General features: G+C 72.4%; 49 protein-coding genes (1 of these 49 running past the window's edge). 16 read left to right on the top strand and 33 right to left on the bottom strand.

Annotated features, from left to right (window positions below):
* The 6 genes from GFD30_RS18920 to GFD30_RS18895 form a co-directional block, all read right to left on the bottom strand.
* Window positions 1-851: the start of a serine hydrolase domain-containing protein gene (locus GFD30_RS18920; RefSeq protein ID WP_153026744.1), read on the bottom strand. 898 nt of this gene lie to the left of the window's left edge; 851 of the gene's 1,749 nt are visible here — the first part of the coding sequence; the start codon lies at window positions 849-851; the stop codon falls past the left edge of the window.
* A gap of 23 nt (window positions 852-874) precedes the next feature.
* The gene (locus GFD30_RS18915; protein ID WP_153026743.1) at window positions 875-2,122 is read right to left on the bottom strand and encodes an exo-beta-N-acetylmuramidase NamZ family protein; all 1,248 of its coding nucleotides are present in this window, start codon (window positions 2,120-2,122) and stop codon (window positions 875-877) included.
* A gap of 9 nt (window positions 2,123-2,131) precedes the next feature.
* Window positions 2,132-3,910 (bottom strand): glycoside hydrolase family 3 protein, encoded by a 1,779-nt coding sequence (locus GFD30_RS18910; protein ID WP_153026742.1) that lies wholly within the window; start codon window positions 3,908-3,910, stop codon window positions 2,132-2,134.
* A 164-nt stretch (window positions 3,911-4,074) separates the two neighbouring features.
* Window positions 4,075-4,992, bottom strand: coding sequence for a S66 peptidase family protein (locus tag GFD30_RS18905; RefSeq protein ID WP_322633403.1), 918 nt, complete (start codon window positions 4,990-4,992; stop codon window positions 4,075-4,077).
* Window positions 4,989-6,962, bottom strand: coding sequence for a prolyl oligopeptidase family serine peptidase (locus tag GFD30_RS28035; protein WP_322633402.1), 1,974 nt, complete (start codon window positions 6,960-6,962; stop codon window positions 4,989-4,991). The genes GFD30_RS18905 and GFD30_RS28035 overlap by 4 nt, the downstream gene beginning before the upstream one ends.
* Window positions 6,963-6,970: 8 nt before the next feature.
* A complete protein-coding gene (locus tag GFD30_RS18895; RefSeq protein WP_153026775.1) occupies window positions 6,971-8,293 on the bottom strand; it encodes a M20/M25/M40 family metallo-hydrolase in 1,323 nt (440 codons plus the stop codon).
* Window positions 8,294-8,427: 134 nt separating this feature from the next.
* Between GFD30_RS18895 and GFD30_RS18890 the strand changes: the two genes are divergently transcribed.
* A complete protein-coding gene (locus GFD30_RS18890; RefSeq protein WP_227996629.1) occupies window positions 8,428-9,768 on the top strand; it encodes an RNA-guided endonuclease InsQ/TnpB family protein in 1,341 nt (446 codons plus the stop codon).
* Here the strand turns inward: GFD30_RS18890 and GFD30_RS18885 are convergent.
* From GFD30_RS18885 to GFD30_RS18855, 7 genes are all read right to left on the bottom strand, one after another.
* On the bottom strand, window positions 9,725-10,555 hold the full coding sequence (locus GFD30_RS18885; RefSeq protein ID WP_322633401.1) for a M55 family metallopeptidase: 831 nt from the start codon (window positions 10,553-10,555) through the stop codon (window positions 9,725-9,727). The genes GFD30_RS18890 and GFD30_RS18885 overlap by 44 nt on opposite strands.
* Entirely contained in the window at window positions 10,552-11,520 is a 969-nt protein-coding gene (locus tag GFD30_RS18880) for an ABC transporter ATP-binding protein (protein WP_322633400.1), read from the bottom strand. Before GFD30_RS18880 ends, GFD30_RS18885 begins: the two co-directional genes overlap by 4 nt.
* 91 nt (window positions 11,521-11,611) lie before the next feature.
* Window positions 11,612-12,595 carry an ABC transporter ATP-binding protein gene (locus tag GFD30_RS18875; RefSeq protein ID WP_153026740.1) on the bottom strand — a complete coding sequence of 328 codons (984 nt, stop codon included), beginning with the start codon at window positions 12,593-12,595 and terminating at the stop codon, window positions 11,612-11,614.
* On the bottom strand, window positions 12,592-13,503 hold the full coding sequence (locus GFD30_RS18870; protein WP_153026739.1) for an ABC transporter permease: 912 nt from the start codon (window positions 13,501-13,503) through the stop codon (window positions 12,592-12,594). The genes GFD30_RS18875 and GFD30_RS18870 overlap by 4 nt, the downstream gene beginning before the upstream one ends.
* Window positions 13,500-14,573 carry an ABC transporter permease gene (locus GFD30_RS18865; RefSeq protein WP_153026738.1) on the bottom strand — a complete coding sequence of 358 codons (1,074 nt, stop codon included), beginning with the start codon at window positions 14,571-14,573 and terminating at the stop codon, window positions 13,500-13,502. Before GFD30_RS18865 ends, GFD30_RS18870 begins: the two co-directional genes overlap by 4 nt.
* Complete coding sequence (locus tag GFD30_RS18860; RefSeq protein ID WP_153026737.1) at window positions 14,570-16,384, bottom strand: ABC transporter substrate-binding protein; 1,815 nt, start codon at window positions 16,382-16,384, stop codon at window positions 14,570-14,572. The genes GFD30_RS18865 and GFD30_RS18860 overlap by 4 nt, the downstream gene beginning before the upstream one ends.
* Window positions 16,385-16,540: 156 nt before the next feature.
* On the bottom strand, window positions 16,541-17,431 hold the full coding sequence (locus GFD30_RS18855) for an SMP-30/gluconolactonase/LRE family protein (RefSeq protein WP_153026736.1): 891 nt from the start codon (window positions 17,429-17,431) through the stop codon (window positions 16,541-16,543).
* A 372-nt stretch (window positions 17,432-17,803) separates the two neighbouring features.
* On the opposite strand from GFD30_RS18855, the gene GFD30_RS18850 reads away from it, so the two are divergent.
* The 4 genes from GFD30_RS18850 (at window position 17,804) to GFD30_RS18835 (ending at window position 22,883) form a co-directional block, all read left to right on the top strand.
* A complete protein-coding gene (locus GFD30_RS18850; RefSeq protein ID WP_153026735.1) occupies window positions 17,804-18,568 on the top strand; it encodes an IclR family transcriptional regulator in 765 nt (254 codons plus the stop codon).
* Between the two features lie 276 nt (window positions 18,569-18,844).
* Window positions 18,845-19,618 (top strand): MIP/aquaporin family protein, encoded by a 774-nt coding sequence (locus GFD30_RS18845; RefSeq protein WP_322633399.1) that lies wholly within the window; start codon window positions 18,845-18,847, stop codon window positions 19,616-19,618.
* A 55-nt stretch (window positions 19,619-19,673) separates the two neighbouring features.
* A complete protein-coding gene (glpK, locus tag GFD30_RS18840) occupies window positions 19,674-21,203 on the top strand; it encodes a glycerol kinase GlpK (protein WP_153026734.1) in 1,530 nt (509 codons plus the stop codon).
* 63 nt (window positions 21,204-21,266) lie between these two features.
* Entirely contained in the window at window positions 21,267-22,883 is a 1,617-nt protein-coding gene (locus tag GFD30_RS18835) for a glycerol-3-phosphate dehydrogenase/oxidase (RefSeq protein ID WP_153026733.1), read from the top strand.
* Window positions 22,884-23,314: 431 nt separating this feature from the next.
* Here the strand turns inward: GFD30_RS18835 and GFD30_RS18830 are convergent, their stop codons facing one another.
* Entirely contained in the window at window positions 23,315-23,860 is a 546-nt protein-coding gene (locus tag GFD30_RS18830; protein WP_322633398.1) for an ArsR/SmtB family transcription factor, read from the bottom strand.
* 73 nt (window positions 23,861-23,933) lie between these two features.
* On the opposite strand from GFD30_RS18830, the gene GFD30_RS18825 reads away from it, so the two are divergent.
* Entirely contained in the window at window positions 23,934-25,226 is a 1,293-nt protein-coding gene (locus GFD30_RS18825; protein ID WP_153026732.1) for an MFS transporter, read from the top strand.
* Between the two features lie 89 nt (window positions 25,227-25,315).
* Here GFD30_RS18825 and GFD30_RS18820 read toward each other — a convergent pair whose 3' ends face one another.
* A complete protein-coding gene (locus GFD30_RS18820) occupies window positions 25,316-25,720 on the bottom strand; it encodes a DUF4267 domain-containing protein (protein ID WP_153026731.1) in 405 nt (134 codons plus the stop codon).
* 104 nt (window positions 25,721-25,824) lie between these two features.
* Between GFD30_RS18820 and GFD30_RS18815 the strand changes: the two genes are divergently transcribed.
* Window positions 25,825-26,394: a TetR/AcrR family transcriptional regulator gene (locus GFD30_RS18815; RefSeq protein ID WP_153026730.1), complete on the top strand. Its 570-nt coding sequence runs from the start codon at window positions 25,825-25,827 to the stop codon at window positions 26,392-26,394.
* A gap of 61 nt (window positions 26,395-26,455) precedes the next feature.
* Window positions 26,456-27,337 carry a sigma-70 family RNA polymerase sigma factor gene (locus tag GFD30_RS18810; RefSeq protein WP_153026729.1) on the top strand — a complete coding sequence of 294 codons (882 nt, stop codon included), beginning with the start codon at window positions 26,456-26,458 and terminating at the stop codon, window positions 27,335-27,337.
* Window positions 27,338-27,340: 3 nt separating this feature from the next.
* Here GFD30_RS18810 and GFD30_RS18805 read toward each other — a convergent pair whose 3' ends face one another.
* From GFD30_RS18805 to GFD30_RS18765, 9 genes are all read right to left on the bottom strand, one after another.
* Window positions 27,341-28,321, bottom strand: a complete 981-nt coding sequence (locus GFD30_RS18805; RefSeq protein ID WP_153026728.1) for a phosphotransferase enzyme family protein — start codon at window positions 28,319-28,321, stop codon at window positions 27,341-27,343.
* A 100-nt stretch (window positions 28,322-28,421) separates the two neighbouring features.
* Window positions 28,422-30,533 carry a beta-galactosidase gene (locus GFD30_RS18800; RefSeq protein WP_153026727.1) on the bottom strand — a complete coding sequence of 704 codons (2,112 nt, stop codon included), beginning with the start codon at window positions 30,531-30,533 and terminating at the stop codon, window positions 28,422-28,424.
* A 78-nt stretch (window positions 30,534-30,611) separates the two neighbouring features.
* On the bottom strand, window positions 30,612-31,532 hold the full coding sequence (locus GFD30_RS18795) for a carbohydrate ABC transporter permease (protein ID WP_153026726.1): 921 nt from the start codon (window positions 31,530-31,532) through the stop codon (window positions 30,612-30,614).
* Window positions 31,529-32,470 (bottom strand): carbohydrate ABC transporter permease, encoded by a 942-nt coding sequence (locus GFD30_RS18790; RefSeq protein WP_153026725.1) that lies wholly within the window; start codon window positions 32,468-32,470, stop codon window positions 31,529-31,531. The genes GFD30_RS18795 and GFD30_RS18790 overlap by 4 nt, the downstream gene beginning before the upstream one ends.
* Entirely contained in the window at window positions 32,467-33,819 is a 1,353-nt protein-coding gene (locus GFD30_RS18785; protein WP_153026724.1) for an extracellular solute-binding protein, read from the bottom strand. Before GFD30_RS18785 ends, GFD30_RS18790 begins: the two co-directional genes overlap by 4 nt.
* Window positions 33,816-34,901: a LacI family DNA-binding transcriptional regulator gene (locus GFD30_RS18780; RefSeq protein WP_227996627.1), complete on the bottom strand. Its 1,086-nt coding sequence runs from the start codon at window positions 34,899-34,901 to the stop codon at window positions 33,816-33,818. Before GFD30_RS18780 ends, GFD30_RS18785 begins: the two co-directional genes overlap by 4 nt.
* A gap of 89 nt (window positions 34,902-34,990) precedes the next feature.
* Window positions 34,991-36,361, bottom strand: coding sequence for an FAD/NAD(P)-binding oxidoreductase (locus GFD30_RS18775; RefSeq protein WP_322633397.1), 1,371 nt, complete (start codon window positions 36,359-36,361; stop codon window positions 34,991-34,993).
* Window positions 36,358-36,615, bottom strand: coding sequence for a (2Fe-2S)-binding protein (locus tag GFD30_RS28030; protein ID WP_322633396.1), 258 nt, complete (start codon window positions 36,613-36,615; stop codon window positions 36,358-36,360). The genes GFD30_RS18775 and GFD30_RS28030 overlap by 4 nt, the downstream gene beginning before the upstream one ends.
* Complete coding sequence (locus GFD30_RS18765; RefSeq protein ID WP_407649099.1) at window positions 36,612-37,787, bottom strand: NAD(P)/FAD-dependent oxidoreductase; 1,176 nt, start codon at window positions 37,785-37,787, stop codon at window positions 36,612-36,614. The genes GFD30_RS28030 and GFD30_RS18765 overlap by 4 nt, the downstream gene beginning before the upstream one ends.
* Window positions 37,788-37,955: 168 nt before the next feature.
* On the opposite strand from GFD30_RS18765, the gene GFD30_RS18760 reads away from it, so the two are divergent.
* Window positions 37,956-38,672, top strand: coding sequence for a GNAT family N-acetyltransferase (locus GFD30_RS18760; protein ID WP_153026722.1), 717 nt, complete (start codon window positions 37,956-37,958; stop codon window positions 38,670-38,672).
* Window positions 38,673-38,812: 140 nt separating this feature from the next.
* Here GFD30_RS18760 and GFD30_RS18755 read toward each other — a convergent pair whose 3' ends face one another.
* Window positions 38,813-39,700 (bottom strand): NAD-dependent epimerase/dehydratase family protein, encoded by an 888-nt coding sequence (locus tag GFD30_RS18755; RefSeq protein WP_153026721.1) that lies wholly within the window; start codon window positions 39,698-39,700, stop codon window positions 38,813-38,815.
* Window positions 39,701-39,824: 124 nt separating this feature from the next.
* Here GFD30_RS18755 and GFD30_RS18750 point away from each other — a divergent pair, with 124 nt between their 5' ends.
* Window positions 39,825-40,772 (top strand): GlxA family transcriptional regulator, encoded by a 948-nt coding sequence (locus GFD30_RS18750; protein WP_153026720.1) that lies wholly within the window; start codon window positions 39,825-39,827, stop codon window positions 40,770-40,772.
* On the opposite strand, the gene GFD30_RS18745 is transcribed toward GFD30_RS18750, so the two are convergent.
* Window positions 40,739-42,676: an elongation factor G gene (locus GFD30_RS18745; protein ID WP_153026719.1), complete on the bottom strand. Its 1,938-nt coding sequence runs from the start codon at window positions 42,674-42,676 to the stop codon at window positions 40,739-40,741. The two genes, GFD30_RS18750 and GFD30_RS18745, sit on opposite strands and share 34 nt — an antisense overlap.
* A gap of 174 nt (window positions 42,677-42,850) precedes the next feature.
* Between GFD30_RS18745 and GFD30_RS18740 the strand changes: the two genes are divergently transcribed.
* Together GFD30_RS18740 and GFD30_RS18735 are read left to right on the top strand one after the other, a co-directional pair.
* Complete coding sequence (locus GFD30_RS18740) at window positions 42,851-44,044, top strand: serpin family protein (protein ID WP_153026718.1); 1,194 nt, start codon at window positions 42,851-42,853, stop codon at window positions 44,042-44,044.
* A complete protein-coding gene (locus GFD30_RS18735; protein ID WP_153026717.1) occupies window positions 44,041-45,252 on the top strand; it encodes a serpin family protein in 1,212 nt (403 codons plus the stop codon). The genes GFD30_RS18740 and GFD30_RS18735 overlap by 4 nt, the downstream gene beginning before the upstream one ends.
* Before the next feature lie 10 nt (window positions 45,253-45,262).
* Here the strand turns inward: GFD30_RS18735 and GFD30_RS18730 are convergent, their stop codons facing one another.
* From GFD30_RS18730 to GFD30_RS18710, 5 genes are all read right to left on the bottom strand, one after another.
* Window positions 45,263-46,375 (bottom strand): hypothetical protein, encoded by a 1,113-nt coding sequence (locus tag GFD30_RS18730; RefSeq protein WP_153026716.1) that lies wholly within the window; start codon window positions 46,373-46,375, stop codon window positions 45,263-45,265.
* A 259-nt stretch (window positions 46,376-46,634) separates the two neighbouring features.
* A complete protein-coding gene (locus GFD30_RS18725) occupies window positions 46,635-47,267 on the bottom strand; it encodes a hypothetical protein (RefSeq protein WP_153026715.1) in 633 nt (210 codons plus the stop codon).
* 87 nt (window positions 47,268-47,354) lie between these two features.
* Complete coding sequence (locus GFD30_RS18720) at window positions 47,355-48,146, bottom strand: SDR family NAD(P)-dependent oxidoreductase (RefSeq protein ID WP_153026714.1); 792 nt, start codon at window positions 48,144-48,146, stop codon at window positions 47,355-47,357.
* Between the two features lie 75 nt (window positions 48,147-48,221).
* Window positions 48,222-49,970, bottom strand: coding sequence for an ABC transporter ATP-binding protein (locus GFD30_RS18715; protein WP_153026713.1), 1,749 nt, complete (start codon window positions 49,968-49,970; stop codon window positions 48,222-48,224).
* Between the two features lie 26 nt (window positions 49,971-49,996).
* Entirely contained in the window at window positions 49,997-51,646 is a 1,650-nt protein-coding gene (locus GFD30_RS18710; RefSeq protein ID WP_153026712.1) for an ABC transporter transmembrane domain-containing protein, read from the bottom strand.
* A 177-nt stretch (window positions 51,647-51,823) separates the two neighbouring features.
* Here GFD30_RS18710 and GFD30_RS18705 point away from each other — a divergent pair, with 177 nt between their 5' ends.
* Window positions 51,824-52,129 carry a hypothetical protein gene (locus GFD30_RS18705; RefSeq protein ID WP_153026711.1) on the top strand — a complete coding sequence of 102 codons (306 nt, stop codon included), beginning with the start codon at window positions 51,824-51,826 and terminating at the stop codon, window positions 52,127-52,129.
* A gap of 80 nt (window positions 52,130-52,209) precedes the next feature.
* On the top strand, window positions 52,210-52,767 hold the full coding sequence (locus GFD30_RS18700) for a DinB family protein (protein WP_153026710.1): 558 nt from the start codon (window positions 52,210-52,212) through the stop codon (window positions 52,765-52,767).
* A 128-nt stretch (window positions 52,768-52,895) separates the two neighbouring features.
* Here the strand turns inward: GFD30_RS18700 and GFD30_RS18695 are convergent, their stop codons facing one another.
* Both GFD30_RS18695 and GFD30_RS18690 read right to left on the bottom strand, forming a co-directional pair.
* Window positions 52,896-53,735: a BKACE family enzyme gene (locus GFD30_RS18695; RefSeq protein WP_153026709.1), complete on the bottom strand. Its 840-nt coding sequence runs from the start codon at window positions 53,733-53,735 to the stop codon at window positions 52,896-52,898.
* Window positions 53,732-55,204, bottom strand: coding sequence for a KamA family radical SAM protein (locus GFD30_RS18690; RefSeq protein ID WP_322633394.1), 1,473 nt, complete (start codon window positions 55,202-55,204; stop codon window positions 53,732-53,734). The genes GFD30_RS18695 and GFD30_RS18690 overlap by 4 nt, the downstream gene beginning before the upstream one ends.
* Window positions 55,205-55,374: 170 nt before the next feature.
* Between GFD30_RS18690 and kdd the strand changes: the two genes are divergently transcribed.
* Window positions 55,375-56,427 carry an L-erythro-3,5-diaminohexanoate dehydrogenase gene (gene kdd / locus GFD30_RS18685; RefSeq protein WP_153026708.1) on the top strand — a complete coding sequence of 351 codons (1,053 nt, stop codon included), beginning with the start codon at window positions 55,375-55,377 and terminating at the stop codon, window positions 56,425-56,427.
* Window positions 56,424-56,750 (top strand): lysine 5,6-aminomutase subunit alpha TIM-barrel domain-containing protein (locus GFD30_RS18680; RefSeq protein ID WP_322633393.1); only part of this gene is annotated, 327 nt, incomplete at its 3' end. The genes kdd and GFD30_RS18680, both read left to right, overlap by 4 nt.

Below are 56,750 nucleotides of genomic sequence, written 5' to 3'. Positions count from 1 at the left end.
TACTCGGTCGCGGCGGTGCGCGCCCGGTCCGCCGGGTTGTATCCGGTGTCGGCGAGCCCGAGCGGCTCGCACACGTACGCGTCGACCAGTTCGTCGAGGCGCTGGCCGGTCACGCGCTCGAGCACCTTCCCGAGGACGATCAGGTTGAGGTCGGAGTACTCGTACCCGCTGCCGGGCACGCGTCGCAGCGGCTGCCGGTAGATCGCCGCCATGCGCGCGTCGTCGTCGGGCTGGCCGTAGAGGTTGATGAACGCGATCATCCCCGAGGTGTGCGAGAGGAGCTGCTCCAGCGTGATCGGGGACTTGGCGGGGTCGGCGGAGTCGAACTCCGGGAGGTACTCGACCACCGGGTGCTTCAGGTCCACCACGCGGTCGTCGATGAGGCGGCCGGTCACGGTCGCGGTGAACAGCTTCGAGATGGAGGCCAGGTCGTAGACCGTGCCGGTCTCGGCCGGCAGCCACTCGCCCTGGGGGAGCTCGACCGCGGTCTCGGTCTCCTCGTCCCAGCCGGAGTAGCGGAGCCGGTGTCCGGCGGCCTCGTGCTTCACGACCACGCCGCGGCGGGCGGCGAGGACGGTGAAGCCGGGGAACGACGGGGCGGAACCTTCCATATAGGACTTCAAACGGGGGGTGATCAGGTCGACGTGGGCGGCGGTCAACCGCGCTTCCGAACAGGGCCCGTACCGCAGTTCGCGCGGATGTTCGGGGAAGGTCACGTCGTACGGCCCGGCGCTCGGCGGGCCGGTGAGTTCGGGCATTGAGGGGCGCTCCTCGGCGTTGGCGCGGGAGGCGAGCGCGAGCGCCGACCATAGCGCCCCCGCCGCGCCCCCGAGTACGGTTCGACGCTGCATCGTGTCTCCTGGTTATCGTGCCATCACTGAGCGGTGCTGCGATAGAGCAAGTACGACTCTCTTTGCTCGGAAAACGCATCCAATTCGTCGGCCCACACCGCCGTGACCTCGTCGACGTCCGCGCCGGCCTCGACCGCGAGGCGCACGGCCTGGTTCCCGGTCAGCTTGTCCAGCCAGAACGAGGTCACGTCCTGTGACCGCCAGCCGTACTGCGGGAAGGCCCGCCGCTGCGCGATGATCATCGCCAGCGCCGTCCTGATCGGATCGAATTCATCCCTGTGGGTGACCTGGACCTCGACGCCCCCGCACACCTTTCCCGACCATTTCGAGAACGACGGGGTGAAATACGCCTCCCGGAAGCGCGCGCCCGGCAGCCCCTCCAGGGACGCCGCCCACCGGTGGTCGATCCCGGGCGCGCCGAGGTACTCGAACGGCTTCGTCGTGCCCCGCCCCTCCGAGAGCGCGGTCGCCTCGAACAGGCACGTCCCCGGATAGGCCACGGCCGTGTCCACCGTCGGCATGTTCGGCGACGGCGCCACCCACGGCAGCCCGGTCTCCTCGTAGTACATGCCGCGCCGCCAGTGCTCCATCTTCACCACGGTCAGATCGACCGAGGAGCCCAGGAACTCGCCGTTGAACAGCCGCGCCAGCTCGCCCACGGTCATCCCGTGCCGCTGCGCGATCGGCTTGAGCCCCACGAAGGTCGCGTGCTCGGGGTGGAGCACCGGGCCGCTGGCGGCCAGCGCCGACCCGGGGTTGGGCCGGTCGAGGACGACGAACCGCAGCCCGAGCCGCCCGGCGGCCTCCATCGCGAGGTACATGGTCCAGATGTAGGTGTAGAAGCGCGCGCCCACGTCCTGGATGTCGAAGACCACGGTCTCGATCCCGGTCTCGGCGAACAGGTCCGCCATCCGGTCCATGTCGTTGTAGGCGTTGTACACCGGCAGCCCGGTCTTGGGGTCGAGGAAGAAGTCCTCGCCCTCCCCGGCCTGCGAGACGCCCCGGAAGCCGTGCTCGGGACCGAAGACCGCCGCGATGTCGACCTTCCCGCTGCCGTGCATGAGGTCCACTTCGTGGCTGAGGTCCGGGAGCACGCCGGTCGGATTCGAGATGACGCCGACGCGCTGGCCGGCGAGTTCGCTGAAGTCCTTGCGGGCGAGGACCTCGACGCCGGTCCTGACGCGCCTGCCGCCGTGGGCGGCGGCGGGGGAGGGCGTGAGGAGCGCGGCGCCGCCGAGGACGGTGCCGCCCAGGATCATTCTGCGTTTCATGGGAGCCCCCTAGTAGCTCAGGCCGTGCCCGAAGGCGAACAGGACGGTGCCGGGGTCGTCGGCGCGGGGGATGTCGATCGGCAGGCGCCCTTGCGGGTCGACGCTGCCGAGGATGACATGGACGGCGGATTCGAGGCCGTCGAGGGAGTACGAGAAGGTCGCGAGGTAGGCGTTGACGTCGTCGACGATGAAGGCGACGTCGTAGGGGTTCTGGACGCCGAGGGCGACGAGGGGGACGCCGGTGGCGGCGAGCGCCTGGACGAGCGCGACCTGGCCCGGGTTGTTCCCGGCGCCGTTGGTGCACACCACGATCAGGTCTTCGCCGTCGGCGGCGGCCACGGCCGCGTCGATCTGCGCCTGGGTGGGCGCGGTGCCGGTGACCAGGCCGGTGGGGGTCCAGCCGCGGTTGGCGAACTCGGTGGTGAGGCGGGTGTTGGTGGAGGCCCCCCAGCCGGTGACGAGCACGTGGCCGCCGTCGGTGGGAACCGGGAGCGTCCCGTCGTTGACGACGAGGGTCGTGGTGCGGTCGCTGAGGGCCTGCGCCGCTTCGAGGCTCGCGGGGATGCCGACGACGTCGTCGACGAGTCCCGGGTCGGCGTACGGGTTCGCGAAGAGGCCGAGCCGGTACTTGAGGCCGAGGATGCGGGTGACGGACTCGTCGATGCGCCGCTCGGTGAGCTCGCCGTTCGCGACGGCCTCGAGGACGGCGTTGTATGCGATGTCGATGTGTTCGGGCATGAGGAGGATGTCGGCGCCGGCGAGGAGCGCGAGCACGGGGATCCGCTCGTCGCCGTAGCCGTCGCGCACGCCTTCCATGCGCAGCGAGTCGGTGATGACCACGCCGTCGTAGCCGAGCTCCTCGCGCAGGAGCCCGGTGAGGATCCGCTCGGAGAGCGTCGCGGGCCTGAGCGAGTCGTCCAGGGCCGGGAACTGGATGTGCGCGGTCATGACCAGGTCCACTCCGGATTCGATCGCGGAGCGGAACGGCGGGGCGTCGATCGCCTGCCACTCCTCGTAGGTGTGGTCGATGCGCGGCAGTTCGGCGTGGCTGTCGTCCTCGGTGTCGCCGTGGCCGGGGAAGTGCTTGACGGTGGCGGCGAGGTCGCCGCGGGCCTGGTACCCCTCGACCTGCGCGGACACGAACGCGGCCACGTGCTCGGCGTCGGACCCGAAGGAGCGCACGCCGATCACGGGGTTGGCGGGGTTGACGTTGACGTCGGCGTCGGGCGCGAAGTTCTGGTTCAGGCCCATGGCGCGCAGCTCGGTCCCGGCGATCACGGCGGCGGCGCGGGCGGCCTCGGGGTCGTGGGTGGCGCCGAGGGCCATCGCCCCCGGGAGCTGCGTGGCTGGCGGGCCGATCCGGGTCACGATGCCGTGCTCCTGGTCGGTGGCGATGAACAGCGGCGTGCCGCAGTCGGCGAGGGCCGCGTCCTGCAGGCCGTTGGAGAGGGCGGTGATCTGGTCGGGGTTCGCGACGTTGTCGGACCAGGCGAAGTAGATGATGCCGCCGAGGTGGTAGGTCTCGATGAGCTCGGCGGCGTTGTCGACCCCGTGCGCGGCCCGGTTGCTCGCGACGTCGGCGGCCTCGGTGGTGTCGGCGGTGCGGCCGTACGCGTAGGTGGTGAAGAGCTGGCCGACCTTCTCCTCGAGGCTCATGGCCTTGAGGCGGCGCTTGACGAACCGGCGCTCGCCGCGGTCGCCGTGCGCGTGCGCGGTTCCGGCGGTGGCGGCCGCGGCGGCGGCCCCGAGGGCGGCGGCGAGCACGGTCCGGCGGGGATGCGTCTCCATTGAGCGACTCCAGTCTGTGCGGAAAGGGGGCGGGCGGTCCCTTGTCACCGGTGCTTTTGGTCACCGGTGCTTTCGACCCGGTCGGCCCGATCCGCCCATCCTGGCAGAAAACTTCAAGTGAAGGCAAGACTACGGAGGGAATTTTCAGAAGTGGCGGCGGGCGCTCAGCGGAGCGCGGGGAGCGCGAACCGGAGCGTCCCGGCGTCGGCGTCGAGGGTCGCCTTGAGTCCCAAGGGAACCGAGAGCGACTGCGGGCAGTGCCCGAATCCGAAGTTCCACGCGACCGGTACGCCGAGTCCGCCCAGGAGGTCCTCGAACACGCCGCGCACTTCCGCCTCGGGGCCGCAGTCGGTCCACGATCCGAGGACCACCCCGGCGATCCCGTCGAACCATCCGGCGCGCCGCAGCTGCGTCAGGGCCCGGTCGAGCCGGTACGGGGCCTCGCCGACGTCCTCGAGGAGCAGCAGGGCCCCGGCGAGGTCCACGCGGTGCTCGGCGGTGCCGATCCCGGCGGCCAGGAGCGTCAGGGTCCCGCCGACGGTCACGCCGGTCGCGGTGCCGCCGGCGAGGGCTTTCGCGCCTGCGGGCGCGAGAGTCAGGACCCGCTCGGGCTCGAACAGGGTCAGCCGCAGGTGCTCGCGCATCGCGGTGTCGGTCACGAAGGCCGGCCAGGCCGGCATCGGGCCGTGGATCGTGGCGGTGCCGAGGTTGAGCGCGATCGCCTCGTGGAGGGCGGTCACGTCGCTGAACCCGACGAACGCCTTCGGCTCGGCCCCGCGCAGCCGGACCCAGTCGATCCGGTCGAGCATCCGCTGGGCACCGTACCCGCCTCTGGCGGCGATGACGGCGGCGAACGAGGGGTCGGTCCAGGCCGCCGTGAAGTCCTCGGCCCGTTCGGCATCGGTCCCGGCCAGGTACGCGCCGGTGCGGGCCGCGTGCGGCATCAGGACCGGTTCCAGGCCCCACGAGCGCAGAACCCCAAGGCCCGCTTCCAGATCGGCGGCGGAGGAGGGGCCCGCGGGCGAGACGACCGCGACCCGGTCGCCGGGGACGAGCCGCCGCGGGCGGTGCAGCGCCCTCACGGCCGCAGCTCCAGATCGAATTCGGGCCCCGGGAAGCCGAAGACCTCGGCGTACAGGGCGTGCTCGGCGAGCACCGCGTCCGCGATGGTCTCGGCCCGCCGGAACCCGTGCTGCTCGCCCTCGTAGGTCCGGTAGGCGTGCGGGACGCCCCGGCCCTTGATCCGCTCCAGCAGCAGGTCGGCCTGCGCTGGCGGGCAGATCTCGTCCTCCAGGCCCTGGAGCAGGATGAACGGGACCTCGATCCGGTCGGCGTGGTGCACCGGGGACCGCTCGGCCGAGCGCTCCTCCAGCGGCTCGCCCACGAGCGAGTACACGTACTGCGACTCGAAGTCGTGCGTGTCGTCGCCGCGCCACAGCGACAGGTCCAGGATCGGGTACTTCACCACCGCGCACGCGTACACGCCTCGCGCCGCAGGGGAGGTGAGCGACGCCGCGGCGGTCCAGCCGCCGGCGCTGCCGCCGCGGATCGCGATCCGGGACGGGTCGGCCGAGCCCTCGGCCGCGAGCGAGCGCGCCACGGCCGCGCAGTCCTCCACATCGACCTCGCCCCACGCCTCGCGCAGCCGCTCCCGGTAGGCCCGCCCGTACCCGGTGGACCCGCCGTAGTTCACCTCGACGACGCCGATGCCGCGGGAGGTGAAGTACGCCAGCTCCATGTCGAGCACGGCCCGCACGTGGCTCGTCGGCCCGCCGTGGACCCACACCGCGTACGGCGGCAGCTCGCCTTCGGGCCCTTGGAAGTCCGGGTTCCGCGGCGGGTAGACGTGGGCGTGGATCTCGCGCCCGCCCGGGCCCGCGAACGTGCGGTGCTCGGGGACGGGCAGGTACGCGGGGTCGACCCGGTCGGTGTGCGCGGCGGCCACGACGCCCGCGGCGCCGGTGCGGCCGTCGACCTCGACCACCTCGTAGCCCGTATGCGGGCTCGCGGCCAGGCCGTAGACCCGGTCGCCGACCGCCGTGAGCCCGGCGGCCCAGTCGGTCCACGGGCCTTCGACGAGGTTCATCTTCCGCTCCCAGGCGTCGAAGATCCCCAGGCGCCCTTCGCCCTTGCCGTGGACGGCGGCGATGTCGCCGCCGGCGAGGATCTGGAACCACTGCGACCCGAGCGTCCACAGCGGACCGGCGAACTCGGCCTCCGCCTCCAGGACCGCGCCGCGCTCCCCGGTGTGCGGGTCGAGCCAGTGCAGGTTCCACCAGCCGGTGCGGTCGCCGGCGAAGACGAGGGTGCCGTCGCGGGTCCACTCGACCTGGGCGATCGACTCGCCGTCGCCGCCCGCGACCGTGGCGGCCCCGGCGAGCGTCCCGTCCGGAGCGATCTCCGCGACCCGCAGCTCCGTCTCGTCCCACGGCATGTGCGGGTGGTTCCAGGCGATCCACGCCAGCGCCGAGCCGCTCGGACTCACCCTGGGGCAGGCCAGGAACCGGTACGAGTCGTCCGTGAGCTCGCGGATCTTCGCGTCGTCCCCGGTCAGGCACAGGTCGACGGCCGCGATCACGCGCCGCACGTCGGTCGGGTTCGGCCCGGTGTGCTCCTCGAGCACGGCCCACGCCTCGAAGCGCTCCAGATCGATCACCGGCTCGGACCAGCGCAGCGCACTCGGCGACTCGGGCGCGGGGCTGACCGGCAGCGGCTCGTCCCACCGCTCGGGCAGATGGACGTACAGCCGCTGGTCGGCGTAGTTCACGAACACGACGACCGGGTCGCCGTCCTCCGTGATCGCGCCCGCCCACGGCCGGCCCCCGTACTCGTGGACCCGGCTGCGGACGTTCCACGGCGCGGCGAGCACCGTCTCGGTCGTGCCGTCCTCCTTGCGGCGCACCAGGGTCCGCCGTCCGCCCTCGGTCGGGCGCGGCTCGGTCCACCACAGCTCGCCGCCGACCGCACCGAGGAACCCGGGCCGGCCGTCCGACGCGGCCACCAGGCCGGTGTCGACAGGGGACTCCCAAGCGCCGTACGGGGATCGCTTCACGTCGTCTCCTATGCCTTCAGCAGGAAGTCGTCGAGGACCCGCAGGCCGAACCGGAGCCCCTCGACCGGGACCCGCTCGTCGACGCCGTGGGCCAGTCTGCCGTACCCGAATCCGGGCGGCAACCCCAGCGGCGAGAAGCCGTACCCGGTGATCCCCAGTGGCGTGAACGGCTTCGCGTCGGTCCCGCCGGACATGCAGAACGGCACCGGGTGCCCCTCGGGGTCGAACTTCTTGATCGCCTCGCGCATCGCCCGGAACGTCGGCGAATCGACCGGCGACATGAGCGGCTCGTCCCGGTGCGCGTACCGCCACGCCACGTCGGGCCCGCACAGCTCGTCCAGGGTCGCCTCGAACTCGGCCTCCCCGCCGGGCACCACCCGGCCGTCCACTTCGGCCCGGGCGTGCTCGGGGATCACGTTGATCTTGTAGCCGGCCTGCATGATCGTCGGGTTCGCGCTGTTGCGCAGCGTCGACTCGACGAGCTGCGCCGCCTCCCCGAGACCGCTGAGGTCGGTGAAGTCCGGCTCGACGCCGTGCAGCGCCGCCAGCTCCCGCACCGCCGCCTCCACCACGGGCGTCACCCGCAGCGGCCACCGGTGCGCCCCGATCCGCGCCACCGCGGCCGCGAGCTTGCTCACCGCGTTGTCCGGGTTCGCCTTCGACGCGTGCCCGGCCCGGCCCCGGGCCGTCAGCTCCAGCCACGCCGTCCCCCGCTCGCCCGCGGCGATCGGGTAGATCCGCATGTCGTCGCCGCTCGCAGACGTGCTGTGGAACGTGAACCCGCCCGACTCCGAGACCCCCTCGGTGCAGTCGTCGAAGTACTCCGGGTGCTCGGCCGCGAGGAACCGCGACCCGTAATCGGCCTCGGCCTCCTCGTCCGCGATGAACGCGAACACGATCGACCGCCGCGGCCGTACCTCCTCGCGTGCCCAGGACCGCACGGCCGCGAGCATCATCGCGTTCATGCTCTTCATGTCGATAGCGCCGCGGCCCCAGAGCATCCCGTCCGCGTCGATCTCCCCCGAGAACGGGTCCACGCTCCAGTCCGCGGCCTCGGCCGGGACCACGTCCAGGTGCCCGTGCACCAGGAGCGCCGGAGCGTCCGGGTCCGTCCCCTCCAACCTTGCGACCACATTGGACCGGTTCGGGGCCTTCTCGAGGATCACCGGGTCCAGCCCGGCCTCCGACAGCTTCACGGCCGCGTACTCCGCGGCCGCGCGCTCGTCCCCGTCCCCGCCGCCCCGGTTCGTGGTGTCGAACCGGATCAGGTCGCGAGTGAACTCGACGACCTCCTCGAACGCCTTCGTGTCAAGCGCCGAGACCGCGCCCATGCCGGAGGTGATGGGCGATTCCCAAGCGTTGTAGGGAGATTGCATTGCCTTCCGCCAATCTTTACAGGACGCTGTCGCGCACTTCGGATGGAGCAGGTGTGGTAACTGAGAGTTATTCGGAATATAATCATGTTATGGCTCGTTTTAGGATGTACCCGACGAAGCGGCAGGAACAGCAGATGCTGCTGCACTGCGCGCAAGCCCGGTATGTCTGGAACCTGGCGGTCGAGCAACGTTCCTACTGGGCCCGGCATAAGAGTCCAACACCCCGGTATGTCGAGCTTGCTCGGCAGTTGACCGAGGCCCGAGCCGCGAGCGAATGGCTGCGAGAAGGCAACGCCGAAATTCAACAGCAGGCGCTGCGCGACTTCGACCAGGCCGTTGCCCGCCGCTACACGTCGGGTTTCGGGGAGCCGACCTGGCGCAAGCGCCACCGACACGAGGGCTTCCGGGTGATCGGCACCGACCGCATCCCCGCCTTCACGCCAGACGGCATCCCGAAGTTGAACGCCAAAGGCAAGCAAGTGATGTCCCGGTCGGTTCGCGTCGAGCGGCTGAATCGCCGATGGGCGCAGGTGAACGTGCCCGGCTGCGGGATGGTCCGGTTTCGCCTCACCAAGGGCCGGGGCCTGCCAGAGGCGAAGACATTCCGGGTCACCTTCCGCAACGGTCAGTGGCATGCGGCGTTTGCCGTCGTGCCCGACCCAAAGCCGGCGCCCGGCACCGGCGAAGTCGTGGGCGTCGATCGCGGTGTGGTGATCACGGCTGCACTCTCTGACGGGCGCATCCTCAACTGCCCGCAGCTCTCTGAAGCCGAGCGTGCCCGGCACCGTAAGCACCAGCGCCGCGCCGCACGCGCCCCGAAAGGCTCGGACCACCGCGCCGCCGAGTATGCCAGGGCCGCGAAGATCAAAGCCAAGGAAGCAGCTCGGCGCAAGGACTGGGTCGAGAAGACCTCGACGATGCTCGCGACCAGGTTCGATGTGATCCGGTTCGAGAAACTCAACATCAAGAACATGACCGGCTCCGCCAGAGGCACCGCGGCCGAGCCAGGCCGAAATGTCGCCGCTAAGGCCGGTCTCAACAGGGCGATCCTGGCGCAAGGTTGGGGTCAGCTCCGGTTGCGCACCGAGCAGAAAGCCCCCGGTCGGGTCGAAGACGTCCCCGCCCCCTACACCAGTCTGCGTTGCTCCGCCTGCGGATGGATCGAGAAGCACTCGCGCAAGAGCCAAGCCGAGTTCTCCTGCATCTCCTGCGGATTCGCGTGCAACGCCGACACCAACGCAGCCATCAACATCGCGGCAGGACATGCCGGAGGGACGACCCCGCACCAGCTGGTGATTGTCCGTGAACCTCAGCCGGTTTCGGTTGGAATCCGCTCTCAGCAGGGGAGCGGAGGATGTCAAGCTCTTCATGTCGATCGAATGTTCATCAACCGTAGTGCTCCTCCATCGCCGCGCTCGCCAGCGTCGTGACCGCCTTGAAGCAGCGGATCGCCTCGTACATCGCGGGCGAGTCGAACCCGACCCGCCGCTCACCGCACATCTCGACCCCCGGAGCCACCGTAGCCGCGCGGGCCAGGTGGTCGGCGTCGAACTCGACCTCGATCCGGTGCGGCGACACGACCGGCTCGCGCCGGACCGCCAGCGCCGCGGCCTCCTCGGCCCCGGCCGCGATCGCCTCCGCCGTCACCGCCGGCGGGTCGCACCGCGCGGCGTACCGCGACACGCACTGCTTCACCTGCACCCCGACCGCCTCGGGCGCATAGCCCTTCGCGTCCTCGACCGTCTTGTCGTCGCCGATCACCATGACCACCGGCACCCCGAACTCCGCCGCGACCGCCGCGTTCAAGCGGCCCTCGCTCGCACGGACCCCGTCGAGCCACACGCCCGTGATCGAGTTCGCCAGGTACGTGTGCGCCAGCACCCCCTCGGCCCCGGCCCCCGCGTGGTAGCCCAGGAACACCACGCCGTCCACGTCGCCGTGCTGCACGCCCTCCATCATCGAGAGGTCCTTGTGCCGGCCCGTGATCATCGCCGCCCGCCGGTCCAGCCGCTCCAGCAGCAGGTTCCGCATCGTCCAATGCGCCTCGTTCACCACCACCGCATCGGCCCCGCCCGCGAAGAGCCCGCCGACCGCCGCGTTCACGTCCCCGGTGAACAGCGGCCGCATCCGCTCCCACCCCGGCCCGCCCGGCAGGACGTCCTCAGGGCAGGTGACACCCGTGGCGCCCTCCATGTCGGCACTGATGAGGATCTTCACGCCGCCATCCTCGCATGCACGAGATGGCACGCGGCCTCGTGCGAACCGCCGTCCGGCCCGAGCACCCCGGGATCCTCGCCCTCGCACCGCCCGAGCACCGGCAGCGCGCTCCCCGAGGCCACCTCCTGGCACCGCGGCCGGAACCGGCACCCGCCGGGGATCCGCGACGCGTCCGGCAGCTCGCCCGCGAGCACGATCGGCTCCGGCACGGGGGAATCGGGGAGCACCGACACCAGCGCCCGCGTGTACGGGTGCCGCGGCGCGGTGAGCACCTGCTCCACCGGCCCCTGCTCCACGATCCGGCCCAGGTACATGATCGCGATCCGGTCCGCGATGCTCCACGCCAGACCCAGGTCGTGCGTGATCACCAGCGCCCCCAGGCCCGCGTCCTCCTTGAGCCGCAGCAGGAGCGAGAGGATCTCCCCGCGCACCGACGCGTCCAGCGACGCCACCGGCTCGTCCGCGATCAGGATGCTCGGCTCCAGCACCAGCGCCCCCGCGATCACCACGCGCTGGCGCTGCCCGCCCGACAGCTCGTGCGGATAGGCCAGGAAGAACCGCTCCGGCGGCCGCAGCCCCGCCCGCGCGAGCGCGTCGGCCACCCGTCCCGGCTCGTCGTCGGTGATCCCGTGGATCCGCAGGCCCTCCGCCACCGCCTCGTACACGGTGTGCCGCGGGTTCAGCGCCCCCGACGGGTCCTGGAGCACGAGCTGCACCTGCCGCCGGTACGCCTTGAGCGCCTTCCCCGAACGCCCCAGCGGCGTCCCGCCGAACGCGATCCGCCCGCCCGTGGCCGGCTCCAGTCCCAGGAGCGTCCGCGCCAGCGTCGTCTTCCCGCACCCCGACTCGCCGGCCAGGGCCACGATCTCCCCGGGCGCCACGTCGAGGTCCACCCCGTCCACCGCCCGCGCGGTCCGCCCGCCCGGCAGCCCGAACTCGACCCGCAGGTCCCGGGCAGTCAGCACCTTGTCCGACGCCCTTCCCGCATCCAAAGCTTGACGCTCGTCCAGCGCCTGACCGTCGACCGACGCCTGTCCCTCGACCGACGCCTGTCCCTCAACCGACGACAACGGGCTCCCCTTCCTGGGCCACGAAGCACGCGCTCGACCGCGAGCCGCCGATCTGCAGCAGCTCCGGCGACTCCAGGCCGCACCGCTCCACCGCCACCGCGCACCGCGGCCGGAACGAGCAGCCCTCCGGCAGCCGCGTCGGATCCGGCGGGTCGCCCGCCAGGCCCCCGGGCCGCAGCCGCGACGCCGGATCCCCGATCACCGGGAACGCCGCCCCGAGCGCCGCCGAGTACGGGTGCCGCGCACGCGCGAACACCTCGTGCGCCGGCCCCTGCTCCACGATCCGGCCCGCGTACATCACCGCCGCGGTGTCGCACACCGACGACAGCACCGACAGGTCGTGGCTGATCATCACCAGCCCCACGCCGCGCTCCGACACCAGACCCGAGATGAGCTGCAGCACTTGGGCCTGCACCATCACGTCGAGCGCCGTCGTCGCCTCGTCCGCGATGATCAGGTCCGGGTCGCACGCGAGCGCCATCGCGATCATGACGCGCTGGCGCTGCCCGCCCGACAGCTCGTGCGGGTAGCTCCGCACGCGAGACGGCGGCAGCCCGACCCGCTCGAGCAGCCCCTCGGCGCGCTTCGCGGCCACCGCAGGCCGCAAGCCCTTGTCGTGCACCAGCATCGGCTCGGCCACCTGCCGCCCGATCCGCTGCACCGCGTTGAGCGAGTGCATCGCTCCCTGGAACACGATCGACGCGCCCGTCCACCGCACCGCCCGCAGCCGACCCCACCCCATCCGGAGCAGGTCCTCGCCGTCGAGCAGGATCTCCCCGGTCACCTCCGCGGAGCGGGGGAGCAGCCGCAGCACCGCCATCGCCAGGGTCGACTTCCCGCAACCGGACTCGCCCGCGACGCCCACCGTCGTCCCGGCCTCCACGGCGAGGTCCACGCCGCGCACGGCCGGGATCCGCCCCCGCGAACCGGTGTACGTGACGTGCACGTCCCGGAACTCCAGCAGCGTCATGCGGATTCACCTCGCAGCCTGGGGTTGAACACGGCCTCCAGGGCCCGCCCGCACATCATGAACGCGAGCACGACCAGCAGGATCGCCAGGCCCGGCGGCAGCAGGTACCACCACGCGTGGGCCGAGACCGCGCCGTTGTCGCTGGCGCGGTTGAGGATCGAACCCCACGACACCACGTTCGGGTCGCCCAGGCCCAGCCACGCGAGCGAGGACTCCATGAGGATCGCCGAGGGCACGAGCAGGGTCGCGCTGGCGAGCACCAGCGGAAGGACGTTGGGGAGGAGGTGCTTGGTCATCTGGTGCCAGTGCCCGGCGCCGAGGGCCCGCGCGCGCTCGAGGTACGGCCGGGACTGGACGGTGAGCGTCTGGGCCCGCACGAGCCGGGTCGTCCCCGACCAGGAGACGAGGGCGATGACGAGGATCGTGGTGGCCATGCTGCGCCCGAGCACCGCCAGGAGTGCGATGGCCACGACCAGGCTGGGCAGCACCATGAACCAGTCGGAGACGCGCAGCGCGATCCAGCCGTACCAGCCGCCCACGTGGCCGCTGGTGACGCCGACGGCGGTGCCGATGACGATCGCGACGACGGTGGCGGTGAGTCCGATGAGGAGCGAGAGGCGCGAGCCCCACAGTGTCAGCGCCAGGACCGACCGGCCGACTTCGTCGGTGCCGAGCGGGTACTCCGCGCTCGGCGGCTCCATGCGCCCGCCGGTGGCCTGGGTGACCGAGAGCGCCGACTCGTCGACGAGGACGGGCGCGGCCAGCGCAAGGAGGACGATGGCGCCCAGGAGGACGAGGCCGATCATCCCGGTCCGCTGGGCCCGGTACGCGGCCCACGACCGCGCGAACGATTGCCGCCGGCGGGCCCGCCTGAGGGCGCGCGGCGAGGTCGGTGTGGACGTCGTCATGACTTCCGAATCCGTGGATCGATGAACCAGTAGAGGATCTCGGCGGCGAGCACCGCGATGATGGTCGAGGCGGAGAACAGCACGAACAGCGCCTGGAGGACCGGCCGGTCGGGGTAGAAGATCGCCTGCACGAACAGGCTTCCGAGCCCGGGCCAGCTGAAGACGGTCTCGGTCACGATGGAGCCGTTGACGACGCCGCCGATCGCGAGGAACACCAGGGTGACGGTGGGCAGCAGGGCGTTCGGCACCGCGTGCCGGTCGCGCACCTCGTCGTCGCGCAGGCCCTTCGCGCGGGCGGTGGTCAGGTAGTCGTTGCCGATCTCGTCCAGGATGGACGAGCGCATGATCATGAGGTACCCGGCGTAGACGACCGCCGTGTAGGTGAGCACCGGCAGCACCAGGTGGTGCCCGATGTCGACCGCCTGCGACCAGAGATCGGGCGGGGTGTTCGGGGAGCGCATCCCGTTGACGGGGAAGATCCCGAGGTACCGGGCGAAGACGAGGATGACGATCATGCCGAGCCAGAACGTCGGCGCCGAGTACAGGAGCAGGCCGGTGCCGACGTGGGCGCGGTCGAAGCGCGAGCCCTGCCGCCAGCCCGAGCGGGTCCCGATCCAGAACCCGAGCAGGACCGCGAGGACCATCCCGGTGCCCGAGAGCAGGATCGTGGCCGGGAGCCGCTCGACGATGAGGTCGAAGATGGGCCGGCGGTACTGGAACGAGTCGCCGAGGTCCATGGTGAGCGTCCCGGTGATGTAGTCCCAGAACTGCTGCCACATGGGCCGGTCGAGGCCGAGCTCGGCCCGGAGCGCGGCGCGCTCCTCGGGCGAGACGGGCCGCTCCTTGGTGAGCTGGTCGATCGGGTCGCCGGCGATGAGCCGGAAGATGAAGAACGACGAGAACAGCACCAGCAGGAGCGACACCGCGGCGCCGCCGATGTGCTTGCAGAGGTACCGCCCGAACCCGCTCGTGCTCCGCTTGGAGACGGGCCGGCCCGGGCGGCGCCCCGAGGGCGGGGCCGGGTCGTGCAACGGGGCGGCCCCGCCCTCGGGTGTCGGACTGTCGGTCATTCGCGCTCGTCCGCCGTCTTCCTGCGGCGCAGTGCGAACACGACGCCGCCGGCGATCACGACGACCGCTGCGGCCGCCACGGTGATCCAGACCCACGCCGGGGTGCCCTCGTCGTCGGCCGCGCCGGCCGGCTGCGCCGTCACGTAGGACCACGCGTAGCCCTGCTGGCCGGTGATCATGCCGCCTTCGCTGGGCTGGAGCACCATGCCGGTGATCTTGTCGCTGTTGTACGCCTCGAGCACGTTCTGGTAGTACAGGTAGATCACGGGCGTGTCCTCGTAGAGCAGACGCTGCTGCTCCTTGATGAGGAGGGCGCGGGCGTCGGGGTCGGACTCGACCTTCTGCCGCACGTGGATGCGGTCGAACTCGGTGTTGCAGTAGTTGTTCTCGCTGGAGCGCTCGGACCCGTCGGTGAGGGTCGGCAGGACCGCGCAGGTGTGCATGCCGAGCTGCTCGGTCGGGTTGGGGCCGACGCCCCAGCCGGAGAAGGCGATGTCGAACTCGCCGAGGTACGCCATGTCGTTCAGGGTGCCCTGCTCGATGGCCTCGGGCTTGATCTCCAGGCCCAGCTCGGTCCACCACTCGGTCACGAACTGGACGACGGTCGCGTAGTCGGTGTTGTCGGCGTGCTGGAAGAACCGGAAGCTCAGCCGCTCGCCGGTGCCCGGCATGGTCCGGATCCCGTCGTCGCCGCGCACGTACCCGGCCTCGTCGAGGAGGGCGTTCGCCGCGTCGATGTCGAACTCCAGCAGGGAGTCCCCGCCGTCCCAGTGGTACTGCTCGAAGATCTCGGGGATGATCGAGGTCGCGGGCTGGCCGTTGCCGTCGAGGACCCGGTCGACCAGGGCCGCCTTGTCGATCGCCATGTGCATGGCCTGGCGGACGACCGGGTCCTTGAGCGCGGGGTGCCCGTTGCCGAACGCGGTGCCGTCCTGCGTCACCGAGTTGTAGTTGATGGTGAGCGAGACGTACCGGCGGCCCTGCGCGTTGTTGACGGTGATGCCGTCCTGGCCTTCGAGGGCCTCCATCTGGGCGGGGTTGAGGCCGTTGACGATGTCGACCTCGCCCGCTTCGAGCGCGGCCACGGCCGCGTCGGTCTCGGCGTAGTAGTCGAAGACGATCTCGTCGAATCCGGGCGCGCCGTCCCAGTAGTTCTCGTTGGCCTCGAGCCGGATGAACTCGTCGGTCTGGTACTCGGTGACCTGGAACGGGCCGGAGCCGACCAGCGGGAGCTGGTTCGCGTCGTCGGCCGACGGGTCGGGGAACTCCGACCAGATGTGCTCGGGGACGATGAAGACCTCGCGGGTGAGGACGTCCCACGGGGAGGGCTGCGCGAGGGTGAGGATGAACGTGGTGTCGTCGGGGGCCTCGGCGCTCACCAGGTTCCCGGCGAAGTCGATGTTCCAGTCGCGGATGGCCTGGTTCTCGATGAGGAGGTTGTAGGTATAGGCGACGTCCTGCGCGGTCAGCGGCTCGCCGTCGGACCACTCGACGCCTTCGCGGATGGTGAACGTCCAGGTGAGACCGTCCTCGGACTCCTCCCACTCGGTCGCCAGGCCCGGCACCGGCTCGTAGTCGGTGCCCATGCGCACGAGCGTCTCGTACGTCATCATGCTGGTGTTGTAGGTGATGACGAACCGCCGCTTGAACGGGTTGAAGGTGTCGACCTCCTGGTTCGTGGCGATGAGCAGGGAGTCGGTCGCCTCCTCTTGGGCCGCGGCGCCGGGCGCGGTGACGGCCAGCGCTCCGGCCGCCGTCAGGAGCGCGGCCGCGGCGGCGAGGAGCCGCCGCGTCAGGGCATGGGGATTCATGGGGTGCAAGGTCCTCGCATTCGGTTCCGGGCGTCTGCCGGCCCGCGGCGGGGCCGCGGACCGCAGATGTACCGGACAGCATGACGGAACCCTTCTTATCTTGTCAACGATGTGAAGAAAGTTTTCATTGCTGCAATATGCGGCGCCCGTGACGCCCTACAACCGCCAGACGCCGTTCGTGTTCAGCATGATCGAGTACACCGAGTCGGTGGCGGTCATGAACAGCCGGTTCCGCTTCGGGCCGCCGAAGACCAGGTTGGACACCGCCGGCTGCGGGACCGGGAGGGTGGCCAGGTGCGTGCCGTCGGGGTCGAAGCAGTGCACCCCGGCCGCGGCGGCCCAGACGCGGCCCTCGACGTCGACGCGCAGGCCGTCGAAGCGGCCGCCGGGGGACTCGGCGAACACCGCGCCGCCCGAGAGCCGGCCGTCGGCGACCGCGAAGGACCGGATGTGCCCGCCGGCGGTGTCGGCGATGTAGAGCGTCCGCTCGTCGGGGGAGAACGCGAGCCCGTTGGGGCGCTGGAAGTCGTCGGCGACCCGCGCGACCTCCCCCGTGTCCGGGTCGACCCGGTACACGTGGCAGCCGTCGATCTCCTGCTCCGCCCGGTGCCCTTCGTAGTCGCTGGTGATCCCGTACGGCGGGTCGGTGAACCACACCGCGCCCCGGGAGTCGACCACGACGTCGTTGGGGCTGTTGAACCGCTTGCCCTCCCACCGGTCGGCGAGCACGGTGACCGAGCCGTCCAGTTCGGTGCGGGTGACGCGCCGCCCGCCCTGCTCGCACGAGACGAGGCGGCCCTGCCGGTCGAGGGCGTGCCCGTTCGTGTAGCCGGCGGGGGAGCGGAAGACGCTGACCGAGCCGTCCGTCTCGTCCCAGCGCATCATCCGGTCGTTCGGGATGTCGCTGAACAGCAGGTACTTCCCGGAAGGCACGTAGACCGGCCCCTCCGTCCACCGGCCTCCGGAGAAGAGGCACTCAAGGTAGTCGTCGCCGCCGACGCTGAACCGGTCGTCGCGGACCTCGAACTGCACGGGCGTCTTGCTCAACGGGAACCTCCTGGGGCTGCGGTGATGTCGGAGCCGAACCTACGGCATCGAATGCCGTCGGCTCCCACCCTCTCGACATCGGACGCCGAACGGGCGGTGCCGCTTCATCGTGAAGGCAGGCTCCCCGAGCACTGGATGCCGCGCGACCGGTGATGCCACCGCAAGAGCCGCTGCGGCTGACCCGACACCGCCCGAACCGACGGGCGGCGGGTCCGGTCCGCCGGCGTTCGCCGTTCCCAGCGGCCGGGCGGTGCCGGTACCTGTCTGGTCGGCAAGGGCCGATAGCGTTTAGCATTGTCGAACGAAGGCAATGCTCGAACGCGGTCGGTTCTCGGACCGCGGGGCGGACCGGACCGGAACGGAGGCGGGCGGATGGCGAAGCACATCCAGTCGCTGGAGCGCGCGGCGGCGATGCTGCGGCTGCTCGCGGGCGGTGAGCGGCGCCTCGGCCTGTCGGACATCGCGTCGGCGCTGGGCCTGGCCAAGGCCACCGCGCACGGGATACTCCGGACGCTCCAGCACGAGGGCTTCGTGGAGCAGGACCCGGACTCCGGCCGCTACCAGCTCGGCGCCGAACTCCTGCGCCTGGGCACCACCTACCTCGACGTGCACGAGCTGCGCGCCCGCGCGCTGGTGTGGACCGACGACCTGGCCCGCTCGGGCGGCGAGGCGGTCTACCTCGGGGTGGTCCACCAGCAGGGCGTCCTCATCGTCCACCACGTCTTCCGCCCCGACGACAGCCGCCAGGTCCTCGAGGTCGGCGCCATGCAGCCGATGCACTCGACCGCGCTCGGCAAGGTGCTCACCGCCTTCGACCCGGTCGCGCACGCCGAGCTGGTCGACGCGAAGCGCGAGCCGTTCACGGCCCGCACGCTCACCGAGCTGCCCGACATCGAGCGGGTGCTGGAGCGGACCCGCGCCCAGGGCTACGCCACCGACATGGACGAGACCTGGGAAGGCGTGGCCTCGGTGGCCGCGCCGATCTTCGACCGCCACCGGCTCACGGTCGGCGCGGTCGGCATTACCGGCGCCGTCGAACGCATGTGCAGGGACGGTGAGCTGCGGCCCGAGCTCGTCGCGGCCGTCCGCGACACCGCCCGGTCGGTCTCGCGCGACCTCGGGGCCAAGCCCTTCTAGCGGTACGCCCGATTCCTCCGCTTCGCCACGGGACCGGTGTGGTCCTGCTATGCCTGTCTTGCAGGCGTTTCACATGGTTCGCGACTTGAAATGTGGCGGTCGTCACATACCTATTGACGAGCTGGTGCCAGAGGAGAACACTTTGCGTACGTCGGTCGGCATTGTCGAACGCTAAACGGCTTCAGCGTTCACTCCGCCCACCGGCCGGAACAAAAGCCCTTCCAACGAGGACGGCGCCCCCGGCACCGCTCTCGGGCACGGACAAAGGAGTCGCAAGTGTCCAACACAGACATCATCATCGGCGAGGTCGTCGGCACGGCCCTGCTGATCCTGCTCGGCGGCGGCGTGTGCGCCGCGGTCACCCTCAAGAAGTCCAAGGCCCAGAACGCCGGATGGCTCGCGATCACCTTCGGGTGGGGCTTCGCCGTGCTCACCGCCGCCTACGTCTCGGCCGGCGTCTCCGGCGCCCACCTCAACCCCGCGGTCACCATCGGCCTCGCCGTCACCGGCGGCACCCCCTGGGACCAGGTCCCCCTCTACATCGCCTCGCAGATGGTCGGCGCGATGATCGGCGCCTTCCTCGTCTGGGTCGCCTACTACGGCCAGTTCCAGGCCCACATGGCCGACCTCGCCCCGCAGCCCGACGCCGTCGAAGGCCCCGACGACGCCAAGGCCGGCCCGGTCCTCGGCGTCTTCTCCACCGGACCCGAGGTCCGCAACGCCGCCATGAACCTCGCGACCGAGGTCATCGGCACCTTCGTCCTCCTCATCGCGATCCTCACGCAGGGCCTCAACGACTCCGGCAAGGGCCTCGGCACGCTCGGCGTCCTCATCACCGCACTCGTCGTCGTCAGCATCGGCCTCTCCCTCGGCGGCCCGACCGGCTACGCCATCAACCCCGCGCGCGACCTCGGCCCGCGCATCGTTCACGCCCTGCTGCCCCTGAAGCACAAGGGCCGCTCGGACTGGGGCTACGCCTGGGTCCCGGTGGTCGGCCCGCTCGCCGGCGCCGCACTCGCCGGTCTGCTCTACAACGTTGCCTTCGCCTAGCCATGACGACACAATCGACGTATTCCGCCTCGACAACGATGTTTTGGAGCGCACCATGACCGACTCGCACAGCGGCCCGTTCATCGCGGCCATCGACCAGGGCACCACCTCCAGCCGGTGCATCATCTTCGACCGCGACGGCCGCATCGTCGCCGTCGACCAGAAGGAGCACGCCCAGATCTTCCCGAAACCGGGCTGGGTCGAGCACGACGCGGCCGAGATCTGGCGCAACGTCCAGGAGGTCGTCGCCGGGGCCATGGTCAAGGCCGGCGCCCGCCGCGACGACATCCTGGCGATCGGCATCACGAACCAGCGCGAGACGACCATGCTGTGGGACAAGCGCACCGGCCAGCCGGTCCACAACGCCATCGTCTGGCAGGACACCCGCACCGACGTGCTCTGCAAGCAGCTCGGCGGCGAGGTCGGCCAGGACCGCTGGCGCCGCGAGACCGGCCTGCCGCTGGCCGCCTACTTCGCCGGGCCCAAGATCGCCTGGCTCCTCGACAACGTCGAAGGGCTGCGCGAGAAGGCCGAGACCGGCGACATCCTCTTCGGCACCATGGACTCCTGGGTCATCTGGAACCTCACCGGCGGCGTGAACGGCGGCGTTCACGTCACCGACGTCACCAACGCCTCGCGCACCCTCCTGATGAACCTCGAGGACCTGAGCTGGAACGAGGAGATCGCCGCCGAGATGGGCGTCCCGCTCCAGGTCCTGCCCGAGATCCGCTCGTCCTCCGAGATCTACGGCGAGGTCACCGGCGGCACGCTCGGCCAGCTCCTCGGCGGCGTCCCCGTCGCCTCGGCCCTCGGCGACCAGCAGGCCGCCCTGTTCGGGCAGACCTGCTACTCCGTGGGCGAGGCGAAGTCCACCTACGGCACCGGCACGTTCATGCTCATGAACACCGGCGAGAAGCTCATCCACTCCGAGTCGGGCCTGCTCACCACCGTCGGCTACCGCATCGGCGACCAGGACCCGGTCTACGCGCTCGAGGGCTCCATCGCCGTCACCGGCTCGCTCGTCCAGTGGATGCGCGACCAGATGGGCCTCATCAGCACCGCCGCCGAGATCGAGACTCTCGCGATGTCGGTGGAGGACAACGGCGGCGCCTATTTCGTGCCGGCGTTCTCCGGGCTGTTCGCCCCCTACTGGCGCTCGGACGCCCGCGGCGTCATCGCGGGCCTGACCCGGTACGTCACCAAGGCCCACATCGCCCGCGCCGTCCTGGAGGCCACCGCCTGGCAGACCCGCGAGATCTCCGACGCCATGATCAAGGACTCGGGCGACGACCTCGTCGCGCTCAAGGTCGACGGCGGCATGACCTCGAACAACCTCCTGATGCAGTTCCTCGCGGACGTCCTCGACGCGCCCGTCGTGCGGCCGATGGTCGCCGAGACCACCTGCCTCGGCGCCGCGTACGCGGCCGGTCTCGCCGTCGGCTTCTGGAACTCCACCGACGACCTGCGCGCCAACTGGCGCCGCGCCGCCGAATGGACCCCGAACATGGACCCGGAACTGCGGGACCGGGAGTACAAGAACTGGCTCAAGGCCGTCGAGCGGACCATGGGCTGGCTGGAAGACTAAACACAGTGGATGAACCCGCTGTGGACGCACTGGTATCGAACACAGTGGAATGAGGAGTCGGCCATGACCACCTTGCAGCACCTCCCCGCCAACCGGGAGGACCCGACCGCGGTCCGCTACACCGAGCGGGCCGACCGGGCCGAGCAGCGAGAGCACCTGTCCAACACGACGTTCGACCTGCTCGTCATCGGCGGCGGCATCCTGGGCATCTCCACCGCCTGGCACGCCGCCCAGTCGGGGCTGCGGGTGGCCCTGGTCGACTCCGGCGACTTCGCCGGGGCGACCTCCTCGGCCTCCTCCAAGCTCCTCCACGGCGGCCTGCGCTACCTCCAGACCGGCGCCGTCAAACTCGTCGCGGAGAACCACTTCGAGCGCCGCGCCGTCACCCGCCAGGTGGCGCCGCACCTGTCCCGCCCGCTCACCTTCTACCTGCCGATCTACAAGCACGGCCCGCACAGCGCCGCCAAGATGGGCGCGGGCGTCTTCGCCTACTCCGCCCTCTCGGCCTTCGGCGACGGCGTCGGCCACCTGCTCAACCCGGCCAAGGCCCGCATGGCCGTGCCCGAGCTGCGCATCGACGACCTCAAGGCCGTCGCCGTCTACGGCGACAGCCAGATGAACGACGCCCGCATGGCCCTCATGACCGTGCGCGCCGCCGCCGACGCCGGAGCCGCGGTCCTCAACCACGCCGAGGTCACCGGCCTGCGGTTCACGAAGGGACGCGTCAGCGGTGCCGACCTCCGCGACCGCCGCGACGGCACCGAGTTCGGCGTCGACGCCCACGTCGTCCTCAACGCCACCGGGCCGTGGGTCGACCACCTGCGCCGCATGGAGGACGCCGGCGCCGACCCGTCGATCCGCCTCTCCAAGGGCGCGCACCTGGTCCTCAAGCGCACCGCCCACTGGAAGGCCGCGCTGGCGACGCCGATCGACCGGTACCGCATCACGTTCGCGCTGCCGTGGGAGGACATGCTCCTGCTCGGCACCACCGACGAGGAGTACGAGGGCGACCCCGGCGAGGTCGCGGTGACCGAGAAGGACGTCGCGCAGATCCTCGACGAGGCCGGCCACTCGGTCCGCCCCGAGCAGCTCCGGCGCGAGCTCATCACGTACTCGTTCGCGGGCCTGCGGGTCCTGCCCGGCGGGCCGGGCAGCACCGCGAAGGCCAAGCGCGAGACCGTCGTGACCGAGGGCCGCGGCGGGATGCTCTCGGTGGCGGGCGGCAAGTGGACCACGTTCCGCCACATCGGACGGACCGTGATGAAGAAGCTCGCCGAGATGCCGGGGTACACGATCGGCTCCGAGATGGAGCCCATGCGGAACCTGCCGCGGCGCCTGCCGCTGCCGGGCATCGCGAACCCGCACGCCGTCCAGCACCGGCTCCTCTCCGACGGCGGCGCGCCGCTGCCGAACCTCGGCGAGGACACCGCGAAGCACCTCGCGACCCACTACGGCTCGATCGCCTTCGACATCGCCCGCCTCGCGGGGGAGCACCCGGAGCTCGCCGAGCGCGTCCACCCGGACGCCCCCGAGATCTGGGCCCAGGTGGTCTACGCGCGCGACATGGAGTGGGCCGAGACGCCCGACGACGTCCTGCGCCGGCGCACCACCCTCACGATCCGCGGCCTCGACACGCCCGAGATCCGCGCCCGCGTCCAGACGCTGCTCGACCGGCGCTGACAGACCACGATTCCATGAGGGAGCACGGGGCCGACTCCGAAACCACACACTCGGAGGCGGCCTCGTCTTGACCCGCGGCCGGCCGGGTGTCGTACCTCCCCGTCATCGTTGCAACCGGGGCGCCTGCGGACCGAGTGTCCCCCGCATCCGGGTCGATCCGAGACCGGTCGTCCGGTCTGTCGTTCCTCCCCGTCATCGTTGCAACCGGGGGCGTCGGCGGATCGAGCAACACTCGCATAGGCCGTCTCCGGAGTGGACGGACCTCCGGATGTCACACCCCCGCGCCATGGTTGAAGCCGGGGGCGCCTGAGGATCGAGCATCACTCGCCTCCGAGGCCGGCGCCGCGGACCGGTCCTGCGATGTCGTACCTCCGCGCCATGGTTGAAGCCGGGGGCGCCTGGCGATCGAGTATTCCTCGCGTCCGGCCCGTTCAGTCGCGGCCGAGGTCGGGGTGGATCGCCACGAACAGCGAATACGGTTTGGCGCCCGGGCCCGGCTCGAGCTTGGTCAGCTCCGCGTAGAGGTCGCGGAAGCGCCGGTTGACCTCCGCGTACTGCTCCTCGTTCATCCGCAGGCCGATGCGGGCGACGTTGATCTGCGCGGGGTCGCCGAGCTGCGCCACCTCGGACTGGAACGCGTCGAGCATCGCCGTGGTCAGGTCCGAGTGGAACTCCTCGCCGAGCCGCAGCGCCCACGACTTCCGCGTCGCCAGGTACGGGATCTCCCGCGCCCCCCGCGCCCCCACCCGCTCCTCTTGCGCCGCAAGGAATCCGGTGTCGACGAGTTTGCGGACGTGGTGGAGCACGGTCGCCGGGTTCGATCCGAGCCGCTGCGCGATCTCCTTGTTCGTCAGGGCGCTGTCCAGGCACAGCCGCAGGATCCGCAGCCGCACCGCCGAGGCCACGGCCTTGGCCTCGGCCTCCGTCGCCAGCGGCCGGTCGTCCTTGAATCGCTCTGCGCTGCCCTGCTCTGCCACACCTTCATCTTAGGGCCCGCCCCGGCGATCCGAGCGATTGACAAAACCCAACCGATTGGGAATACTCAATCGCATGATCTCCATCGGCGACCCCGAAGCGCCCGCCGAGCGCGACCGCCTCGGCCTGCTCCGCGACCGCGACTTCCGCGACCTCTTCCTCTCCACCACCGTCGCGCAGTTCGGATACCAGATCACCTCGCTCGCCCTGCCGCTCGCAGCGGTCATCGCGCTCGACGTCAGCGAGTTCGAGGTCGGCGTCCTCTCCTCGATGACGATGATCGCCTTCCTGCTCATCGGCCTCCCCGCCGGCGCGTGGATCGACCGCATGCGCCGCCGCCGGGTCCTCATCGTCAGCGACATCGTGCGCGCCGCCGTCCTCTTCACCGTCCCCGCCGCCTGGTGGGCCGACGTCCTCACCATCTGGCAGCTCTACGCGGTCGCGCTCGTCATCGGCGTCTTCACGGTCTTCTTCGACGTCTCCTACCAGAGCTACCTGCCGCACCTCGTCGGCCGCGAGCACCTCGTCGAAGGCAACGCCAAGCTCGAGACCGTGCGCTCCACCGCCCAGCTCGGCGGGCCCGTCCTCGCCGGCCAGCTCATCGAGTGGCTCACCGCGCCCGTCGCGATCGCCTTCGACGCGGCCGCCATGGGCGCCTCGGCCCTGTTCCTCCTCCGCATCCGCCGCCGCGAACCCAAACCCCAGGTCGCCCACGGCTCCCGGATCGCCGCCGAGATCAAGGACGGCCTCAGGTTCGTCTTCGGGAACCGCATCCTCGCCTCGATCATCGCGTGCACCGGCTCCTGGAACCTCTGGATGGGCGCCTTCATGGCGATGATCGTCGTCTTCCTGCCCCGCGACCTCGGCATGACCCCCGGCGAGATCGGCCTGTTCTTCGCCCTCTTCGGCGTCGGCGGCGTCGCCGGCGCGTTCACCGTCGGCACCGCCACCCGTTGGCTGGGGGAGGGGCGCGTCGTCTGGGTCTCGGTCGCCGTCACCTCGCCGTGGATCCTCCTCATCCCCGCCGCCGAACCGGGCTGGCGGATCTGGATCGGCGCGCTGGCGATGGCGTTCGTCGGCATCGGCGGCGTGGTCTACAACGTGACGCAGGTGAGCTTCCGCCAGCGCCTGACCCCGGACGGGATGCTCGGCCGCATGAACGCCACGGTCCGCTTCCTGGTGTTCGGCGCCTACGCGGTCGGCTCGCTCGTCGGCGGCGTCCTCGGCCAGTACCTCGGTGCGCGGACCACGCTGTGGATCGCCGCGGCCGGGATCTGCACCGCGTTCCTCCCGGTCTTCTTCTCGCCCTTGCGGAACCTGCGCACGCTCCCCGAGCCCGAACCGGAACCGGCGGAGGCGGCCGCGTAGCGACCGCCTCCGCATGTGCCGGGTCCGCCTGGCGGCGAAAGCTGATGCCTCGTCAGCGCCTGCCGCCGCCAGGCGGACCCTTCGCCCGTTCAGGCCTCGACGGCCTTGGCGCGCTTGGCGACCGAGAGCTGGAGCAGGCCGATGGCGATGACGCCGACCGCGGTGGTGTAGTGGACGCCGAAGGCCATGGCGGCGCTGCCGCCGTGGGCCAGGATGAGCGAGCCGTCGCCGATCGGGATGAGCGCGGTGGCGATCAGGGCCCATCCGAGCGCGCGGCGTTCGCGGATGAGCAGCAGTACCAGGAGCACGACGGCCGAGCCGAGGTCGCGGGCGCCCTTGACGCTCAGGAACTCGGCGGCCTCGCCGGTGGGCCAGTGCGCGAACCCCATGCTCGGCGCGACGGCGGCGGGCGTGAGGAGGTACTGGAGGCCGAAGGAGAAGACGAAGAGGACGCTGAGGACGGTGAGGGCGTCGGCGGTGATGCGGCGGGCCATGGGGGGCTCCTTCAAAAGGTGACTAGGAAATCTAGCGTTGCTAGGAACATGAATGACGCTAGCATAGCTTCGCTCGGATGTCTAGCGGTGCTAGGATTGTGGCCATGGTTACCCAGCAGCGTCGCGAACGCGAACGCGCCCAACGCGAAGCGCTCATCGTCAGCGCCGCCCGCGACATGGCCGAGTCCGACGGCTGGCCGTCGGTGACGATCCGCAGGCTCGCCGAGCGCATCGAGTACAGCCAGCCGGTCCTCTACAGCCACTTCGCCGGCCGCGGCGCGATCATCGACGCCGTCGCCCTCCAGGGCATCGCCGAACTCACCGAGGTCTTCAAAGCGGCGCGGACCGCCGCCGGGCCGGGCGGCGCGCTCGCGGCCGTCGCGCAGGCCTACCTCGACTTCGCGGCCGCCAACCCGGCCGTGTTCGAAGCGATCTTCACCCTCGCGGACGGGCTGCCGTTCGGCGTCGACGCCCCCGAGGTCCTCAAAGCCGCCTTCGCCGAGCTGTTCGCGGTGTTCGCGCCGCTCGCGGGGGACCGCGACCCCGACGCCTTCACCGAGACCGGCTGGGCGGCGCTGCACGGCCTCGCGGCCCTGGGCCGCGGCGGCCGCCTGCGACCGGACCTCCAGGAGCAGCGCCTGGCGATCTTCCTGGAACGCTTCGGCAAGGCGTGAGGCCGTCACATCCGGGCCCGTCCGCGGGTCAGTAGCGTTGACCGACTTCGACGGAGGACCCATGAGCGACGCCATTGCAGCGCACGGCCCAGCGCAGCGCTTCGAGGAGCACCGCGACCACCTGCGCGCGGTCGCCTTCCGGATGCTCGGAAGCGCGAGCGAGGCCGACGACGCGGTGCAGGAGACCTGGATGCGCTTCGCGCGCACCGACACCGCCGACGTCGAGAACCTCCGCGGCTGGCTCACCACCGTCGTCTCGCGGGTGTGCCTGAACCTGCTCCGGTCCCGGCGGACCCGCCGCGAGGACGAGCTCGACGAGACCGTGCACGCGAACGCGCCCGCCGCCGTCGAGGGCCCCGAGGACCGGACGGTCATGGCCGACGAGGTCGGCCACGCACTCCAGGTCGTCCTGGACTCGCTCAACCCGGCCGAGCGGGTGGCGTTCGTGCTCCACGACCTGTTCGGCGTGCCGTTCGACCGGATCGCGCCGGTCCTCGACCGCACCCCCGAGGCCACCCGCCAGCTCGCCAGCCGCGCCCGCCGCCGGGTCGCCCGAGGCCGCGAGGGCGCGCCGGCCCCCGAGGCGCCGCCGCAGCGGTCGGTGGTCGAGGCGTTCCTCGCCGCCGCCCGCGAAGGCCGCTTCGAGGACCTCCTGGAAGTCCTCGACCCCGGTATCACGGTGGTCGCCGACGACGCCGCGGTCGCCACCGGCTTCGCCAGCCGGGAGGTCATCGGCGCGAAGCAGGTCGCCGCGATCTTCAACGGCCAGGCCCGCGCGGCGGTCCCGGTGCTGGTCGACGGCTACGTCGGCGCCATGTGGGCCCCGGGCGGCATCCCGCGCTCGGTGCTCGACTTCACCGTCGAGGACGGCCGGATCACCGCGATCGCCATCATGAACGATCCCGAGACCCTCGCCGTCCTCGAACTGGCACCGGCCGCCTGAGCGCTACAGGTCCGCGGCGACGGCCGTCGCGAGCTTCCGGTGCGAGCGGGACAGGTCGTCCAGGCTGCTCCGGAGCTCGCCCATCCACCCGTCGCCGCCGGCGCCCTCCACCGCGGCGGCGATGCGGACCAGCGAGCACACCGCGTGCACGCCGGCGAACAGCCGCAGGTGCGCCCGCTCGTCGTCGCCGAACGGTCGCATGCCGCGGTACCCGGCGAGGAACGCGTCGAAGCGCCCGCGGTGCGCGGCCCCGGGTTCGCCGTCAGGGCCGGTCAGGTCGCGCAGCGCGAAGGCGATGTCGGCCGCGTACCAGGACCGGGCGGCCTCGTCGAAGTCGAACGCGGTCGCCCTGCTTCCGCTCCAGGCGAGGTTGTCGAGCTCGAAGTCGCCGTGCACGATGCCGAACCCGGAGCGCGGCAGGCCGGCGAGCCGGTCGGACAGGCGCGCCGCGGCCGCCACGAGGGCGGGGTCCCCGGCGAACCGGTCGGGCACCTTGGCGAGTTCGGTGAACGCCTCCGGCAGCGCCACGTCGATCCCTTCGGCGGCCCGGTGGACCGCCGCGAGGGCGCGGCCCCAGTCCCGGGCGCCCGCCTCGGTGAGGTCCTCGACGTCGCGCTCACCGCCGGGCGCGGCCTCGACCACCATGGCGTGCATCGGTCCGAGCGGGGTCGGCACGGTCGCGGTCAAGGCGCCGGACCGGGCCGGGACCGGGCGGACCACGTCCGCACCGGCCCCGGCCAGCCGGTCCATCACCGCGCTCACCGCCGCGAACCGCTCTGCGCCCGCATACGCGTCGGGCACGAACCGCAGGTACCGCTTGCCGTCCGGATCGGGCAGGACGAACACATGGGAGGCGCTGGAGCGCCACCACTTCGCGGTCCCGGGCGGGTACCCCCAGGCGGCGGCGACCTCGTCGGCGACGGGGGAGTCCCACGCGTCGGAGACGGTCCGCTTCAATTCGTCGATCGCGATCAAAGGCATCATCGCCGCCAGTCTCACCGGCGCCGAACCCGACCGCAACCCGATTCCCGTTCGCAGCGGCGCAGCACCGTCCACATCGCCGCAATGCGGACGTCAGGCGGCGCTACTCGCGGAGCACCTTCACATCCCACGGGCCCAGCCGCAGCGGGTCGCCCGCGGCGTACTCGGCGCCGTCCAGGAGATCGACGGCCGCCGCCGGCAGTTCCACCTCCGCCTCCTCCCACGACCAGTTGTGCGCGAACCGGACCGTGCTCCCGTCGGCCGCGCGGCCGCTCGTCACGGTCACGCTCGGGTGCGCCGGGCGCCACCGGTCCTGCGGGGCGAGCCATTCGAACAGCGCCTTCGCGAACGCGTCGTTCGGGACCGTCCCGACATAGGTGACCCGGCCCAGCCCGTGGTCCTGCGTCGCGGCCGCCTTGAACTTCCCGAAGTGCGGGTGCGCGTACTCGGCCAGCGCCTCGGCCCCGTCGAGGTAGACGCCGTCGGCCCACTTGACCGCCGCCGCGTCCGGCCCGAGCTCGAGCGGGGAGTCCTCCGCGGCCCGCACCGGGACCGGACCGGTCAGGTTCGCGAACTCCTCGTACCAGACCCCCGCCGCCTCGTGCAGCCGCGCGGGCTTGACCTCGAGCCGCGCCCGCGCCTCCTGGTCGCCGTAGCCGGTGCGCGGGCCCAGCACCAGGTGCCCGCCCGCCGCCGCGTACCGGTCCATCCAGTCCAGCAGGCCGTCGTCGGCGGCGTAGATCCCCGCGGCCACGACCACCGGGAAGTCCGCGACCGCCGCGGCCGGGTCGCCGAGCTGCTCGGTGTGGACGATCCGCACCTGGAGCCCGGCATCGAAGGCGCCCTTGTAGAACGGCCCGGTGATCGACTCGAAGGAGCGGCGGTCGGGGCTCCCGTCGTCGTGCGCGAGCGCCGGCTGCGCCGCGAGCGCCCATTCGCTCGGCTTCGAGTACAGGACCGCGATGTCGGCGTCGGGGACCAGGCCGTCGAGGGCCGCGCCGGCCTTGCGCAGCTCCGCGCCGAGGCGCGCGAGCTCGCGGTAGACGCGGCCGGGGCGCTGGCTGTGGGGGAGGATCCCGCCCCAGTACGTCTCGGTTCCGAAGTGGAGGGTGTGCCAGTGCCAGTACTCGATCATCTTGGCGCCGCGCGAGACCAGCGCCCACGCGGCCTGGCGCCACTGCCCGTCGTATGCGGGGTGGTTGTCCCAGGGGCCGCCGATGGCCTGCGCGTTGGTCTCGGTGACCAGGAACGGCTCCTGGCGCGAGGAGTACATCCGGTCGGCCGAGTGGTAGAGCGCCCACGTCCCCTGGGTGCTCCAGTTCGCGGCGTCGCCGCCGCCGTCGTGCGGGAGCGCGAAGGCGTCCTGCATGCGGTAGTACGGGTTCCCGGCGGTCACGTCGAGCCGGCCGGCCAGCGCGCGGTCGTCGATCGCCGGGCGCGGGTAGGAGATGCAGGTGGTGACGAACTGGTCCTCGCGCGCGTACTCGCGGGCGATGTCGGCCTGCCAGCCGATGAACTCGGTGGTCAGCTCGGTCTGGAAGCGCCGCCACGCCTGCTCGTACTGCGGCTGCGCGTTCCCGTCGGGCGTCCACAGGTCGGCCCAGGTCGACAGCCGGTGCGACCAGTACACGAGGCCCCATTCGCGGTTGAGGGTCTCGACGTCGCCGTATTCGCGCCGCAGGTGGTCGGTGAACCGCTGGAACACGCCGTGGTTGTGGAAGAGGTGGAGGCCGGGCTCGTTGTCGACCTGGAAGCCGATCACGGCGGGGTGGTCGGCGTAGGTCGCGAGGATCTTGCGGATGGTCCGTTCGGCGTGGAACCTGAAGGCCGGGTGGGTGTAGTCGACCTCCTGCCTTCCGCCCCAGTCGATCCGCTCGCCGGTGCGGTGCTCGCCGGCGATCTCGGGGTACAGGCGGGCGAGCCACGGCGGGACGGCGTAGGTCGGGGTGCCGAGGACGACGCCGATGCCGCGCTCCTGCGCCCCGTCCAGGACCGGCCGCAGCCATTCCAGGTCGTACCGGTCGTTCTCGGGTTCCCAGGTGCTCCAGACGGACTCGCCGACGCGGATGACGGAGAACCCGGCCTCGGCCATGAGGTCGAGGTCGGTCTTGAGCCGCTGGAGCCCCTCCTCGCCGCCGAGGCCGCCGGCGGCGGCCGGCTGGTACTCGTAGTAGTAGGCGGCGCCGAAGAGGATCGGGTTGGGCCAGTTGGACATGTGCTTCCTTCGGGTGGTGCGGGTGTCGACCGGGACCGGTCCGGGTGCCGTCCTTGCGCGGCCCCGGACCGGCCGAGCTCACTGCTTGACGCTCCCGGAGACCAGGCCGGTCGTCCAGTAGCGCTGCAGGAAGAGGAACGCGATGATCAGCGGGAGGATCGAGACGAGCGACCCGGTGACCACCAGGGGTAGGTAGTCGCCGCTGGCCCCGCCCGACGTGGACGCCTGCCCCTGCCAGGCGGCGAGGCCGACGGTGACCGGGTACAGGTCGGGGTCGTTGAGCATGATGAGCGGCAGGAAGTAGTTGTTCCAGGTCTGCACCAGCATGAACAGCATGATGGTCGCGACGGCGGGCATGAGGAGCCTGCCGGTGACCTGGAAGAAGATCCGGAAGTCGCCGGCGCCGTCGATGCGGCCGGATTCGATGAGGCTGTCGGGGACGGCGCTGTCGGCGTAGATCCGCATGAAGTACAGCCCGAACGGGTGGCTGGCCATGGACGGCAGGATGATCGCCCACGGCGTGTCCGTCAGGCCCGCCTGGCTGAACAGCAGGTACGTCGGGATCGCGAGGGCCGTCGAGGGCACGGCCATGGCGCCGAGGACGCCCATGAACATGGCCTGGTTGCCTTTGAACCGGTACTTCGCGAACCCGTACCCGCCGAGCGCGGCCAGGAAGGTGCCGCCGGCGGCGGAGGCGACGGCGTACAGCAGCGAGTTGCCGAGCCAGGTGCCGAACGCGCCGTCGTCGACGGTGAACGTCTCCTTGACGTTGGTGAAGAGGCTGTTCTCCCCGCCGAACCAGAGCCCGAACGTCGAGAACAGGTCCTCTGAGGACTTCGTGGAGGCGATGACGAGCCACACCAGCGGCAGCAGGAAGTACGCGGCGGCCGCGAGCATCCCGACGGTGAGGACGGTGCTGCGCTTCGGGCGGGGCTTTCGGGGCCGCACCCGGGCGGCCGGCCCGGCCGGCGCCTGCGGTTGCTCGATGACGGTGCTCATGACCGGCTCCTGCGGTTGGTGGCGAGCATGAAGAGGTACGAGCCGGCCATGATGACGAAGCCGAGCACGAAGGACACGGCGGCCGCGTAGTTGTACTCCTGGCCGACGAACGCGAGGTTGTACGCGTAGAGGTTGGGCGTGTACTCGGCGATGATCACGTTGGGCGCCAAGGTCCGCATGATGCTGGGCTCGTTGAAGAGCTGGAAGCTGCCGATGACCGAGAAGACCATGCACAGGACGATCGCCGGCCGCAGCAGCGGGATCTTGATCGACCAGGCGATCCGCCAGGGCCCGGCCCCGTCGACGGAGGCGGCCTCGTACAGCTCGACGGGGATCGCCCGCAGGGCCGCGTACAGCAAGATCATGTTGTAGCCGGTGAACTCCCAGGTCACGATGTTCGCGATCGACCCGAGCATGAGGTCGGCGCCGAGGAAGTCCGGCGCGGTCGCGCCGATCCGGTCCGCGAACTGCGCGATGGGCCCGAAGTCGGGCCCGTAGAGGAAGCCCCACATGAGGGCGGCCACGACGCTCGGCACCGCGTAGGGCATGAAGATCGCCAGTCGCACGGTCCGCGAGAGCCGCACGAGCGCGCTGTCGAGCGCGAGCGCGAAGAACAGCGCCAGGGCCATCATGACCGGGACCTGGATGAGGAAGAACAGGGCGACCCGGCCCAGGCCGGCCATGAGCAGCGGGTCGGTGAAGGCCCGCGTGTAGTTGTCGAGGCCGACGAAGACGTTGCCGCCGATCATCTGCTCCCGGAAGAGGCTGAACCAGGCGGCGTACGCGAGGGGCACCAGGAACATCGCCGTGAAGGCGATCATGAACGGGGCGACGAACAGGTACCCGGTCCTGGCGTACCGGGGCCCCTTGCCGCCCTTGGTGTTCCGGCCCTTCGCGGCCGGCGCGGTCGCGGTCGCGGTCGCGGATTCGGTGCTCATGACGCCTCCTCCACGGTGAAGCCCTGGTACTCCGCGTACGCGGTGATGCGGTCGCGCCAGTCGCCGAGCGCGGCGGCGGCGTCGCCGCCTTCGGCGATGGCGGCGCCCACGGTGGCGCCGTAGTCGGCCCGCACCTGGTCGTTGAACGGCGGCCACTGGAATTCGGGCGAGACCGTCTCGCTGATCTGCGCGAACACCTCGTTGACCTTCTGGCCGCCGTAGAACTCCAGCTCCATGCCGGTGAACTCGGGGTCCTCCAGGAGCGCCTTGGTGGGCGGGAACAGGAACTGCTCGGTGGCCATGGCCTTGGTGCACTCGGGGTCGGTGTTGATGAACTGCGCGAAGACCGCGGCCTGGATCGGGTGCTCGGTGATGTTGAAGACGCCGTTCGTGGACCCGCCCCAGTTCCCGGCGGCCGGCCCGCCGGACTCCCACTGCGGCAGCGGGGCGGCCCGCCATTTGCCGCTGGTGGAGGCGGCGGTGGACTGGAGGAACACCGGGCCCCAGGCGGCGGTGAGCCACGTGGCGTACTTGCCGCGGTTCGCGGCCTGGTACCACTGGTCGCTGAAGTCGGGGTCGGTGGAGACCACGCCTTCGGCGACGAGTCCGGCCCAGTACTCGGCGACCCGCCGGACCGGCTCGGAGGTGACGTCGACGTTGAGGACGGGTCCCTCGGAGCCGGCGAACGGGTCGGCGCCGGCCTGCCAGAGGGAGCCGGCGAAGTACGCGCCCTGGCTGGGCGGGAAGTTCGCCAGATACACCTCGGGGTCGGCCCGGTGGAGCGCGCGGGCGGCCTCGGCGAACGCCTCCCACGTCTCGGGGACCTCGATGCCGTGCGCCTCGAAGATGTCGGCCCGGTAGAGCATCCCCATCGGACCGGTGTCCTGCGGGATCGCCCACACCTCCCCGCCGGGGCCGCTCACCTGCGCCCACACCCAGTCGACGAACCGGTCCTCCAGCTCGCCGGCGCCGTAGGGCCGCAGGTCCAGGAGGTGGTCGGTGATCGTGAACGCGGGGATCATCTCGTACTCGATCTGGGCCACGTCGGGCGCGCCGCGCCCGGCCCGCAGCGCGGTGCGGATCTTCGCGTAGTGGCCCGCCCCCTGCGCCGCGTTCGTCACGTCCACTGTGATGTCCGGGTACGCCTCCTCGAAGAGGGCGACCTGCTTCTCGATCCCGGGCACCCAGGTCCAGAAGTTCAGCTCGGTCGGGGTGCGCATGGCCTCGTCGATCTCGGCCCGGCTCACCTGCTCGGGCGGGTCGACGCGCTGGCGGGCGCAGGCGCCGAACGCGAGCGGGCTCGCGAGCGCGGCGGCGAGCCCCGTCCTTCGTCTGAAGCGGGGATTCATCGTGCGTCCTTTCCTGGCTCCTCGTTGAGCCGGTTCGGGGGCGGTGCGGTGGATCGGCGGACCACGAGCCGGCGATTCGCCTGCGGTGCGGCCGCGGGGACGGGCTCGGCGGTGCCGGCGGGCGCGCCGAGCCGGCGCAGGAGGACGCCGAGGCCGCGGACGGCGTCGGCGTCGAACTGCTGGCGGACGGTCGTCAGCGGAGGGTCGAGGTAGGCGGCGGCTGGGGTGTCGTCGAAGCCGGTGACGCTGACCCGCTCGGGGACGCGGAGGCCCGCTTCGGTGAAGGCGCGGATCAACCCGAGCGCCATGTCGTCGTTCGCGCAGGCCACGGCGGTCACGTCCGGTTCGCGCAAGAGCCGGCGGCCGGCCTCGTACCCCGAGGCGGGGGTCCAGTCGCCCTCGACGGGCGGCGGCGGTTCGATGCCGCGGTCCTCGTGCGCGGCCCGCCAGCCGTCGACGCGCTCGCGCGCGGCGAACCACGTGGCGGGCCCGGCGACGTGCCACACCCGCTCGTGCCCGAGGTCGAGGAGGTGCTCGACGACCGCGCGGGTCGCGTCGGCGTTGAAGTCGCCCGGCAGCAGGTTCTCGGCCGGGGGGATGCTCCTGCCGAAGCTGTAGACCGGCACGTTCGGGTCGACCCGGAGCTCCACGCCCTCGTCGACCGGGTCCGAGAGGATGATGGCGTCCACGCCTTGGCGCAGCAGCCAGTCGACCGCGTCGCCGATCGAGTCCGGTTGGCCCTCAAGGGTATTCGCGACCATGACCGAGATCCCGGCGGCCCGGGTGGCGCGCTCGATCGCCACCTGCAGCGACGCGGGCCCGTACAGGGCGGTGCCGAGCGCGACCACGCCGATGCGCCCGAACCGGCCGGTGATGAGCGCCCGCGCGGCCGTGTTCGGCCGGAACCCCAGCTCCCGCGCCGCCCGCAGGACCTTCTCGCGGACCTCGTCGGAGACGTACCGCTCGTTGTTGACCACGCGGGAGACGGTCTTCTGCGAGACCCCGGCGAGGCGGGCCACGTCGGTCATGCCGGGCGGGCGGCGCCGGGCCGAGGTCTCGCCCGGGGGAGTCGTGGGGGGCATAGGGGTCCATATCGCTCTGACTACGTTGTCAGATGGAACCTACGTCACATCCCGCGCCCATGTCAAGACCGCCGCCGCGCGACAGCGACCTACCCGAAGTCCTGCCCCAGCGCGCGGTCCGGCACCTCGACCGCCTCGGCCTCCGGTTCCGCCTCCGCCAGCTCCCCGAGCCGCAGCGGCGACGCGATCCGCCGCCGCGCGAACGCCGTACCGTCCAGACCCGCCAGCTCGGCCACGTTCCGCCCGCACACCCGCCCCTGGCACAGCCCCAGTCCCGCGCCGCTCGCCAGCTTCAGCGACCGCACCCCGCCCAGGTCCCGCTCGTCGACCGCCGACATCAGCCGCCGCAAGTCGACCTCCTCGCACCGGCACACGATCGTGTCGTCCCGCAGCCAGTCCGTCCAGCCCCCCCGCACCGGGTACGCCGCCTCCAGCGCCGCCGCGAACCGCCGCCCCGACCGCACCCGCGCCATCGCCCCCAGCGGCGGATCCACCACCGCCCCGAGCCGTTTCGCCGCCGCCGCACCGGCCACCGCACCCTCGGACGCCGCCAGGTCCGCCCCGCCGATCCCCGTCACCTCCCCGGCCGCGAACACCCCCGGCGCCGAGGTGCCCTGCGCCGCGTCGACCGCGACGAACCCGCCCTCGATCCGGCACCGCGCCGCCACCGCCAGCTCGAGCTGCGGCGTGAACCCGAACCCGACCGCCACCGCGTCCACCTCGACGCGCCGCTCCGACCCCGGCACCGGCGTCCACTCCCGGTCCAGCCGCGCCACCGTCACCGACTCGACCCACTCGGACCCGTGCGCCCGCACCACCGCCGTCCGCGACCGGTACGGCACCCGGTGCCGCGCCAGCGCCGAGACGTGCCGCGCCAGCTCCGGCAGCTTCGGCCAGCCCGCGAACACGCCCCGCGGCCGCGACAGCCAGCCCGTCACCGCCGCGTTCGCCTCCGCGACCTCGACCACCCGCGCGCCCGCGGCCGCCAGCGACGACGCCACCGGCAGCAGGAACGGACCCGTCCCGGCCACCAGCACCCGGTCGCCCGCCGCGACGCCCTGGCCCTTCGCCATCGCCTGTGCCCCACCGGCGGTGAACACCCCCGGCAGGTCCCAGCCCGGGAATGGCAGCACCCGGTCGAACGCACCCGTGGCCAGCACCAGCGCCCGCGTCTCCAACACCCGGCCTGTGCGCGACGGATCGTCCGCCGCGCCGATCCGCAGGTGCACCCGGTGCCCGCCGTGGATCGGCTCCACCGCCCACACCGCCGCGTCCGGCACGTGCTCGACCCCGCCCGGGAACGAGAACCGGTCCTCGGACGCCAGCGCGTCCTGCCGGAAGTACTGCCCGCCGAGCTTCGGCCCCGCGTCCACGAGCACGACCTCGACCCCCAGCGCCGCGGCGGCCCGCGCCGCCGCCAGCCCCGCCGGGCCCGCCCCGATCACCACCACCCGGTTCACGACGGCAGCTCCGCCCCGGCCTGCGGCCGGATGTCGTCCCCGTCCGCGACCACGCGCTGGCAGGCCCGCACGTCCGGCACCCCGTTCACCTTCACCAGGCAGTCGAAGCACACCCCGATCCCGCAGAACAGGCCCCGCGGGCGGCCCGCGACGCGGGTCGTCCGCCACGACCGGACGCCGCGCGCGGTCAGCACCGCCGCGACCGTCTGGCCCTCCCGGGCCTCGATCTCCTCGCCGTCCCAAGTCACCCTCACGTGCGCACCTCCGCCATCAGCGCCGGCCGGTCCACCCGGAACGGGACCGGGTCCACCTCGGGCCGCCGCCCGTCCATCAGGTCCGCGAGCAGCCGCCCCGTCGCCGGCGCCAGCCCGATGCCCGCGCCCTCGTGCCCGCTCGCGTGCCAGAGCCCGCGCATCCGCGGGTCCTCGCCGATCACCGGCAGATGATCGGGCGTGTACGGCCGGAACCCGCCGTACGCGCGCATCACCGGGACCCCTTCGAGGACCGGGAACAACCGGATCGCGTTGCGCGCCAACCGCCGCAGCACCTCGACCTCCAGCGAGTCGTCGAACCCGACGCGCTGGCGGCTCGACCCGATGAGGACCGTGCCCGCCGCCGTGGACTCCACCACGGTCGACACCTGCAGGTCCACGTCCCCGCTCGACACGGCCGCGACGTAGTCGGCGGCGTACACCTTCCGGCGCACCAGCGGCGGCAGCGGCGCGGTCACCAGGATCATGCCGCGCCGCGGCATGACCTCGATCGGTGCGCCCGCGGCCACGGAGAAGTGCCCGGCCCAGGGCCCGCACGCGTTCACGACCGCCCCGCACGGCACCGCCGCGCCGCCGATCCGCACCCCGGCGACCCTGCCGCCCCGGACGACGAGCCCGTCCGCCTCCACGCCGCCGACCACCGCGCCGCCGCGGGCGCGCACGGCCGCGAGCAGCGCCGTCGCCGCCAGCACCGGGTGCAGTTGGGCGTCCTCGGGGTAGTGCGCCGCGGCCGTGACCGTCCCGGTCAGGTGCGGTTCGAGCTTCCGGGCGCCTTCGGGTCCGAGGGAGTGGACTTCGACGCCGGCCTCGCGCTGCGCGTCGGAGATGATCCGCAGCGAGCCGACCGAGTCGGGGCTGGTGGCGACCACCAAGCCGCCCTTGGCCTCCCACTCGACGTCGGCGAGGTCGCCCAGTTCGCCGCGCAGCGACTCCAGGAGCGCCGGCCAGCGGCGCCGGGCCGCGAGCGCCAGCGCCAGTTCGGGGCCGGGGGCCTTGTCGGACAGCAGCACGTTGCCTTCACCGGAGGCGGTGGTCGCCCCCGCCGGCGCGCCCCGGTCGACCACGAGCACGCGCCGCCCGGCCCGGCTCAGCGCCTCGGCGCAGGCGGCGCCGATGATCCCGGCGCCCACCACGACCACGTCGGCGGATTCGATCGGACTCACCCCCGTCCTCACTACGGCCGGGTGACAGTATGCCCGATCGCGCCCCGGATATGCGCATTCCGGACGTCTGCGCGCGGCCGGTCCGGCTCCCGGATGGTGAAAACCCCGCTGCCCTTGGGCGCCTGCGTTCCTAGTCTGGCGGGCGACGAAGGAGACACGATGGCTTATCCGCTCGACGGCCCCCTCCTCGACGGCCCGGTCCTCGAAGGGGATCTGGTGCGCCTCGAACCCCTCGGCCGCCGCCATGCCGGCGACCTCGCCGAGGCCGCCGAGGAGGACCGCTCGCCCTACGGCTTCACGTGGGTGCCGCGGGCCGGCGAGGTCGCCGACTACATCGACCAGCAGCTCGAACGCCGCGACCAGGGCCGGCTCGCCCCCTACGCGCAGATCGCGGCCGCCACGGGCCGGGCCGTCGGCGCGACCGCGCTGTGGGACCCGCGCTCGCTCCCGGGGCGCGGCCTGTACGCCGTGGAGGTCGGCTTCACCTGGCTCGGTGCCTCCGCCCAGGGCACCGGCGTCAACGCCGAGGCGAAGCTGCTGCTCTTCCGGCACGCGTTCACCGCCCTCGGCGTCGACCGCGTCGACCTGAAGACCGACGCCCGCAACGCCCGCTCCCGCGCGGCGATCGAAGCGGTCGGCGCCCGCTTCGAAGGCGTCCTGCGCAACTGGTCCCGCTCCTGGGCGCCCGGCGAGGACGACCTCCTCCGCGACTCCGCGATGTTCTCGATCGTGCGGGAGGAGTGGCCCGAAGCCGAAGCGGCCCTTGAGCAGCGCATCGCGCGGATCAGGGGGGCGCGGATGAAGGGGCGCGGTTCGGGGACCGCGGATGAGCGGGCGCCGGAACGCCCGCTCACCGGCGGTCAAGGAAGCCGGTGAACGGGCCGGATAGCGCCCGCTCCAGCCGGGTCTTCGGGTGCGCCTGCGGTTTCCGAAGGCCATCGCGGCCTCGGTGAGGCCCGCGAGCGCGCATTCGCGCAGCGGACTCGAACCCGCCTTGCCCGCCTGCGGGACCGGTGCTAGGCCCCGAGGGCGGTGTCGAGCGGCGACGCCCCGATGCCGAACGCGTCGCGGATGTCGCCGTCGTCGACGATGTACGGCCGCGACGACATGTACGCCATCTCCGCGAACTCGCTCCACAGGGGATCGGTGAACGCGAGCAGGGCCGCCTCCCGCTCGGTCAGCTCCGCCAGCCGCGGCTCGGGGGCGCCGCGCAGTTCCGCGAGCCGGGTCGCGACCTCGCGGACCGTGGCGGTCAGGACCGGCGCGTGCCACGCCCTGCCCCACGCGGTCTCGCTGCGCGCCAAGGCGACCAGAGCGGCGGCGGCGTCCTCGGTGTACGTGAACGAGTGCTGGGCGTCGGGATTGCCGTCCACGAGCGCGAGCTCTCCTCTGAGGACGTTCGGCTCGACCATAAGGTTGAAGGGGGAGTACGCGCCCGGTCCGAGGAACTGGCCGGCGCGCAGCTCGGTGACGCGCAGGCGCCCTTCGTCGTGGGCGGCCTTCGCCCGCCGCCACAGCTCGGCCCGGACCTTCCCCTTGCGGGTGACCGGCTCCATCGGCGTCCGCTCGCTCACCGGTGAGGTGGGGCGGTACCCGTAGTGGTTCCCGAGCATCACGTAGTCGGCGCCGGCCTTCTCGGCCGCGGTGAGGATCGAGTCGAACAGGGGCGGCATCAGCTCCGGCCACGTGTGGTACGCGGTCATGGCCGCGTTGACCACGGTGTCCGCGCCCTGGACCGCCTCGATGAGGGCCGGGGTGTCGGTCGCGTCGAGGGCGATCCGCTCGACGCCGTCGGGCCCGCCGCCGCTGCGGGAGACCATCCGGACCCGGTCGCCGCTCGCGGCCAGGCGCCTGGCGGTCGCGACGGCGACCGCCCCGCGTCCGATGATGACTCGCTCTGCCATGGGAATGCTCCATTCGCTTGTGTCCGTAAAGGAAAGCGGTGGGGCCCCGCCGCGGATCCAATCCTGCGCCGCGCCGCGCGGGTAGCCTAGTGGCCTGAACGCCATACTCCCCAAGGATTCAGCCATGCGCAGCATCGCGGTTCTCGCCGTCCCCCCGGCCAAGGCCTTCGACCTCTCGATGCCCTCGACCCTGTTCGAGGACACCGTCATCGAAGGCCGGCCCGGCTACGACGTCACGGTCTGCACGCCCGAACCCGGCGTCATCGCGGCCTCCGGCGGCATCGGCATCGCCATCACCGCGGGACTCGAGGCCCTCGACACCGCCGACACGGTCGTCGTCCCCTCCACCGGCAGCCGCCACGACCCGCCCGAGGCCGTCCTCGACGCCCTGCGGGACGCGGCCGCGGCCGGGAAGCGGATCGCCTCGATCTGCTCCGGCGCGTTCGTCCTCGCCCGCGCCGGGCTCCTCGACGGCCGCCGCGCCACCACCCACTGGGCGCTCGCCGACGAGCTGCGCCGCGCCCGCCCGGCCGTCGACGTCGACCCGAACGTGCTCTTCGTCGACGACGGGCAGATCCTCACCGGCGCCGGCTCCGCCGCCGGGATCGACCTGTGCCTCCACCTCATCCGCATCGACTACGGCGCGGCGGCGGCGAACACGGCCGCCCGCGCCGCCGTCGTCACCCCCGTGCGCCAAGGCGGGCAGGCCCAGTTCGTCGACACGCCGCTGCCGCCCGACACCGGATCGCCCCTCGCCGAGGCCCGCGTCTGGGCCCTCGGGCGACTCGACCGCCCGATCTCCCTCGACGACCTGGCACGCGAAGCCCGCATGAGCGTGCGGACCCTCGCGCGCCGCTTCACCGCCGAGACCGGCATGACCCCGTTCCAGTGGCTCCTCCAGCAGCGGCTCCACCGCGCCCGCGAACTCCTCGAGGCCACCGACCTCACCGTCGACCAGGTCGCCCGGCGCAGCGGGTTCGGCTCCGCCGAATCGCTGCGCCAGCACATGACCCGCCGCCTCGGGCTCACACCGAGCGCCTACCGCGCCTCGTTCACCCGCTCCCCGGCGTGAACGCCGCCGCGCCGGGGCGGCGGGCCGTACACCGGGCGGTACTCGGCGAACTCGGTGGTGAACAGGGCGAGCCCCTCGGTGATGCCCGGGAGGCGGCGCTCGACGCCGTGGACCGCCTCGGTCGGCATGAAGCCCGACACGTACCCGGTGGTCTCGGTCGAGAACTGGCCCTTGATGTCCGCGCGCGCCTCGCCGAGCGCCTTCAGCACGGCGTTGCCCGTCCCCGCCGGGAACTCGACGTGGAAGCGGTTGACCGGCTCGCACACCACGGTGTCCGACTCCCTGAGCATCTCATCGAGCAGGAACATCGTCGTGTCGCGGAAGTGCGCGGCCGTGCTGGTGCGGCCGATGTACCCGGTCGCCGTCAGCCACACCCGGCAGTCGGTGACCGCCCAGCCGTACAGGCCCCGCCGCAGGTACGCGTGGACGCCCTCCTCGACCGCGTTCCGCAGCGCCCGCGTCAGCGAGCCGCGCTCCACCTCGAGCCCGTAGTGCAGGCCCGAACCCGGCTCGCCCGGCTCCAGGCGCAGCCCCACGGTCGCGACGTTCGACGTCTGCTGCCACGGGCCCATCTCGTGCAGGGCCGTGACCGTCCGAACCGGACGCTCGACGTGGATCGCGCGGGTCTCCTCGAACTCGACCCCGATGCCGAACTCCTCGTCGAGGAGCGAGGCCACGACCTCCTTCTGGACCTCGCCGTAGAGGCGCACCGCCATCTCCTCGGACAGCTCGTCCAGGTGCGGGTCGACCAGCGGGTCGCGCTCGGCGAGGCTCAGCAGCGCCCGGTTGAGCGGGACCCGGTCGTTCGGGTCGGCCGGGCGGACCACCGTCTCCAGCGTCGGCGGCGTGAACAGCCCGCCGCTCGCCAGGCCGTCCGGGGATCCGATCGCGTCACCGATCCGGATGTCGCCGAGGCCCTTCACCTTCGCGATCGAACCGGGCACGGCCTCGCCCAGGACGGTGGCCGTGCCGTGGTCGAAGACCTCCACGGACGTCACCTTGCCCTCGTGGGACTCGACCGCGCCGTACTCGCCGCGGCGGTACGCCGTCAGCACGTCCCGCGGCCCGATCCGGCCCGCGTGCAGGCGCACGTACGCGATCTTCTGGTTCGTGTGCTCGACCTTGAACACCAGCCCGCGCGCCTCAGCGTCCGGATCACCGTGGGGGACCGGCAGGTAGCGCCGGACGCCCTCGGTCAGCGCCGCGACCCCCGAGCCGGTGACGGCCGACCCGAAGTACACCGGGTGCACCGCGCCGGCGCGGACCTGCGCCGCCAGCTCCGATTCGTAGTCGAGCGCCTCGGGCCGTTCGAGGTAGGCCGCGAGGAAGTCGTCCGAACCGGCCGAGAGCAGATCTGCGGCCCGCTCGGCGAACGCGGGGTCGCCGAACCGGAACGGCACGGCCTCCGCCTCGGCGGAGCCGATCGCCCGCACCGTCCCCATCGGGAGCAGCCGCGGGCTGAGCATCGTCGCGAGGTCCTCCAGGAGGTCCGCCTCGCGGGCGCCGCGCCGGTCGATCTTGTTGACGAACAGGAGCGTCGGCACGCCGAGCCGCTCCAGCGTGCGGAACAGGACCCGCGTCTGGGCCTGCACGCCCTCGACCGCGGAGACCACCAGGACCGCGCCGTCGAGCACGCGCAGCGCCCGCTCCACCTCGGCGATGAAGTCGGTGTGGCCCGGCGTGTCGATGAGGTTGACGGTGACGCCGCCCAGTCGGAACGCGACGACGGCCGACTGGATCGTGATCCCGCGGCGGCGCTCCAACTCCATCGAGTCGGTCTGCGTGCTCCCGGAGTCGACGCTGCCGACCCGGTCGATGATGCCCGCGTTGAACAGCAGCCGCTCGGTCAGGCTGGTCTTACCGGCGTCGACGTGGGCGAGAATCCCGAGATTGAGAAAAGGCAATGATGGTCCTCAGAGAAGAGTTCGGCTGGAATCGCTGGGTGAACTCTGAAGTCCGGCGCATGTCGGACCCCTCTCTGACTCGTCTCGGAACCGTCTCACCGGCGACATTAGGGACGCCCGGCGGATCGCGCAACCGGTTTTCCGGCGTGGCGGCCCCGCGTTAGGCTCCGCACCATGGGCACGAGCGAGGACACCTTCCAGCGGGCGCTGACCGACGCCGACGTCGCCGCCGCCAACGGCCTGACCCGGCGCTGGCTCGCCGCCCGCCGCGAGATCCCTTCGGCCGCTTCCGGACTCGGCATCTGGCCCTTGATCGCGATCCTCGCCACCGGCGCGGTCGGCGAGACCCGCGACGAACTCCTCGCCGCCGCCGGCATCGGCGCCGACCGGGCCGCCGCGGTCCCCTCGGCACTCCTGGCCGCCGTCCGCGAGGCGCCCGCGCTGGGCGCGGCCATCGCCGTCTGGGCCGGCAGGCGCGTCACCCTCGACCCCGAGTGGACCGCCGGCCTCCCCGCCGGCGCCGTCGGCTCCCTCACCGGCGACCCCGCCGCCGACAAGGCCGCCCTCGACGACTGGGCCGCCCGCAGCACCCGCGGCCTGATCGACCGCATGCCCCTCGACTTCACGCAGCCCGTCGACCTCGTCCTCGCCGGCGCCCTCTCGGTCGCGACCACCTGGGCCGTGCCGTTCACCGACCACCGCCGCTCCTTCAAGACCGGCCCGTGGGCCGGGCTCGGCCAGGTCAGGGGCCTGTCCGCCACGCTCGGCGACGTCCTGCGCGTCGGCCCCGACGCCTCCGTGGTCACGCTCGCCGGCGACGGCGGCATCGACGTCCTCCTCGGCCTGGGTCGCGAGGACCTCGCCCCGCACGCCGTGATCGAGGCCCTCTTCGACGCCGCCGACCCCGGCTGGGGCCGCTCGGCGACCGACCTGCGGCCGGGGGAGCGGGCCGTCGGCGTCGAGGTCGCCGAGTACCAGTCGATGCGGCCGCAGACCGGCCCCGAGACCGCCGTCGACACCGTCCGCTTCCGCGTCACCGCCGACCTCGACCTCGCCGACGACGCCGCCGCGCTCGGCCTCGTCTCCGCCTCCGACCGCGACCGCGCCCGCTTCGACCGCCTTGCGGCCGAACCGGTCTTCGTCTCCCAGGCGAAGCAGACCTGCACGGCCGTCTTCAGCGCCACCGGATTCGAAGCCGCCGCCATCACCGCCATGGCCATGGCCCGCGCCGCCGGCGTCCCCAAGCTCAAGCACCGCCACGTCCAAGCCCGCATCACCTTCGACCGGCCCTTCGCCTACCTCGCCCGCCACCGACCCACCGGACTCGTGCTCGTCGCCGGGTGGGTCCGCGAACCGGAGACCGCATGACCCTCGCCCTGCAGGACGCCCTCTCGCCCGCCGACGTCGCCGCCGCCAACGCCCTCACCCGCCGCTGGTTCGCCGCCCGCGACGAGATCCCCTCGGCCGCTTCCGGACTCGGCATCTGGCCGCTGCTCGCGATGCTCTCGACCGGCGCGGTCGGCGAGACGCGCGACGAACTCCTCGCCGCCCTCGGCGTCGACGCCGACCGGGCCGCGGCCCTCCCTCGCGCCCTCTTCGACGGCGCTCCTGCCGACCGCTCCTCGTCCGCGCTGAACGTCGCCCTCGGCATCTGGGCCGGCCCGGGCGTCGTCCTCGACCCCGACTGGGCCGCGGGCCTCCCGTCCGGTTCGATCGGCTCCCTCACCGGCGACAACGCCGCCGACAAGGCCGCCCTCGACCGGTGGGCCTCGGACCGCACCGACGGCCTCATCGACGCCATGCCGATCGACCTCGACGCCCCCGTGCCGATCGAGCTCGTCCTCGCAAGCGCCCTGCTGGTCCGCACCGAGTGGCGCACCGCGTTCGAGGAGACGACGTTCACGCCCTTCGAACGCGGCCCCTGGAAGGACCTCGCACAGCCGCGCATCCTCCGCGCCACCTACCACGAGGACGTCCTGCGCATCAGCGACGACGCCACGGTCCTCACCGTCCGCGGCGGCGACGACGTCGACGTCCTCCTCGGACTCGGCCGCGACGACCTCGCCCCGCACGCGGTCGTGGACGCGCTCATCGACGCCGTCGACCCGGCGTGGGGCCGATCGGCCGCCGGGCTCGCACCGGGGGAGCGCGCGATCGGCGTCCACGCCTACGAGTACATGGGCTCCGCCCCGCAGACCGGTCCCGAGATCGGAGTCACCACGGCCGCGTTCGACGTGTCCGACGACCTCGACCTGATCCGCGACGCTCCCGCGCTGGGCCTCGTCCGGGCGAGCGACCGGTACGGTGCGCAGTTCGACCGGCTCACCGCCAGGAAGCTCTACGTCAGCCAGGCCAGGCAGTCGTGCACCGCCCGGTTCGGCGCCACCGGATTCGAAGCGGCGGCCGTCACCGCGATCGGCATGGCGCTCTTCGGCTCGGCGCCGCCGATGACCCAGTACCCGCACGTCCGCACCGACGTGGTCTTCGACCGGCCCTTCGCCTATCTCGCCGTCCACCGCCCCACCGGCCTGGTGCTCGTCGCCGGGTGGATCGCGGCCCCCGCGCTCGCCGCCTGACCCGCGCCGGTCAGGGCAGCTCCCAGCCGAGCTGCGGAAAGGCCATCGCCACGCCCGCGTACAGCGAGGCGGCCGGCGTGAGGACGACGTACAGGACCGCGAGGGGCTTGAGCGGGCCGAACCAGCGGGCGACGAAGCGGGCGCCCTGCCCGAAGTCGGGGGCGTCGCGGGACTCGTCGTCGCCGCCGGAGTTCACGACGCCGGCGGCGAACAGCAGGACCGCGACGGCGAACCACCAGGGGCGGCCGTCGAGACCGAGCAGGCCGACCCCGACCAGGGGCACGAACTCGAGGATGCCCGCCTCGAACTTCGGGTGCCTGCCGCGGATCGCCGCCGGGAAGGTCACCGCCATGGTCGCGCCCATGCCCGCGAACACCGTCCCGAAGGGACCGAAACCGGAGTGCCAGGCCGCGAACGCGGTCGCCGCGATGGCCGCCGCGGACAGGACGAACGGCAGCGGGCCCTTGGCGTAGTAGTCGTCCTCGATCCGGCCGGCGACGGCGGTGAGGACCAGCATCGCCGCGGCCGCCACCAGCAGGCCGAGGTAGGTCTGGGCGACGGTCCCGATCCAGAAGCCGAGCCCGGCGGCGACGGTGTAGGTGACGAGCGCGTCGAGGCCGGCGCCCTTCTGGCGCGGCTCGGCGCCGTCCCAGGTCAGGTTCCAGCCCTGCGCGACCATGGCGATGAGGAGCACCCAGGCGCCCGTGACGACCGGCAGCAGCGTCGCGGCGTGCTCCGCCGCGAAGCCCCGCAGCGGGAGCGGCGCGAGGATCGCCTCGGGGGCGGTCATCGCTCCGGCGACGGCGAGGGCGCACGCGAGCGGCAGGCGGATGTTGCGGACGGCCTCGAGCGGATGGCGGGCCACGTCGAGCCAGTTCCACGCCGCGGGCGCGCGCCGCTCGGACCGCTCGCCCGCCGCCGGCCCGGACACGATGGTCGCGATGATCGAGGCCATGCCCGCCAGCACCGCCCCGGTGGCGGCGATCGCGAGCGCGGCCGGACCGGTGAGCAGGTTGACCACGGACCCGGCGAAGGTCGCGCACATCGTGAGCGTGCCGACGGCGACGGCGGCGACGAGGATCGGGCGGCGGCCGCGGAGCTCGGCCGGTCGGGGGTCGTCCATCACCATTCCAAGGGGGCTCGTCGGAGGGGCGGGTTGCCGGAGCACACCGGGCTCGGGAGCACCGGCGCCGGGGCGGCGCGACGGACGCCGACCCGGCGACCGGCTTCGACGGTGCCATCCGCGAACGCGTCGCGTGCACGATATCGGGTCACCAGCACACGATGGGGACGACCGCCACGGCACCGTCATCGATCGGTCATCGACGGACGCGGCACGAGGCCCGGTGCCGACCCCGCACCCGTCGCCGGTCACCTCCGTCCTAGTCCAGCGGCGCCGAGTGCCAGGCCCAGTCCGGGCCGCGCCGCTCGAACCCCTCCAGTTCGCCTCTCCCGGTGGCCCACAGCAGGGTCCGCCACGGGTCCGTGTCGAGCGGCGCCTCCGGGAACAGCCGCGCCAGCCCCTTCGCCGCCAGGTCCTCCGGCGCCTCGAACGCGACCCCGAGCCCCTGCGTCAGGTCGAAGGCGTGCACGAGCGTCTCCACGACCCCCATCGCGGCGAACCCCTCCGGGTCCGCCACGCCCCAGACGTGCCAGGAGCGCTCGGCCGGCGCCCGCGCATCCACAGTGGCCGCGACCAGGCCGCCCATCATCGTCAGCACCTCGACGCCCGCCTCCGGGCCCTCGCTCCGGTCGTACGCGATCGGCAGCGGCAGCTCGCCCGGCCGGTCCCACACGATCGTGGGCCGCCCCGGCATCCACGGGATCGGCGGCGCGAGCCGCAGCGCGTACGAGAACAGCGCGTTGTGCAAGTGCTCCAACGCATCCCAGCAGCTCATCTCCATGGGACCGGCCTGGTCGTCCCAGGCCCGCGCGTCGCCCTCCCGGAGCGCGACCGCGGTGAGCGCCACCGCCTCCAGGACGTCCTCACCGGTTACGGGGGTTCGTGATGACATGCCCGGAGGGTAACCCTTCCAAGGCATCGACGAAACCCGAAGTCTTGGCGGCCCGCCGGCCTCGCCGGCCGGGCCGGAACGCGCACCTCAGTCGAGGCGCCGCGCCTCCGGGTCGGCGCCCTGCGCGGCCCGGCCGCCGTCGACCGGGACCACCGCGCCGGACACGAACGACGCGCGGTCCGACAGCAGGTACGCCACCACGTCGGCCGCCTCCTCGGCCCGCCCCGGCCGGCCGAGCGGATGCAGCTCCCGCATGGCCCGGTCCGAGGCCGCGCGTTCGGCCTCGGTGGCCTCTTCCAGCATCGACGCCATGCGTTCGGTCCGGATCGAGCCGAGCGCGACCGCGTTGACGCGGATCCCCCAGGGCCCGTAGTCGACCGCGAGCGCCCGGGTCAGGCCCTCGACCGCGGCCTTCGCCGTGGCGTAGGGCAGGGCCCCGCCGACGGCCCGCTGCGCCTGGTGCGACGAGACGTTGACGATCGCGCCCGCGGTGCCCGCGGCCCGGAACGACGCGACCGCGGCGGCCGACCCGGCCAGGCACGGCCGGAGGTTCGCCCCGATCAGGTCGGCGACCGGCCCGCCGCCGTCCTCGTGCAGCCACGCGTCGCGGAACACCGCCGCGTTGTTGTCCCACCCGGTGAGCGTCCCGATCTCGGCGGCCCGCTCCGCTGCCCGCGCCGCGACCTCGTCCCGGCCCGCGTCGCCCACGACCGCGCGGGCCCGTCCCGAGGCGGCGAACGGCCGCAGCCAGGCCACCGCCTCCTCGCGCAGTTCCACGACCACCACGCCGGTGCCGTCGGCCAGCAGCCGCTCGGCGATCGCGCGGCCCACACCCTGCCCGCCGCCGGTCACGACGACGACCCCACTGTTCGCCTCCATCAGCGATCCTCCCGAGACTGCCTGCAGCGACCAGGAAGCGTAACCCCGCAGGGGCCGCCGTCAAACCCGGAACGCTCATTCGCCTTGCCACGCATGCCAGAGGCCGGCGTACACCCCGCCCGCGGCGAGCAGCTCCTCGTGCGTGCCCGCCTCGGCGATCCGGCCGCGCTCCACGACCGCGATCCGGTCGGCCGACCGCGCCGCCTGGAGCTGGTGGGCGATCGCGACGACCGTGCGGCCCGCGAGGGCCGCGGCCAGCGCGGCCTCGACGTTCCCCGCGCTGGCGGGGTCGATGCCGGCGGTGGCCTCGTCGAGGATGACGATGTCGGGGTCGGCGATGACGACGCGGGCGAGCGCGATCTGCTGCGCCTCCGCGGTGGTGAGCTTGCGGTGCTCGTCGCCGAGCATCGTGTCGAGTCCCTCGTCGAGGGCCCAGCGGGCGTCGACGCGGCGCAGCGCGTCCCGCAGCCGGTCGTCGCCGGCGTCGGGCGCGGCCAGGATCAGGTTGTCCCGCAGGGACGCCGAGAACACGTAGTGCTCCTGCGTCACGAGGACGACGTGCCGCCGCAGCTCCTCGACGCCGATGTCGTACACGGGCACGCCGCCGAGGGTCGCGGTCCCCGAGCGGGGCTTGTCGATGCCGGCGAGGAGCCTGGCGATCGTGGACTTCCCGGCCCCGGAGGGTCCGACCACGACGAGCCGCTCGCCGGGCGCGGGGTGGAGGCTGAGGCCGTGGAGGACGTCGGGGCCGTCGCCGTACCCGAACGTCACGCCGTCCAGGCGCAGGTCCGATCCCCGCGGTGCGGCCCGCCTCGGCTCCTCCGGGATCAGGTTGACCCCTTCGATGCGCGCGAGCGCGGCCGCGCCCTGCTGGAACTCGCCGAGCTGGGTCATGACCCCGTTGGTGGGGTTGGCGATCCGCACCGTGACGGTGATGGCGGCGATCGCGGTGCCGAGGGTGAGCCCGCCCTGGAAGTACCAGATCCCGGCGGCGAGCGTGACGATGACGAGCTGGCCGCGGTTGATCATGAGCAGGATCGTGAAGAAGTCCGTCTGGAGCCCGACCACCCGCAGCATCCGGTCCATCATGGACTGACCGCGGCGGTAGCCGAGCTCGCGCCGCTCCTCCTGCATCGCCAGGGACTCCACGGTCCTCGCGCCCGCGCCGGAGGCGCTGATCGTCTCGGCCGCCTCGCTCATGGCCGCCCGCTGCTCCAGGAACGCCGGGGCCGCCCGCCGCAGGTAGCGGCGCGCGCTCAGGTACAGCGGCGGCACCGTCACCAGCGCCACGAGCCCGAGGACCGGGCTGGCGACGAACGTGGCGATGTACAGCACGACCACCTCGATGACGAGGGTCGCGACCGAGGGCCCGTTGTCGCGCAGCATGTCCGCGACGACGTTGACGTCGGACGAGGTCCGGGTGCCGAGGTCCCCGCGCCCGGCCCGCTCGACCTGTCCGAGCGGCAGCGACAGGACCCGCTCCACGACCGATTCGCGCAGCCGCGCGGCGGCGCGCTCGCCGAACCGGTACCCGGCGAGGCGCCCGAGCCGGCTGAGCACGAACTGGACGCACACGCACCCCAGGATCACCGCGCACACGAGGTTCACCTGCCCGGTGCTCCAGCCCGCCCCGATGCCGTCGACGACCTTCCCGAGGAGGATCGGCACGGACACGCTGAACGCGGCCGCGAACAGGTACAGCAGCAGGACGGCCGAGGCGCGCCGCGGGTCGGCCGCGAGCAGCCGCCCCACGGCCCTGCGGACCGCGGCGGGCTCCGCGACCGGCAGCCGGCCCTGCACCGGGGCGGTTTCGATGGTGCTCATGCGTCCTTCTCTTTCGACGGGCCGGGTCAGTCGGCGCTGTGGGAGGCGAGTCGGCGGTAGTCGGCTTCGGCCAGGAGGTCGGCGTGGGTCCCGACCGCGTGGACCTTCCCCTCCACCATCCACACGGCCCGGTCGGCGTGCGCGAGCCACAGCGGCGAGGTCGTGACCACGAGCGTCGCCCGTCCGGCCCGGAACCCGGCGACCCTCGCGGCGATGAGCGACTCGGTGTGGGCGTCGACGGCCGAGGTCGGCTCGACGGCCAGCAGCGTCTCCGGTCGCGCCGCGAGCGCCCTGGCCAGGCGCAGCCGCTGCCGCTGCCCTCCCGAGAGGTTCCGGCCGCCCTCCTCGACCACGAGGTCCATGCCCTGCGAGGCGACGTCGTCGGCGCACGCGGCCTCGATCGCCTGGTGCGCTTCGGCTTCGGGGACGCGCATCGTCTCGGCGAGCGTCCCGGTGAACAGGTGGTCCTCGTCGGTGAGCAGCATGATCCGCGACCGCACCTCGTCGAGCGCGTACTCGTCGAGGGGCCGGCCGCCCCAGACCGCCTCCGAGTCGCGGTAGCGCGCGAGCCGCTCGCACGCCTCGGCCGCGGGCGCGGTCTCGGCGGTCACGACCACGGTGAGGCCCGAGACCGGGACGGCCAGGCCCGATTCGGGGTCGCGCAGCTCGCCGCCCCCGCCCCGCGCGGTGCCGGCGTCGGCGAGGTCCGGCTCGATCCGCAGGACCCGCACGATCCGCTTGGCCGCCACCCACGCCGCGACGAGGTACTGCGAGGTGCCGATGAAGTTGCCCGAGACCGCGATGAAGATCGTCGCGAAGCTGAACGCCGCGGCCAGCCCGCCGATGGTGATCGCCCCGCCGGCGGCCAGGAGCGCGCCCACCCAGGTGATGATCGCGACGAACACGATCGGCATCGAGTGCCGCAGCGCGTAGATCCACGAGCTCGCGCCCGCGACCTCGTACCCCTTGCGGCGCAGCACGTCCGAGCGCTCCCGGTACCGGGCGGCGAAGAGCAGGTCGCCGCCGATGCCGCGCAGGACCCGCAGGCCCCCGACGATGTCGGCGGCGTGCGCGGAGAGGTCGCCGATGCGGGCCCGGTAGTCCGACTGGCGCGACTGGAGCCGCCCGAGCAGCGGCCCCGCGATGATCGCCGTGACCATGCTGCCGCTGACGATGACGACGCCCAGCAGCGGGTGGATCGACCACACCAGTGCCGAGCCGACCAGGAACATCACGAGCGTGTTGAAGAAGAACCCGGCGTCGCTGACCGCCCGGGCCGCGCGCCGGGCGTCCTCGCTCGGCAGGTTGAGCAGCTCGCCGGCGGAGACCCGGTCGCGCACGGCCGCACCGGAGCGGTTGAGCCGGTCGGTCAGGTCCCGCACCAGCGCGCGCTGGTTGCGCGCCTCGACCGTGGAGAACTGCCGGAACCCGTTGGCCCACAGGATGGGCTGGATGACGACCAGGGCGGCGGCCGCCGCGAGCCAGATCGCGAAGTCGCGGGTCGAGCGGGCGATGAGCCCTTCGTCGATGACCTTCCCGACGATCCAGAGCTGCGGCATCGAGGTGCACGACGCGCCCGCGTAGAAGAGGAAGCCGAGCACCAGCCGCGTCCGGTTCGGTCGCGCCTGCCGGAGGAACAGCCGCATCGGTGTGAGCGGCCGGGGTTCAGGGGGCATGGGACGCAAGCTTACCTGCCGACCGGCAGTGCGGCATCCGCCGAGCGGCACGCCCGAAACGGTGCATTCCTCCACTCGAGTGCGCACCTGTTCCAACCTGCGGTGATCCCGTTTGGGACCGAGGCGTCCGGGAAACTCCCCTGTCCAACATCGACTGCCGATGTGGAGGGAGTGGTCATGCCTTACGTAGCGACGCGGCACAATTCGCTGATCGCGCACGTCATCTCGATCGTGTTCGGGCTCATCGCCCTGATCATCCTGCTGCACCTCGCCTTCGTGCTGCTCGAAGCCAACGCCGGCAATCCCCTGGTCGCGTTCATCGCGGACTTGGCGAACTGGTTCTCCTGGCTGTTCCGGGACATGTTCACCATCGACGACCCGAAGGTGAGAGCCGTCGTCAACTACGGTCTCGCCGCTCTGGTGTACCTGTTGATCGGCGGTGTCCTGACGGGCTTCGGCCGCCGCTGGAGGGCGGCGGACTAGCGCGGAGCGCGGAGCAAGGGCCCGGTCGCGCCGCGGCCGGGCCCGACCGCGTGTCGGTGCCCTGCCATAAGGTCGAGGCCATGAGCGTGAACTGGCGTGAAGCCGTCCTCGGGCAGCTCGAGTTCTACTGGGACTTCCACCTGCGTCCCCGGCTCGAGGGCCTGACCGACGAGGAGTACCTCTGGGAGCCGGTCGACGGCTGCTGGACCCTGCGTCCCGACGAGTCGGGCGCGCTGGTGATGGACGAGGCGGACCCGGCGCCCGTTCCGCCGCCGGTCACCACCATCGCCTGGCGGATGATCCACGTCGCCCGCGACGTCCTCGGCATCCGCGCCCGCGCCTACTTCGGACCCCACGAGGGCCTCGAGGACGCCGGCATGTTCGACCGCCGCCTGTGGCCCGAACCGCTCCCCGCCACCGCCGGCGAGGCGATCGCCACCCTCGAACGCTCCTACCGGCACTGGCACGGCGCCGTCGCCGCCCTCAGCGACGAGGCCTTCGAAGCCCCCTTGGGCCCCAAGGGAGGACCGTTCGCGAAGGACTCCATGGGCGCGCTGCTCCTCCACCTCAACCGCGAGACCATGGCCCACGGCGCCGAGATCTGCCTGCTCCGAGACCTCTACCGGGCGAGGTTCTAGGGGCTGGGCCTGCCGGGCGCGTCCCCGGCGATCGCCAGGACCTCGCGACGTGGACGCCGCTCGGCCGAGCCCCGCGGGCGACACTCGAGGGGCCCGGCCGCGATACGGCCGGGCCCCTCGTCGCCGACCTAGTCGGCGTCGCGCATCCGCAGGAGCTTGCGCGCCTCGACCGTGGTGATCGCCGGGCGCTGGGCCAGCGCCGCGGCCTCGGCGGCGCGCGCGACCAGCTCGTCGTTGCCCGTGACCGGCCGGCGCCGCGCGAAGGACACGGTGTCCTCCATGCCGACCCGCAGGTGCCCGCCGTGCGCGAGCGACGCGAACATGACCGGCAGGGTCGTCCTCCCGATGCCCGTGGCGGAGAACGTGGTCCCCGAGGGCAGGTACCGGCGGACGCCTTCGGCGAACGCGGTCACCGTGGACGCGTCGCCCGCGGCCCCGCCGGGGACGCCGAGCACGAAGTCGACGTGCACGTGCTCGCCGAACGGCAGGCCGTGCTGGTCGAGCAGCCGCTCCAGCGCCGCGAGGTGCCCGAGGTCGAACAGCTCGTACTCGGGCACGACCGCGAGCTCCCGCATCCGCTCGTGCAGCCGCACCACGAACTCCCAGCGGTTGGTGAACACGTCGTCGCCGAAGTTCACGGTGCCCATCGTGCAGGAGGCCATGTCCGGTTCGGCGTCGAGGACCGCGAGGCGGGCCGCCTCGCCGTCGCGCACCGATCCGCCCGTCGAGAGCTGCACGATCAGGTCCGTCGACTCCCGAAGGGCCGCAACGGCATCGCGCAGTCGAACCGGGTCGAGCGTCGGCTTGGCGGCGTCGTCGCGCAGGTGCACGTGGATGATCGAGGCGCCCGCCTGCTCGCATTTCACCGCGGTCGCCACCAGCTCGTCGAGCGTCACCGGGAGCGCCGGGACCGCGGCCTTGTCGACCTCGGCCCCGGTGGGCGCCACCGTGATGAGCGTCCCGGTCATCCGACCTCCGCGTCCTGGCGGGCCGCGGCCTCCCGGGACTTGACCGCGGCCGCGTTCCCGGCCTCCCGGGCCTGGACCGGCGGGTGCATGTTCCGCCACCACTCCTGCCCGGCCTTCGGCAGCGTGTCGATCGGGTCGTAGAACGGGTACCGGCGCGTCAGCGCGTCCGGGTCGTCGGCCTCCAGCGAGGTCCGGTAGTTCTTCGTCCAATACGAGATCCCCAGCTCCCGGTCGTACTCGGAGAGCTGGTGGACCCACCGCTTGCCGACCATCGGGACGTCGCAGATGATCCGCGGGGTCGCGTACCCGGGCAGGTAGCCCATGATCGCGGTCTGGAGGTCCTGCGCCTGCGCGACCGAGGTCCGCCAGTGCTCGGCGTTGGGGATCATGTCGCACATGTAGAAGTAGTACGGCAGGATGTTCGCCTCGCCCTGGAGCGCGAAGCACAGGTCGAGCAGGTCGGCCTGGGTGTCGTTGACGCCGCGCATGAGCACGCCCTGGTTGCGCACGTCGCGCACGCCAGCGTCGAGCATCGCGGCCGCGGCCCTCGCCACCGCCGGGGTCACCGAGTTGACGTGGTTGACGTGCGTGTGGATCGCGAGGTTCACGCCCCGGTCGGCGGCGGTCTTGGCGATGCGCCCCATCCCGTCGACGATCTCGTCCTGGAGCCAGTGCTGCGGCAGGCCCATGAGCGCCTTCGTGGCCAGGCGGATGTCGCGGATCGTCTCCACTTCCAGGAGCCGCTCCAGGAACGACTCGAGCTGGCGCCACGGCAGGTTCGCCACGTCGCCGCCGGAGACGACCACGTCCCGTACGCCCGGGTGCTTCTGGAGGTAGTCGAGGATCGCCGTCTGCCGGTCGACCGGCTTCAGGGCGAGCCGCCGCTTGTCGACCGTGGGGGTGGAGTTGCCGACGAGGTCCATGCGGGTGCAGTGTCCGCAGTACTGGGGGCAGGTCGAGAGCAGCTCGGCGAGGACCTTGGTGGGGTAGCGGTGGGTCAGGCCCTCGACCGCCCACATGTCGTGCTCGTGCAGGGAGTCGCGGGTCGCGAAGGGGTGGGAGGGCCAGTCGGGGTGCCGATCGGAGGCGACCGGGAGCATGTAGCGGCGGACCGGGTCGGCGTAGAACGCATCGGTCCACGAGCCCGCGCCGGTCTCCTCGACCGCGGGGACCATCGTGTTGAGCATCTGCGGGGGCAGCAGCATCGACATCGTCGCCGACTGCGCGACGTCGGCCTCCAGGTCCTCGTAGAACGAGTCGTGGAGCCGGTCGCCCAGGACCGCGCGAAGCTGCTTCACGTTCTTGACGCAGTGCGCGCGCTGCCACTGCGCCGAAGCCCAGTCGGCCTCCGTCACGTCCGCCCAGCCGGGGAACCGCGTCCAGTCCGGCTCGACCAGCCGGCGGCGCCGGTACTGGTACGGCTGCTCGATCACTACGGGCGCTGTCGCCTCGTATGGTCGATCGGCCACGTTCTCACCTCCATGTCCGGGATGTTCGGCCCGGAGAGACGTCGCAGACGGGGGTAGACCGCCTTGTGACGAGGATAACCTTCCGTTACAGTTGCTCGCTAGGTCTCGCATATTGAGATTCGATCAACTCCTTGTTTTCAGCCACAACAGAGCGAAGAAGGGCGGCAACGATGTCGACAGGCTCACCCGTCGGATCGCACCGAGTCGTCAGCCCCGCCGGAGCGCTGCCACAAGCGGCCGACCGGCTCGACCCCGACCCCGAGATCGCCGACGACGAGGTCCGCATCAGCGTCGAGCGCCTCAACCTCGACGCCGCCTCCTACCGGCAGCTCCACGGCAAGCACGGCGGCGACGGCGACGCCGTCCGCGCCGAGGTCCTCGCCATCATCGAAGCCCGCGGCAAGATGCAGAACCCCGTCACCGGCTCCGGCGGCATGCTCATCGGCACCGTCGACGCCGTCGGCCCCCGCTCCCCGCTCGGCCTCAAGACCGGCCAGAAGGTCGCCACCCTCGTCTCCCTCACCCTCACCCCGCTGCGCATCACCGACGGCCTGGCCCGCTGGGACGGCCTGTCCGAGCAGGTCCCCGCCGCCGGAACCGCCATCCTCTTCGGCCGCTCCATCGCCGCCCCCCTCCCCGACGACCTCCCCGAACACCTCGCCCTCGCCGTCTTCGACGTCTGCGGCGCCCCCGCCCTCGTCCGCCGCGTCGTCTCCCGCCGCTACCACTCCGCACCCACCGTCGCCGTCCTCGGCGCCGCCGGCAAGTCCGGGTCCCTCTCCCTCGCCGCCGCCAAGGACGCCCGCGCCGCGACCGTCCTCGCCGTCGTCCGCGACGAGATCGAAGCCGCCCAGATGCGGCGCCTCGGCCTCGCCGACGCGATCGCCGTCGCCGACGCCACCGACCCCCTCGGCCTCGCCGAAGCGGTGAACGAGGCGCTCGGCGGCCGCGGCGCCGACGTCACCGTCGTCTGCGTCGACGTCCCCGGCTGCGAACACGGCGCCATCCTCGCCACCGCCACCGGCGGCACCGTCGTCTTCTTCTCCATGGCCACCTCCTTCCCGCAGGCCGCCCTCGGCGCCGAAGGACTCGCCGCCGACGTCGAGATGCTCATCGGCAACGGCTACGTCCCCGGCCACGCCGACTACGCGCTCCACCTCATGAACGCCCACCCGCGCCTCAAAGAGCTGTTCACCGCCCGCATCGGAGGAGTGCACGCATGACCACCCCGCTCATGCCCCTCGACGCCGACCTCGTCGCCCGCGCCCGCCGCCTCGCCGCCACCGCCGCCCAGCCCGTCGTGGACCTCGCACGCAGCCACACCACCGTCTCCGTCGAACGCGCCACCCTCCGCCTCGCCGGACTCACCGGCGCCGACCCCGACGGCATCCCCTGGGTCAACCGACTCGCCGACGCCGTCCGCGACCAGGTCGGCATCGAGCACGGCATCACCCTCCCGGTCTTCCACGCGCTCAAGGACTTCCCCGACCTCGAACGCCTCGCCCACGCGGCCGCCGCGGGCGGCGCCCGCTTCGCGCTGCCCGCC

This window comes from Glycomyces albidus (assembly GCF_009451885.1).
Lineage (GTDB): Bacteria > Actinomycetota > Actinomycetes > Mycobacteriales > Micromonosporaceae > Glycomyces > Glycomyces albidus.
Note: the sequence above shows the minus strand (reverse complement) of the source record. Positions and strands in the feature narration are given on the sequence as shown.

What these genes read in the sequence shown, in the direction of transcription:
- GFD30_RS18915 (WP_153026743.1), bottom strand. Translation starts at nt 2,122, where the DNA reads ATGAAACGCAGAATGATCCTGGGCGGCACCGTCCTCGGCGGCGCCGCG.
- GFD30_RS18910 (WP_153026742.1), bottom strand. Translation starts at nt 3,910, where the DNA reads ATGGAGACGCATCCCCGCCGGACCGTGCTCGCCGCCGCCCTCGGGGCC.
- GFD30_RS18895 (WP_153026775.1), bottom strand. Translation starts at nt 8,293, where the DNA reads ATGGGCGCGGTCTCGGCGCTTGACACGAAGGCGTTCGAGGAGGTCGTC.
- GFD30_RS18890 (WP_227996629.1), top strand. Translation starts at nt 8,428, where the DNA reads ATGGCTCGTTTTAGGATGTACCCGACGAAGCGGCAGGAACAGCAGATG.
- GFD30_RS18875 (WP_153026740.1), bottom strand. Translation starts at nt 12,595, where the DNA reads ATGACGCTGCTGGAGTTCCGGGACGTGCACGTCACGTACACCGGTTCG.
- GFD30_RS18870 (WP_153026739.1), bottom strand. Translation starts at nt 13,503, where the DNA reads ATGACGACGTCCACACCGACCTCGCCGCGCGCCCTCAGGCGGGCCCGC.
- GFD30_RS18865 (WP_153026738.1), bottom strand. Translation starts at nt 14,573, where the DNA reads ATGACCGACAGTCCGACACCCGAGGGCGGGGCCGCCCCGTTGCACGAC.
- GFD30_RS18860 (WP_153026737.1), bottom strand. Translation starts at nt 16,384, where the DNA reads ATGAATCCCCATGCCCTGACGCGGCGGCTCCTCGCCGCCGCGGCCGCG.
- GFD30_RS18850 (WP_153026735.1), top strand. Translation starts at nt 17,804, where the DNA reads ATGGCGAAGCACATCCAGTCGCTGGAGCGCGCGGCGGCGATGCTGCGG.
- glpK (WP_153026734.1), top strand. Translation starts at nt 19,674, where the DNA reads ATGACCGACTCGCACAGCGGCCCGTTCATCGCGGCCATCGACCAGGGC.
- GFD30_RS18835 (WP_153026733.1), top strand. Translation starts at nt 21,267, where the DNA reads ATGACCACCTTGCAGCACCTCCCCGCCAACCGGGAGGACCCGACCGCG.
- GFD30_RS18825 (WP_153026732.1), top strand. Translation starts at nt 23,934, where the DNA reads ATGATCTCCATCGGCGACCCCGAAGCGCCCGCCGAGCGCGACCGCCTC.
- GFD30_RS18820 (WP_153026731.1), bottom strand. Translation starts at nt 25,720, where the DNA reads ATGGCCCGCCGCATCACCGCCGACGCCCTCACCGTCCTCAGCGTCCTC.
- GFD30_RS18815 (WP_153026730.1), top strand. Translation starts at nt 25,825, where the DNA reads ATGGTTACCCAGCAGCGTCGCGAACGCGAACGCGCCCAACGCGAAGCG.
- GFD30_RS18810 (WP_153026729.1), top strand. Translation starts at nt 26,456, where the DNA reads ATGAGCGACGCCATTGCAGCGCACGGCCCAGCGCAGCGCTTCGAGGAG.
- GFD30_RS18805 (WP_153026728.1), bottom strand. Translation starts at nt 28,321, where the DNA reads ATGATGCCTTTGATCGCGATCGACGAATTGAAGCGGACCGTCTCCGAC.
- GFD30_RS18800 (WP_153026727.1), bottom strand. Translation starts at nt 30,533, where the DNA reads ATGTCCAACTGGCCCAACCCGATCCTCTTCGGCGCCGCCTACTACTAC.
- GFD30_RS18795 (WP_153026726.1), bottom strand. Translation starts at nt 31,532, where the DNA reads ATGAGCACCGTCATCGAGCAACCGCAGGCGCCGGCCGGGCCGGCCGCC.
- GFD30_RS18790 (WP_153026725.1), bottom strand. Translation starts at nt 32,470, where the DNA reads ATGAGCACCGAATCCGCGACCGCGACCGCGACCGCGCCGGCCGCGAAG.
- GFD30_RS18785 (WP_153026724.1), bottom strand. Translation starts at nt 33,819, where the DNA reads ATGAATCCCCGCTTCAGACGAAGGACGGGGCTCGCCGCCGCGCTCGCG.
- GFD30_RS18780 (WP_227996627.1), bottom strand. Translation starts at nt 34,901, where the DNA reads ATGCCCCCCACGACTCCCCCGGGCGAGACCTCGGCCCGGCGCCGCCCG.
- GFD30_RS18760 (WP_153026722.1), top strand. Translation starts at nt 37,956, where the DNA reads ATGGCTTATCCGCTCGACGGCCCCCTCCTCGACGGCCCGGTCCTCGAA.
- GFD30_RS18755 (WP_153026721.1), bottom strand. Translation starts at nt 39,700, where the DNA reads ATGGCAGAGCGAGTCATCATCGGACGCGGGGCGGTCGCCGTCGCGACC.
- GFD30_RS18750 (WP_153026720.1), top strand. Translation starts at nt 39,825, where the DNA reads ATGCGCAGCATCGCGGTTCTCGCCGTCCCCCCGGCCAAGGCCTTCGAC.
- GFD30_RS18740 (WP_153026718.1), top strand. Translation starts at nt 42,851, where the DNA reads ATGGGCACGAGCGAGGACACCTTCCAGCGGGCGCTGACCGACGCCGAC.
- GFD30_RS18735 (WP_153026717.1), top strand. Translation starts at nt 44,041, where the DNA reads ATGACCCTCGCCCTGCAGGACGCCCTCTCGCCCGCCGACGTCGCCGCC.
- GFD30_RS18730 (WP_153026716.1), bottom strand. Translation starts at nt 46,375, where the DNA reads ATGGACGACCCCCGACCGGCCGAGCTCCGCGGCCGCCGCCCGATCCTC.
- GFD30_RS18725 (WP_153026715.1), bottom strand. Translation starts at nt 47,267, where the DNA reads ATGTCATCACGAACCCCCGTAACCGGTGAGGACGTCCTGGAGGCGGTG.
- GFD30_RS18720 (WP_153026714.1), bottom strand. Translation starts at nt 48,146, where the DNA reads ATGGAGGCGAACAGTGGGGTCGTCGTCGTGACCGGCGGCGGGCAGGGT.
- GFD30_RS18715 (WP_153026713.1), bottom strand. Translation starts at nt 49,970, where the DNA reads ATGAGCACCATCGAAACCGCCCCGGTGCAGGGCCGGCTGCCGGTCGCG.
- GFD30_RS18710 (WP_153026712.1), bottom strand. Translation starts at nt 51,646, where the DNA reads ATGCCCCCTGAACCCCGGCCGCTCACACCGATGCGGCTGTTCCTCCGG.
- GFD30_RS18705 (WP_153026711.1), top strand. Translation starts at nt 51,824, where the DNA reads ATGCCTTACGTAGCGACGCGGCACAATTCGCTGATCGCGCACGTCATC.
- GFD30_RS18700 (WP_153026710.1), top strand. Translation starts at nt 52,210, where the DNA reads ATGAGCGTGAACTGGCGTGAAGCCGTCCTCGGGCAGCTCGAGTTCTAC.
- GFD30_RS18695 (WP_153026709.1), bottom strand. Translation starts at nt 53,735, where the DNA reads ATGACCGGGACGCTCATCACGGTGGCGCCCACCGGGGCCGAGGTCGAC.
- kdd (WP_153026708.1), top strand. Translation starts at nt 55,375, where the DNA reads ATGTCGACAGGCTCACCCGTCGGATCGCACCGAGTCGTCAGCCCCGCC.